Here is a 56,310-nt window from a genome sequence, read left to right as displayed (position 1 = left end):
CGAAGCTGAGAACAAGGAAATCCATCCCCATGTGGTAATTGGGCGAGTTGATCGGCGTGTACATCACACCAGCCAACCCCGCGACGACGGCGGCGATGGCAAACATCATCGTGAAGCGCTTGTCGATGTCGATGCCCAGAAGGCCGACCGTCTCCCGGTCCGCCATGCCTGCCCGCACCACCATGCCGAAGGTCGTGAATTGAAGGAAGGCGAAGACAGCCGTGATGACGAATGCGGCAAAGGTGAAATAGATCAGCCGCCAATAGGGATAGATGATCTGGTTGGGGTCAAACCCGATCAGCGCGCCGAAATCGAACGAACCTGTGAAGGCGGGCGGGGCAGGTGTGGGGATAGGGTTTGCGCCGTAAAAGGCCTTGATGACCTCTTGCAGGACGATGGCAAGGCCGAACGTTACAAGGATCTGGTCCGCATGGGGCCGTTTGTAGAAATGCTTGATCAGGCCGCGCTCCATCGCGTAGCCGACAAACATCATCACCGGGATCGCGAACAAGATGGCCAAGGGCACGGACCATTCGATGATCGTCTGCCCCATTTCCGGACCGAACCATCCGTTGACATAGGGCACATCGACCTTAAGCGGGTTGCCAAGGAAATCAGTCCTTGTGTCGTCGACAACCTCGTAGCTGAGGCTGAGGATGCGTTGCAGGGTGACGGCGCAGAAAGCACCGATCATGAACAGCGCACCGTGGGCAAAGTTGACCACACCCAGTGTGCCGAAAATCAGAGTAAGACCGAGCGCGATCAGGGCATAGGCAGAGCCCTTGTCCAGTCCGTTCAGAATTTGAAGAATAATGGCTTCCATGTCCCCACCTCGCAGGTTGCGACGAGAATTGCGCGTCAGGCGCGCCGGTCCGATACGTGAAGGCGGGGCAGGCCGGAGCCCGCCCCGCAAACGTTTGGCTTAAGCGCCCGGGTTACAGGTGCCCAGCGTTGCAGCCGCGCCACCCATCTGTGGATGATCCGGTGCGTACTCGACCTGCGCCCGCGGTGTGATTTCCACGATTTCCAGAAGGTCGAACTCGGATGTCGGGTTCTCTTTCCCTTTCACGACCAGCACGTCCTTGAAGCACTGGTGATCGTCGGCGCGGTAAAGCGTTGGGCCATTGCCCAGACCGTCGAACTCGTAGCCTTCGAGCGCTTCGACGACCGCACATGGGTTGAAGCTTCCAGCACGGTTGACCGCATCCGCATAAAGCAGCGTTTGCACATAGCAGGTGTGTGCAGCCTGCGAGGGTGGGAAGCCGTATTTGGTACCGAAGGACTTCACGAACGCTTTGGAGCCTTCGTCGGTCAGCGACCAGTGCCAGTTCGTGGAACCGAAGATGCCTTTGACGTTCGCGCCGGCACCTTTTGCCATCAGGCGGGAATACAGCGGAACGACGATCTGGAAGTCCTTGCCGTTGACCTGCTTGTCGCGCAGACCGAACTGAACGGCATTGGTCAGCGAGTTGACCATGTTGCCGCCGTAGTGGTTCAGAATGAGCGTATCCGCGCCCGACTGCAGAACCGGCGCAATGTAGGACGAGAAGTCGGTCTGTGTCAGCGGTGTTTTGACCGCGTTTACTGTTTCCCAACCCATGGCTTCGGTCGAGCTGCGCACGGCTTCTTCTGTGGTGTAGCCCCAGTTGTAGTCAGCCGTCAGGTGGTACGCCTTGCGGTCTGTGCCGTAGTTGGCGGCCAAAACCGGCGCGAGTGCAGCGCCTGACATGTAGGAGTTGAAGAAGTGACGGAAGCCATTGGCTTTCCGGTCCTTACCCGTCGTGTCATTGGAGTGGGTCAGACCCGCCATGAAGATAACGCCTGCCTCTTGGCAGAGCGCCTGCACAGCCACAGCCACGCCCGACGACGAGCCGCCGGTTATCATGATTGCGCCGTCTTTTTCGATCATCGAGCGAGCAGATGCACGCGCGGCGTCGGATTTCGTTTGCGTGTCGCCCGTGACGTATTCGACCTTCTTGCCGTTGATGCCCGTGCCGTCGAGGGTTTTCGACGTGAAGGTATTCAACATGCCTCCGTCGCCACCACCATTCAGGTGTTCGACCGCAAGCTCATAGGCGCGCAGTTCATCGGCGCCCTCGTCCGCATAGGGACCGCTCTGCGGGACGTTGAAGCCCAGGGTGACCGTGCCGCCCTCTGGCGCGTTGGTGAAACCGGTGTGGCCGTCAGCCCAGACGGAACCATCAAAAATTGTGGGAACAGCCAAGGCGCCGCCGGCCAGAACAGACGTCTTGAGTACACCCCGACGGGTGAAATTCGATTTGGACATTATATCCTCCCTAAGATTTTTTGGGCGACGCCTCCTCCCGACGCACCCGGTCCTTTTCGGACTGGTAAGATATCACCGCGTGTTAGAAAATCGTTCAACAAGTGCTTGAGAAAGAGGCAAAGTTCTGTAAATTCTTAGACTATGCGGGTGCAGAATGAGTAAATTACTTTACTGTTTCCCATGTTGAGGCGTTACAAAACAGGAAGTTGCCGATGCCGCGCTCTGCACTGGCCGGGACCCGGATCCGCGAAAGCCGCATGGCTTTGGGATTGAAACAGGCGGATTTGGCGGCCCAGACGGGCATTTCCGCCAGCTACCTTAATTTGATCGAACACAACAAGCGTAGAATCGGCGGCAAATTGCTGGTCTCGATCGCGGGCGTTCTGGGCCGCGATCCGAACATGTTGGCACAGGGCGGCGAAAGTGCCCTGATCGAAGGTCTTCAGAACGCTGCTGGTCCCTCCGACGGGGCCGAAATCGACCAGATCGAAGAGTTCGTCGGTCGCTTTCCCGGATGGGCCGAAAAGATCACCGCGCAAGCCCAGCGGATCGCAGCGTTGGAGGCGACAGTGGGCGGCCTCAACGACCGGCTGACGCACGATCCCGTTCTGTCCGAGAAGATGCATGACGTGCTGGGGTCGGTCTCCGCGATCCGGTCGACCGCGTCTATTCTGGTCACGACGCCGGATATCGGGGCGGACTGGCGCGCACGGTTCCACGCAAATATCGATGCCGAAAGCCGCAGGCTTGCGGAAACCTCTGCCGGGATGGCAAGCCATTTCGACAGACTGGCACGGCGAGACAGCGGGTTTGCGACACCATTGGAACAGGTCTCGGCGTTCTTTGAGCGGCGACGGTATCACATCGCGGAAATCGAAGCGGACGGTCCGGTGGTCATCCCCGATATTCTTGCCAACAGTCCTGAGTTTGAATCCGATGCGGCCCGCAGCGTCGCTGGCACCGCGTTGAAGATCTACGCCCGAGATGTCGAACGCTTGCCGTTGGTGACGTTTGGTGCAGCCGCGCGCGCTACTCGGTTCGACCCGGCAGCTTTGGCGCGCGAGTTCAAGGTCGATCTGATGGTCGTCTTCCGACGCTTGGCCAGTTTGCCGATTGCTGCGGACATGCCCGAGGTGGGGCTGGTGATCTGTGACAGCGCCGGTGCCATGCTGTTCCGCAAACCGCCGCCGGGGTTTGGTTTGCCTCGTTTTGGTGCGGCCTGTCCGCTCTGGCCCCTTTTCTCCGCCCTGTCTACGCCGGGCCAGCCCATCCGCCGTGACGTCGAAAGCACCGAGAACCGCAAGTTCCGGACCTACGCCGTGACCAGCCCTGTAGGGATGCCGTCATTCGAAGGCCCACCGCTCTATCACGCGGCGATGCTGCTGATCAGCGACGAGGACGGGGTGCAGAACCCACGTCCTGTTGGGTCAAGCTGCCGGGTCTGTCCGCGTCCCGACTGTGTCGCGCGGCGCGAACCTTCGATTTTGCAGGTGGACTGAAGCATCCGGCAAGCACATGCAAAAATCCTACAAATTTTGACACGTCCCTGTTTCTTTGGCTTAGTGGACGCAGCAAGGGGAAACACGGCTTGGGAGGGCTGATGGGCAGAACCGTTTTGCTGATCGAAGATGAACCCAATATCATCGAGGCGATCAGCTTTCTTCTGGAGCGCGATGGCTGGACGGTCCGACTTCATTCCGATGGGGTGGATGCCGTCTCTGCCGTCTATCGCATAAAGCCCGATGTCGTCGTGCTGGACGTGATGTTGCCGGGGCGCAGCGGGTTTGAGATCCTGAAAGAGCTTAGGCAGGACATGGCTCTTCAGGATTTGCCTATTCTGATGCTCACCGCGCGGGGTCAAACAAAGGACCGTGAACTGGCGGAAAGCTATGGGGTCAGCGCCTTCATGACTAAGCCTTTTTCAAACACCGAGATGCTGGACACCGTACGTGCGCTGGCCGAAAGAGCCGGGGCATGACAGGTCCATCGCGCCGTGTGGGCACGCCACTTTTTCTGGAGCGGGGCGTTTACCGACGCAGGAGGTTGATTGACGCAGCAAAGTTGCTGCCTTTTCTCGCGATGGCACTCTTTTTGATCCCCGCATGGCTGTCTTCTGGCAATGACGGTGCACCGGGTCAGACCAGCGCGCATCTGATTTACTTCTTCGCCGCGTGGCTATTGCTGATCGCTGTGGCGCTCTGGCTGTCCCACGCCCTTCATCGCAGCGAAGGCGCAGACACAAGCGAAGAGGATACACCGCCAGTCGGACCCGCTGAGTAATGGTGACGTTCAACTTCCTCGTCCTGACCGCACTTGCCTACGTGGCGCTGCTCTTTGTTGTCGCGTTCTGGGCCGATGCGCGGGCAAGTCGGGGTGGGGCGCGGTGGCTGCGCAGCCCGCTCACCTACACGTTGTCCCTCAGCGTCTACTGCACGGCGTGGACCTTCTACGGTGCGGTCGGGAACGCAGCGCGCTCGGGCCTCGAATACCTGACCATCTATCTAGGCCCCACTCTGGTTTTTCTGGGCTGGTGGTGGATTCTGCGCAAACTGGTGCGGATCGGCCGGGCCAGACGCATCACCTCTATCGCGGACCTGATCTCCAGCCGTTATGGCAAGTCGAGCGCCTTGGCTGTGCTGGTCACGCTTCTGGCTCTGGCTGGGACGACACCTTATATCGCGCTTCAGTTGCAATCGGTGACCCTGTCCTTCGCCGTTTTTGCGAATGCGTCGGCGGATGCCGGGGTGGCGCGATGGGATCAGTCGGACTTGCAGACCACAGCGTTCTGGGTCGCCTCCGGGCTAGCACTTTTCACCATTCTCTTTGGCACGCGCAACCTCGATACGAACGAGCGGCACCACGGCGTTGTCACAGCCATCGCGCTGGAGGCCGTCGTCAAGCTGGTCGCATTGCTCGCGGTCGGTGTTTTCGTTGTGTGGGGTGTCAGCGGCGGCATCGGTGACACGCTGCAGATCATCGCCGCAAGCCCGGTGGCGGAGTGGCAACCCCAACCCAGTCGCTGGATCGGGATGACCTTCCTGTCGGCAGCGGCCATCATCTGCCTGCCGCGCATGTTTCAGGTCATGGTGGTGGAATATTCCGACGAACGCCATCTAAGTGCGGCAAGCTGGGCGTTTCCGCTCTATCTGCTGGCGATGAGCCTCTTTGTGCTGCCCATCGCAGTCGTCGGGCTTGCCGTTCTGCCCGACGGCGCGAACCCTGATCTCTTCGTTCTGACCTTGCCGCTGGAGCTAGATCAGGAGGGGTTGGCGGTGCTCGCATTCCTCGGTGGATTTTCCTCGGCCACATCCATGGTAATTGTCGCGGCCATTGCGCTCAGCACCATGATTTCGAACCACATTGTCGTACCTCTTTGGCTGTCCAGCCGCCCCAAGGGCGCCACGGTCTCGGGCGATCTGCGGCAGGTGGTGATCACCTCCCGGCGCTTGGCCATCATCGGCATCCTCGGGCTGGGCTACATCTATTTCAGGGTCACAGGCGGCTCGAACGCGCTCTCCGCCATCGGGCTGGTCAGTTTCGCAGGCGTGGCACAAGTGCTGCCAGCGCTTCTCGGCGCGCTGTTCTGGCGCGGTGCCACGCGGGCCGGGGCGATGGCCGGGCTGTGCGCGGGATTCGCGCTCTGGTCCATCACATTGGCGCTGCCTGCGGTGGGGCTCTTCGGGCCGGACACGTTGCAGGACGGTCTCTTCGGAACGTCGCTGTTACGGCCGCAAGCGCTCTTCGGTGTGTCGTCTCTTGATCCCTTGGTGCACTCGATCCTGTGGTCGATCTCTGTGAACACCGTATTGTTTCTCCTCGTCTCTCTCATGACGTTCCCCAGCCCGATGGAGCGGTTGCAAGGGGTCAGCTTTGTCAACGCCTTCGACGGCACAGACGCCCAGCGGGGATGGGTCAGTGGCACCGTTGAGAGCGAGGACCTTCTGGTCATGACCCAACGCTTGCTTGGCGCGCGTCAGGCACAGGCCCTGTTCCAGCACGAGGCGGCGCGTCAAGGCAAACCCGACGGGCTCCCCGATCCGACACCCGCCTTCGTCGAGTTGCTGGAGCGCGAGCTTGCGGGGTCCGTGGGGGCGGCCACGGCCCATGCCATGATCGGCCAGATCAACGGGGACGCGGTTATCTCAGTAGACGACCTTCTGGCTGTAGCGGACGAATCTGCTCAGATGCTGGAACACTCAAGTCAGCTTGAAGCGAAATCGGAAGAACTGCAGCAAACGGCTCGGCAATTGCGGCTTGCCAACGAAAAACTGACCGCGCTTTCGGTTCAGAAAGACGCGTTTCTCAGTCAGGTGAGCCACGAGTTGCGCACACCCATGACCTCGATCCGAAGCTTCTCGGAATTTATGATGGAAGATGGCATGACCCCGGCCGAGCGGACTCGCTACAGCACCATCATCCACGACGAGAGCTTGCGCCTGACGCGTCTTCTGGATGATCTTTTGGACCTCAGCGTTCTGGAAAGCGGGCAGGGGCAATTGAATGAGGCGTGGACGAACTTGCGCGACCTGATAGACCGCGCCGTGGCATCGGCCGGCGCTGACGGTAAACTGATCCTGAAACGCGACAGATCTGCCGAAGACCTTAGTCTTTTCACTGACCCCGACCGGCTGGTACAAGTTTTCATCAACGTGATCACCAATGCGGGCAAATATTGTACGGCGGCATCGCCCGAGCTTGCCATCACAGCGCGGGTAAGCGGAACGATGATCGAGATTGATTTTGTCGACAATGGCGCGGGCATCCCAGCCGCCCAACAGGCGCTGATATTTGAGAAATTCGCACGCCTCAGCGATCAGGCCGCCGCGGGCTCGGCAGGTTTGGGTCTGGCGATCTGCCGTGAGGTTATGGCCCGTTTGGGGGGCGAGATCACCTATCTTGCAGATCAACAAGGCGCAGGGTTCCGCATTCAGGTCCCTCAGCGACTTGGAAGCGTGGAAAAACTGCGCGCCTGACCTCTATCTGCCCGTTTGTAAATACATTCTTCAGAATTAACCGATTAAGACTTTGGGGCGCCTGAGCAGTTTGATCTGTGCAGACCAAATTGGACAACAGGCCTCAAGATCGCGAGACACGCAGTTGGCAGATACAGATCAGACGGCACCGGACACAGCCGCCCGCGATCCCGCGGGCCATGTCGCTGTCATGCGCAAGAAGCTGCGAACCCGTGCGCCAGTCCGTGCCCGCCGTCATGATCTTCTGGAAGAAAGCGCAGATGCGGGCTTTCGCAACACTGCCAAGACCCTGTTCGACATGGATCTCAAGCTCGCGGACGTTCACGCTGACGCCCTTGTTCGGGACGCGGCCCTTGAAAGCCTCGAAGAGGTCACGCTGATTTTCCGCCTCGCCGGGCCTGCGGGTGAGGAAGGTCTCTTTGTTCTGGACGGGATGTTGATCGATGCGTTGATCGAACAGCAAACGCTCGGGCGGGTCGCAAAATCGCCCCGGCTGGACAGACCAGTAACACGGATTGATGCTAAGCTGGCGCAGAGTTTCGTGCTGGCCGTTCTCGCGCAGTTTGAAAAGATTTATGCAAAGGACAGTCACACACAGTCCTACGCGGGCTACACAATCAAGGTGGTGGAGTTCGACCGCGCCGCACTGTCCCTGGCATTGACCAGCCCGTCCTATGACATTTTGGATGTGACGCTTGATATGGGACCTGGCATAAAAACCGGCAAAGCGAGGATCTGGTATCCAGCGGGCGCCGTAGACGCCGTTGCACCCGCAACGATCCCGCAGACAAACCCGTTCATCGCTTCGCTTTTGTCCAACGTCACTGCGCCACTGAATGCCGAAATTCGCGGCCTGCGATTGCCGCTTACGGATCTGATCTCACTCGAGCCGGGCTCCCTCATTCCCGTTGATCTGGCGATGCTGGCTGACGTGCATCTTTGCGCGCCCGGCGGGAAGTCGATTGGAACCGGGCGGCTTGGGCAGCTTTACGGCGATCGCGCTGTGCGTGTTACTCATCTGGCAGGGCAGCCCGAACGCGACGCCAGTGACGGGTCGCCCGCGTCTGCAGAAAGCCCGATGCTGGGCGAGCCTTTCAATACAAACGCCACGGCTTTGCCCGCTGGCGCGCCTGAACAAGATGCGTCCATCCCGCTCAAGGCGCTGGAAGATGCGCCGTCGCTTGAAGAGACGATTGAACCGCTTGAGACCGTTCCAATGGCGATGCAGCAACCTTGACAGCGGACCAAAGAAAAAGGGCGCCCCTGTGGGACGCCCCTTCGAGAACTGTCAGTAAAGATCAGCAGCTGTAGTAGAGCTTGTATTCCATCGGGTGCGGTGTGTGCTCGTAGGCATACACTTCTTCCCATTTTAGCTCCATGTAGCCTTCGATCTGGTCCTTGCTGAATACGTCGCCTGCCAGAAGGAACTCGTGATCGGCTTCCAGTTCCTCCAAGGCCTCACGCAGCGACGCGCAGACGGTCGGAATATCGGCCAGCTCTTCCGGCGGCAGATCGTAGAGGTCCTTGTCCGAAGACGGGCCCGGGTCGATCTTGTTCTTGATACCGTCGAGGCCAGCCATCAGCAGGGCCGCGAAGCAGAGGTACGGGTTCGCCGCAGGGTCGGGGAAGCGAGCTTCCACGCGCTTTGCCTTGGGGCTTTCGGCCCATGGGATCCGGACGCAACCCGACCGGTTGCGTGCGGAATACGCACGCAGAACAGGGGCTTCAAAGCCGGGGATCAGGCGCTTGTAACTGTTGGTCGACGGGTTAGTGAACGCGTTCAGCGCTTTTGCATGCTTCAGAACACCACCGATGAAGTAGAGCGCTTCCTGGCTCAGATCGGCGTATTTGTCGCCTGCAAACAGCGGCTTGCCGTCTTTCCAGATGGACATGTTCACGTGCATACCCGTACCGTTGTCGCCTGCGATTGGCTTTGGCATGAATGTGGCTGACTTGCCGTAGGCGTGGGCCACATTGTGGATCACATACTTGTATTTCTGCAGCTCGTCCGCCTGCTTGGTCAGGCTGTCAAAGATCAAGCCCAGTTCGTGCTGACAGGACGCCACCTCGTGGTGATGCTTGTCGACCTTCATGCCGATCCGCTTCATCGTAGACAGCATTTCCGACCGCAAATCCTGCGCCGCGTCCGTTGGGTTCACGGGGAAATAGCCGCCCTTGATGCCGGGGCGATGACCCATATTGCCCATCTCGTACTCAGCGTCGCTGTTCCAGGAGGCGTCGTTTGCGTCGACCTCGTAGGACACTTTGTTCATCTCGACCGAGAAACGGACGTCGTCGAACAGGAAGAACTCGGCTTCCGGACCAAAGTAGGCCGTGTCGCCGATACCCGACGATTTCAGGTAAGCTTCGGCACGTTCCGCTGTGCCGCGGGGGTCGCGGTCGTAGCTTTCGCCCGTGTCAGGTTCGACAACGGTGCAGTGAACGCAGATCGTCTTTTCCGCGTAGAACGGATCGACATAGGCGCTGTCGGTGTCGGGCATCAGTTTCATGTCCGACTGGTCGATCGATTTCCAACCGGCGATGGAGGAGCCATCGAACATGAAGCCTTCGTCGAGAAAATCCTCGTCAACCTGATCGGCCATGACCGTGACGTGCTGCAGCTTGCCGCGCGGGTCTGTGAACCGGATATCGACGTACTCGATATCTTCGTCTTTGATGGTCTTAAGCATCTCGGTCTTGCTCATGGGACCTTGTCCTCTCTGATAGTTACTCTGAAGTTCGGGTAAAGGGTGGCGCTTTAGAGCGCCTCGTCGCCGGCTTCGCCGGTCCGGATACGCACCGCTTGTTCCACGGTGGAGACGAAGATCTTGCCGTCGCCGATCTTGTCGGTTTTCGCAGCAGCGATGATGGCTTCGATGGCGCCATCCAACTGGTCATCCGTCAGGACAACCTCGATTTTAACCTTGGGCAAAAAGTCGACCACATATTCGGCACCCCGATACAGCTCGGTGTGACCTTTCTGACGTCCGAAGCCTTTGACTTCGGTTACACTGAGACCTTGAATGCCCAGTTCCTGAAGAGCTTCCTTCACCTCGTCCAGTTTGAAAGGCTTGATGATCGCCTCGATCTTTTTCACAGGCCGACTCCCTCTTTTTGTATTCCTCGCGTGAGACCACTTTCGCTTTGAACGTACAATTGGCAAGCTCCGGGCAAGGACGTTGCGTCGGTTGCTGTAATATGCGTACGGCGCGAATTTCAGCAATATGCACGAAATTTATGCAAAATGAAAAGAGGTCGAGAATGACCGAGCGACTGACCGCCGCGCAGATGCGCACCACGGAGCGTGCCGCCATAGACAGTGATCTGGTGACAGGCCTCGAGCTGATGGAACGTGCCGGGCGCGGCGTGGTCGATGCGATTTTCGAAGAATGGCCCGACCTTGCAAAGACCGCCCATCGCGCGGTGGTCCTATGCGGCCCCGGCAACAATGGCGGTGATGGCTTTGTTATTGCGCGGCTGCTGAAGGACTGGGGGTGGGACGTCGATGTCTTCCTTTATGGCGATCCCGCGAAATTGCCGCCGGATGCGAAAACCAACCATGACCGCTGGTGCAAACTTGGGCAAGTAGCGGCGCTGTCAAATTACACCGATGGCGATACGGTCCATGACATCTATATAGATGCGCTCTTCGGGACGGGACTTGGGCGACCGGTGGACGGCCATCCCGCTCGGGTTCTGGCATCACTGGGGTACCACGAGGACCGATTGGTCTGCGTAGATATCCAGTCAGGTCTGTGTGCGGACAGCGGACGTATGCTTGGTGAGCAGCAAGCTGCGAGCGCCGCGTTGACGGTCACGTTTCATCGGACAAAGCTTGGCCATGTCCTGGCTCAGGGCCCCGTGGCAAGTGGGCGGATCAAGGTCGTTGATATCGGATTGCCGGCTGATCTGAAGGCGGACCCGTCCATCGCGTCTGGCGTGTATCCTGATCGCTTAGCGCTTCGAAAAGGGCAGGCGTCCGAACACAAATACAACCACGGCCATGCGCTTATTCTTTCGGGTGGTCCCGGCAAGACGGGCGCAGCGCGGTTGGCGGCAAGGGGGGCGTTGCGGGTTGGGGCCGGGCTGGTGACAGTCGCGTGCCCAAGCGCCGCTTTGCAGGACTGTGCAGCGCAGTTGACGGCGATCATGCTGGAGCCCGTCGACGCCGTCGTTGATCTTGCTGCAGTATTAGAAGACGAGCGGCTGAATGCGCTCTGCATTGGTCCGGGGCTGGGCACCGGGCAACCCACCCGCGAACTGGTTGCTGAAACATTGACCACGCAGCGCGCTACGGTTCTGGATGCGGACGCTCTGACCGCCTTCACGGAAGATCCTGCGCAGCTTTTTGACCAGTTGCATGAAGGCTGTGTGCTGACGCCACATGGAGGCGAATTCAGCCGCCTGTTCTCTGATATCGCAGAAAAACTAAAGCAGCCTGCCACGCGCGGGCCTGCCTATTCGAAGGTGGATGCAACGCGCGCCGCCGCCATGCGTACCGGATGTGTCGTGCTGTTCAAAGGGCCGGACACTGTTATCGCAACGCCGGATGGGCGATGCAGCATCAATTCGGCATATAATGAGCGCGCTGTCCCATGGCTGGCGACGGCGGGGGCCGGGGATGTGTTGTCCGGGTTTATCACAGGACTGATGGCACGAGGGCTGGATGCGATGGCTGCCGCGGAAGGTGCCGCGTGGCTCCATGTGGAATGTGCACGTCAGTTCGGGCCAGGATTGATTGCGGAAGACCTGCCGGAACAGCTTCCGATGGTCTTCCGCACTCTTGACGTTTGATCAGGTGCGGCGCTGCTCTTATGCCGCTTTCGATGTCGCCATGCGCTGCGTCTTTGAATCCGCGCACACGACTTCCATGCCATCCGCGTAGATCACCTCTGCAGTTTCGAACTGAAGAGTGTAGGCCCGAACTTCAGAGAGTTCGGTATCTTGCGAGATGCGCAGTTCGTCCACCAGCCTGCTTATTGGTGTCACGACCTGATCTTGACCGAAGAACAGTTCTGCCCGCCAGCCGCGCAAGAGCACGCGTTGTTCGGGCATCATCAGACAATCCGACGTGGGGATCTCGTCGCCCAGTGTTTCGCGGGCGACCCGGATGGCCCGGACAGACCTGACGGTGCTGGTGATGGACAAAAGGGTTCGCGTGCCTTTGCGCGTGATCATGCGCGTGCCGTCTGTCAGCTCTTCAACCCGCCGGGGTCCCGCGAGGGTGAGAACGGACGTTCCCGGCAGAAGGCCCGCCAAGGGCTCGTGTGTAGCGAGCGCCGCATGAGCGGAAGATGTGAAGGATTTAGAGCTGACAGACATCGCGGTTCTCCTGCATCCCCAACGTCGGGGCTGCGTCTTCGATGGCTAAATATGCAATGTTAACTATGGCGAAAAAGCGACCGCTCTGGGGTCAGCCCAAGACCATGCAAAGCCGAATACATGACGGGGTAAGGATAGCCTTACCTTTTTTGTAACGGTTGCGAAAATTTCCGATGGCGCGGGCGGGCGTGCTTTGCTATCCCGCACCCGTTCGGTGCGTGAGTCTGTCTCGTGGCGAACCGGTTTGCGGGTGTGGCGGAATTGGTAGACGCACCAGATTTAGGTTCTGGCGCCGCAAGGCGTGGGGGTTCAAGTCCCTTCACCCGCACCACACCCTTCCCTGTGTCAGCTCTTGGCCCCGGACTTCTTTATTTCATGGGCCTTTCTGCTTGCGTCCGAAAGGGGCCGCACCTAGAAGGGCGTCTGATTTAGAACGGACCCGTCGCACCTCTTGCGGCACTTTCAGATATGAGGACACACATGCAGGTCACTGAGACCCTGAACGAAGGCCTGAAGCGCGGCTACAGCATAACCGTAACGGCCGCGGAGCTTGACGAAAAGGTCAACGACAAGTTGCTTGAGGCCCAGCCCGATGTCGAGATGAAGGGGTTCCGGAAGGGGAAGGTGCCGCTGGCGCTGTTGAAAAAACAGTTCGGCGAGCGTGTGCTGGGCGAAGCGATGCAGGAAAGCATTGATGGCGCCATGAGCAAGCATCTGGAAGACAGCGGCGACCGTCCTGCGATGCAGCCTGAAATGAAAATGACCAACGAAGACTGGAAGCCGGGCGACGATGTCGAGGTTGCCATTTCCTACGAAGCGCTGCCCGAGATCCCGGATGTGGATCTTGGCAAGATCAAGTTGGAAAAGATGGTCGTGAAGGCAGATGACAGCGAGGTCGAAGACGCGCTGAAGAATCTGGCCGAAAGCGCGCAGAACTTTGAAGATCGTAAAAAAGGCTCCAAGGCGAAAGATGGCGACCAGGTGGTAATCGACTTCCTTGGCAAGGTTGACGGTGAGCCCTTTGAGGGGGGCGCTGCCGAGGACTATCCGCTGGTATTGGGCTCTAACTCCTTCATCCCCGGGTTCGAGGATCAGCTTGTTGGTGTGAAGGCCGGTGAAGAGGTCGAAGTGAACGTCGAGTTCCCTGCCGACTATCAGGCCGAGCATCTGGCAGGCAAGGCAGCCGTCTTCGAATGTACGGTCAAGGCCGTGAAAGCGCCTGCAGCAGCCGAGATCAACGACGAGCTGGCCAAGCAATACGGGGCCGAAGATCTTGCCGGTCTGAAAGGTCAGATAGCAGAGCGTCTTGAGGCGGAGTTCGCCAATGCGTCCCGCGCGGTCATGAAGCGCAAGCTGCTCGATGAGTTGGACGGCATGGTGAAGTTCGATCTGCCCCCGTCGCTGGTCGACGCCGAGGCGGGCCAGATCGCACATCAGCTGTGGCACGAGGACAATCCGGATGTTGAAGGTCACGACCACCCGGAAATCGAGCCAACCGATGAGCACAAAAGTCTGGCCGAACGCCGCGTACGCCTTGGTCTGCTTCTGGCGGAACTTGGCCGGAAAAATGAGATCGAGGTGACCGACGCCGAGATGACGCAAGCCATGATGAACCAGGCCCGTCAGTATCCCGGTCAGGAGCGTCAGTTCTTCGAATTTGTCCAGAAGAATGCGCAGATGCAGCAGCAAATGCGCGCGCCGATCTTCGAAGACAAAGTTGTGGACTACGTCTTCGAATTGGCGAAAGTCAGCGACAAAGAGGCGACAAAGGATGAGTTGGAGAAGGCCGTCGAGGCTTTGGAAGCCGACGAGCCGTCCAACGGCTAAGCCGATCCACCGCCATTGAATAGGGAAGAGGTCGCCTGCGGGCGGCCTTTTTTCCGTTTTTCATGGGTGAAACGTGATTTTGACGAAGGGCATTTTCGTTTTTACGGAAGCTCACGCAAAACTCACGGAGCGACCGTTAACAATTAAGGTACAGTTAACCTGTTTTTAAACGATTGTATTTTAACGGAGTTCCGCCATGTTTTCCGGCCATTTACGTGTTGCGCGGCACGTCTTACCCGCGCTCCTGATCAGTCATATGCCTCAGTCAGCGGCAGCCCATGTCAAATGGTTCGAGCCCTATGATCTGTTTGCGACCCCCGCTGCGCTCCATCAGGTTCTGTCACCGTCTTTCTTCGGAATTCTTGCCCTAGGGCTGTTGGTTCTGACGGCCGTCACGGTGCTTGAGGCGTCGGCCGTGGGCCAGCGGATCGGCGGTCGGGTGATCTCGGCCATTACCGTGGATCATCTGAAACTTGACGATGTCATGAGGATCGGCACGGCGATGTTCTTCGTCTCGCTTTGGGCCACTGGTGGCGTGTTGCTGACCCCCGAACTGCATACCGATCTGGTGTGGGTGTCCTGGCTGCAACTGGCGATTGCCGTGGGTCTTTTCTTTCGTGTGACGCGCACTCTCTCGGCGGTGGGCATCGTTGCCCTGTGGGTGATTGCCGTGGCGCAGTTCGGTATTTTTCATCTGCTCGACTATCCCATATTCCTGGCGGTTGCGCTGTATTTCGGTCTGTGCGCATGGCCGGCAAGCCGCTTTCACCGCTACCGCTTCGATGTTTTGCGGTGGGGCGTCGCAATCACCATGATGTGGGCCAGCATAGAGAAGTTCGCTTACCCCGAATGGTCGTTTCCAATCCTTGAGCAGCTTTCATTCCTGACGTTCGGAATGCATCAGTTGATGTTCATGAAGCTGGCCGGCCTTGTCGAGTTCGCCTTGGGCTTCGGTTTGATCTGCACACCTGTCGTCCGGAAACTGGCAGCACTTGCCCTTGGTGGCATGATCGCTGCGGCCATCATCCCCTTTGGTCGAGTGGATGCGATAGGTCACCTGATGATCTTGTTGATCCTTGCGATCACTGTATTCGGAAGCCCCTCTGGTGCAGTGATTTTGCCCCGCTGGGCGCTGGTGCCGCTCAAGCCTATTTGTCTTGCACTGTTTCTGGGGGGCTACTATGGCCTTCAGGCTCTGATCTATAGCGATGCATCCATAAACCAGCTGGCGGCCTTCCACACTGGGCTGCGGGCGCCCGTCCTGTCGACCAGCGCAATCGCGCCGCCAAAAGCCCTTACAGTTCAGCTGCCGCCCGACCAGCCAGAACCGCAGATTGACGTGCATCTGACCAAGGCTGATGGCAAAACATGGGACCTGCACATCGATGCGCGTCACTTCACGTTCAGCGCTGTCTGCACGACTGACGCAGAAAGCGGATCAATCGGCCATGCCCATATTTATATAGAGGGCAAAAAGGTTGCCGCGGCCTATGCGCCCGTCGTGTCGTTGGGTGATCTGCCCGCCGGGCAACACGTCCTGCGCATCGTCCTGCAGGCACAGGATCATCGGACCATTGTAGGCGTGAACGGTCCAATCACAAAAGAGATCCGTATCGACACACGGGATCTGATGGCGATCCACAGCGGGTAGGCTGTGTTCGATCCAAAAAAAGAAGGCCGCAGGCAAGAGTGCTGCGGCCTTCTGGCGTTTGGAACTGCGTGGGACGATCAGCTCTCGTTGTCGAGCTTTTCGTCCAGTTCGGATTTTTCCTGAACCGCAGGATCACCAGTGCGCTGTTCGGATTCGGTTTCCAGCTCATCAAGCTGTGCCGCACCGATATCGTCGAACAGTTCCGCGATCTCGAATTCGGCTTCAGCTTCTTCCTCGGCGGCCAATTCCTGAATGGATTTGCCGGAAGCCTGAAGTTCCGCTTCCTCGTTGGACCGTGCGACGTTCAGCGTAAAGGTCGCGTCGACCTCGGGGTGAAGCGACACCATGACCTCATGCAGACCCAGCTCCTTGATCGGGCGGTCGAGAACAACCTGACCCCGTTCAATTGTGAAGCCTTCTTCGGTTGCAGCGTCGGCGGCGTCACGGGTGGTGACGGAGCCATAGAGCGCCCCCGCGTCAGAAGCCTGACGGATCACGATGAACTGCTGGCCATTCAGTTTCTCGGCCAGCGCGTCCGCTTCTTTCTTGGTTTCCAGGTTGCGTGCTTCAAGCTGCGCTTTCTGGTCCTCGAACTGCGCCATGTTGGCGTCAGTCGCGTTCATCGCCTTGCCCTGTGGCAAGAGGAAGTTGCGGGCGTAACCCGGTTTGACGTCAACGACTTCGCCCATCTGGCCAAGTTTCGCGACGCGCTCAAGCAGGATGACTTGCATCGGTCTCTCCTTACTTCACAGCATAGGGCAGGAGGGCCAGGAACCGAGCACGTTTGATCGCGCGGGCCAGAGCCCTTTGGTTCTTGGCACCGACTGCCGTGATACGGGATGGAACGATCTTGCCACGCTCAGAGATGTAGCGCTGCAGAAGACGGGTGTCTTTGTAATCGATTTTCGGCGCGTTGTCGCCCGCAAACGGGTCAGACTTGCGACGGCGGAAAAATGGTTTAGCAGCCATGGATCAGGTCCTTTCCAAAGATCAGTTGCGCGGGCGACGTTCGCGGTCGTCACGCTTTTGCATTTGAGCCGAGGGGCCTTCTTCGTGGGTGTCGACCTTGATGGTCAAAACACGCATCACGTCGTCATGAAGACGCATCAGGCGTTCCATTTCCTGCACGGCAGGTGCGGGTGCGTCAGAGCGCATGAACGCGTAGTGACCCTTGCGGTTCTTGTTGATCTTGTAGGCCATCGTCTTGAGGCCCCAGTATTCCGTGTCCACAACCTGGCCACCATTGTCGCTGAGGACGGTGCCAAAATGTTCAACCAGACCTTCGGCTTGCGTGTTCGAAAGGTCCTGACGCGAAATAAACACATGCTCGTACAGCGGCATGGGCATTCCTTTTCATATGTTCAGGCGTGCTTCAAAGAACGGGCAACACGTCCTCCGACCCGTTCACGAGGGGCACCGCGATTAAAGCTGTCACGGAGGATGCGCGCGTATAGCTTGGGCCGTATCCCGATGCAAGCCCGCTTGTCCGGTTCGTCTCATCGGCAGGGCCTATCGCAGCGTGCTCCCTGTCTGCGCACACAAATTGTTGAGGGATCGCGGATTGCCATTATCTGGAAGAAGACGATGTTACGCTACGTACCGTCACAGTCTGAAAGGATACAGATCATGAAGACCTTCGCTTTGGCCGCTGGCCTGGCACTCGCCGCCTCGACCGCGTTTGCCGCCGAGAAATACACGCTCGATGCCAGCCACTCGCAGGTGATTTTCAATTACAATCACCTGGGGTTCTCGACGACCTACGGCATGTTCTCGGGCTTTGAGGGCGAGATCATGTTCGACGAGGCCGAACCCGCGAATTCTTCCGTTACCGTATCCATGCCGCTTCAAAGCATGTTCACCGGCTGGGAAGCCCGCGAAGAGCACTTTATGGCAGATGACTTCTTCGGCGCCCAGGAAGGCGACATGGTGACCTTCACCTCGACCGGTATCGAAGTGACGGGCGACAACACGGCCCTGATCACGGGCGACCTGACCATGAACGACATCACGCAATCGGTCGTTCTGGATGCCGTCCTGAATAAGGCGGCCGAGCATCCGATGCGCAACAAGGCATGGCTTGGCTTTGATGCCACCACGACCCTGAAGCGCAGCGACTTCGGCGTCGGCGCCTTCGCGCCTGCCGTCAGCGACGAGATTGAGGTCGCCATCTCTATCGAGGCTGAAAAAGCCGAGTAGAAGGTCTAACCTTCAGGACCGGGCCGCCCGAAGACAAATCGGGTGGCCCTCTGCTTGGTTGGGGCGGTTAGCGAACAACTGCAAAGCGGACTTTGCTGCCGTTAAGTCGAAATAGCGCATAGCCTAGTTACTACACCTCTCGCTACTACTCGACTACCTTCATGGCAGTTGAATTTGACCCCGACTGACAGCCGTTCCCGGTGGTCCTCCATCATCTCTTTGACAACTATGTGCATCCGAGCTTTGTAAGTACCACAAAGCGGAATCCCTCTCTGGATAGGTGTGCCATATTCGTCCAAAAAATTAGGGTAGATCATATAAATAGTCGCAGCCAAGTTGCGCTCCGGTTCGAGCGAATTGTCTTCGGCATAGCCAAAATCCCACCGAATAAAGTTGTGCGGAGCGCTTCTTCGACCGCTCTGTTCTGCTGTGAGAATCGTGATTTCTGCCTCGAAGTCGGCCTCAGTTGAATAGAAATCAATCATGGAAGCTTGGATCGCATTTTCCACCGTGGCCGACAATACTTCAGGGTCGTGGGTTTGGGCTCTAAGCGGACATTAAAGCAAAAGGCTATTCCTGTCGGACCGCCGTCAGGTTCACCGTGACATCCACCGGGAACGCAACGGAGCTTTCGTCGGGGTAGCTTTCGCCGATGTTGTAGTTCGTGCGGTTGAGTTGCGTTTGGCCGGACATCGTCGCGGTGTCGCCGTCGATGGTCAGTGTGAAGGGCAGGGTCACGGGCTGGGTGCTGCCTTTCAGCGTCAGGGTTCCCTCGGCCACATAAGCCTCCCCATCTGCCATGATATCGGCCGTAAAGGTCGCAGTTTGGAAGCTGTTTGCGTCGAAGAAATCAGGCTCCAGCGCTTGGGAGGTGACCGATCCCAGAGTAAGCGACGGGATCGAAATCGTGACTTCCACATCGCCGTGGCGCCCATCTGCGTCAGCCTCTTCGGAGAAATTGATCGCGGCGGTCCAGTCCTCAAATCCGCCTTCAACAGCGCTGCCAAGCTGGGTCACCGAAATCCCAAGTGTGCCGTCGGTGACCTGCCAGCCGGTCTCGACCGCCGCAAGTGTTGGCACGGCCGGGGCATCCGCGTCCTTGGATGCAAACAGTCCAAGACTGGACCCGATCACCAGTGCGACAGCGTAAGCGCCCAGCGCGCCGACCACGGGCAGCATGGAGGATTTCGGCATTGCAAGTTCCGCCGACGGTTCCGTTCGGCCGGGGAGCATCCGACGCAACGTTGCGTCCTTGTCGATGACATGGTGCTTCATCGCCCCCGCGAAATGTAGGAGGAACGCCACCAACAGAACGCGCTCGAAAATGATATGCAGGCTGGCAAAGGTATGGGCCAGGCCATCATCCTTCGGTACGAAAGGCAGGGATTGACCGAACGGCCACCAGATCGGGGCGAACCCCGTGGTTGCGGCGTGATGAATCCAACCGGACAGCGGAACCACGATCAGCGAGGCGTAGAGCAGCCAATGCACTGTCTCCGCCAGAAAATGCTGAACCTTCTGATCGCCGTGCAAGGGGGCCGGCTTGGGCTGGCTGATTGCCCAGAGAATGCGGGTCAAGGCCACGAAAAAGACGGTCACACCCAGTGTCTTATGGATGGAGAACACCTGCGCCTTGAACGCCAATTGCTCACCTGTCTCATAGGGCAGACCGTTGGCGTAGATGCCCAGAGGGATCAGCGTCAGGATCAGTAAGGCTGTGAGCCAGTGGAAGGTTTTCGTCACACCGCCATAGGTGCTGCGCGAGTTTGTGAGCATGGTCTGATCCCGGTCTGTGGCGCTTGATTTCAAAGATGTAACGTATTTCTCGGCGCTCGAAAGCCCTGTATTGCGCACAGGTCCTGTTCAAGGTCTGCGGAGCGGTGCTCCACTTGTGAGGCGCCGGGCAAGGCGCTAGAGCTTAACAAAACGCAAAATATCGGAGGGGCACATGCGCGCATTTATTTTCCCGGGGCAGGGCGCACAGACGATTGGTATGGGCAAAGACTTGGCTGAGGCCTACCCGGCGGCACGCGATGTGTTTGACCGCGTTGACGATGCATTGGGCGAGAAGCTGTCAGATCTTATTTGGGAGGGGGACGCAGATACGCTGACCCTGACCCAGAATGCCCAACCCGCGCTGATGGCGACCTCTCTGGCGGCAATGGCAGCCTTGGAGGCAGAGGGCGTGACGATTGATGCTGCGTCTTTCGTAGCGGGTCATTCTCTGGGAGAATACTCGGCATTGGCAGCCGCTGGCGCCCTGTCTATCGAGGATACCGCACGGCTGCTGCGGACGCGGGGGCAGGCCATGCAGGAGGCCGTGCCCGTGGGGGTCGGTGCGATGGCCGCTGTTCTGGGACTGGGGTTCGATGCGGTTCAGGACATTGCGCACAAGGCCGCCCAGGGGGACGTCTGTCAGGCTGCAAATGACAACGATCCGGGGCAGGTGGTTGTGTCTGGCCATAAGGCCGCGGTCGAGCGTGCCGCCGATCTGGCAAAAGAAGCTGGGGCCAAGCGGGCGGTGATGCTGCCTGTCAGCGCGCCATTTCACTGTGCGCTTATGGAGCCGGCCGCGCGTGTCATGGCGGATGCGCTGTCTCACGTGGATTTTGAGGAACCCAAGGTGCCTGTCGTCTCGAACGTGCGGGCGTCGGCCTGCAGTGATCCCGCGACGCTGCTCAGTTTGCTGGTCGAGCAGGTGACAGGCGCGGTACGCTGGCGCGAGAGCGTGGCCTACATGGCCGGGCAGGGTGTGACAGAGATGTGGGAAATCGGTGCTGGAAAGGCGCTGTCCGGCATGGTGCGCCGGATTGATCGCAGCGTCGAGACGCGGGCCGTTGGCACGGCCGATGACGTAAAGGCGGCGGCAGGCAGCCTGTAAACCAACCTTTGATTGAGCGGAATGAGGACACGGGATTTTATGACGGACCTGACAGGAAAAACGGCGCTGATTACAGGGGCGTCTGGCGGTATTGGCGGCGCGATCGCGACGGCCTTGCATGGCGCGGGCGCAGTTGTCGGCTTGTCCGGCACGCGGGTTGAACCGCTAGAGGCGCTTGCAGGTGAACTGGGAGATCGGGCTCATGTGTTGCCCTGCAACCTCAGTGATATGGAGGCCGTCGAGGCTTTGCCGAAACAGGCAGCCGAGGCGATGGGGTCGGTTGATATCCTCGTGAACAACGCAGGGATCACGCGCGACAATTTGTTTATGCGCATGTCGGATGAGGATTGGCAGAGCGTCATCAATGTGAACCTGACGGCGAGCTTCAAGCTGTGCAAAGCTGTGATGCGCGGCATGATGAAGGCGCGCTGGGGGCGGATCGTCAATATCACCAGCGTTGTCGGCGCAACAGGCAATCCCGGTCAGGCCAACTATGCGGCCTCCAAGGCGGGGATGGTTGGCATGTCGAAATCGCTGGCCTACGAGGTCGCAAGCCGGGGCATTACCGTCAATTGTGTAGCGCCGGGGTTCATCTCGACTGCGATGACAGACAAGCTGACGGATGACCAGAAGTCTGCGATCCTCGGGCAAATTCCTGCCGGTGCCATGGGCGCGCCGGATGATATCGCGGCGGCTGTCCGGTATCTTGCAAGTATGGATGCGGGTTATGTTACCGGTACCACTTTGCACGTAAATGGCGGTATGGCGATGCTTTGAGCGGACAAATATCCGGGGTTGCATAAGCGTTTGCGTTCCCCATCTGGTATGCTATAGGCGGCGCAGATTTGCTGGGGGCACGGGCTTTTGGCAGTCGCATGAGCGGCATATAACAGGCCAAATGGCCACCATCACAAGCGGGACAGTCCCGATCAAAATACAAGGAACCTCATCATGAGCGACATCGCAGATCGCGTGAAAAAGATCGTTGTCGAGCACCTGGGCGTGGAAGAAGACAAGGTCGTTGAAAACGCCTCCTTCATCGACGATCTTGGCGCTGACAGCTTGGACACAGTTGAGCTGGTAATGGCGTTCGAAGAAGAATTTGGCATCGAAATCCCCGACGACGCGGCGGAAACGATCCAGACATTTGGTGATGCAGTCAAATTCATCAAGGAAGCGGCGTAAGCCTTTTTCCTTAAGTCAGTTTTGGAGAGCGGCATCTCAGGTTCGGGGTGCCGTTTTTCGTTGGGGCCTTCGTTTTCAGTGAGGTGGTCCGTTTCAAAACGTCCCGTGCCGCTAGGCTGGCTGCGTTGTTCCGGCAGCCGCTTTGCGCGGGGACAGCGATCCTACATATTCCGCCAGTTTGTCAGCACCCAGCGGTTGGCGGAACTTTAGATGCGTCGCTTTCTTGGAATGTTCTTCCACGCGCACGACGACGCTTTCACCGCCAAGATTGATCGTTCCCAATGCGTCTTGTGACAGGGAAGCGAGCGGTTCGATATCCACACCGGATTTTCCGATGCCTGTGAGCGTCACGGTAACATCCGCGTTCTCGATGTTCAGGATCGTTTTGAAGGATACGCGAGTCAGACCGCGTCCGCCGCTCACAAAACCGAACCGCTGTGCCAGCCAAAGGGCGCCGGCGACAATCAGACCGAACACGCATATTGCAAAAATGATCAAGGCAAAGAGAACCGGTTTGCCCTCCGGTACTGTTCCGCCCGGCTGCGTTTCGCTGCCGCCCGCCAAGACCTTGGCCAGATGCTGGAGCCGCTGGGTGACGCGGTGGCTGACGGAACACGCCTTTGCCACCAGTTCAGACACTCGGCCAAGTCGTTCGTGAAAACCTGAGCGCTGGGTGTAGCCTTGGGCGGCCCGCGATCCACTGCGTGTTCCGATAGAGACCAGAACAGTCACATCCGACACAAAATAGCTGGCGTCGCTAAAGCGGTACCCTTGTCCCAGATGATCAAGCGCTTGCCGCAACCGCTTGCGATCCACCGCTCTGGTAAGCTTATCCAGATGCTTGATATCCGCATCCGAAATGATGTGACCCGGACTGAACACAGCCTCTGACGTTCGTACCAGTTCCGAGAAGTGAGGCAGGAAATGACAGGCGGCCCCGGCAGACGTCGTCCACCCACTCAGAAAGAGCAGTATGAACAAGCCAGCAAAGCGCGTGCGGAACGACGACATGGGTCACCATATGAAAGACAATCATCCCATGATGGTGCGGCAGGTCTTAATTTTCAGTGTGATCTCTTCGCCAAGCCGTTTTCAGGCCCTGCGTATTTGCATCAAATTTTCAGAGTTCATCGCCGCAATCCGGCCCAGTACGTCCAATCCCTGAACGTTCAGCCAATGCAGCAAATCAATAAAGACCCAGTTCTCCGCCAGCTTGTCCCCGTCGCGGCGGTACACATCAACCACTCGCATGGGCGCAGGTTTCCCCGTCGCAGGTAGACCCATATAGCCGCCAATGGGCGTGACGCTCAGATTTGGCCAGCCGAAGAAACCGCAATAGTTGCCTTCCGCAACTCGGGCGACGTGACCGTGAAAAATCCGGTTTGCCAGATGTTTGCGGAACGGCTGCTGATGCTGTTCGATATACCGGTCGATTGTGTAGGTCGCCCCGATGCCGGTCGGGCCGTACCATGCCATATCCTCGTGCCAGTTGGCGGCCAACTCGTCTCGCGGGGTGAAATTTGTCAGCTCGATCTCACCGTTCAGCAGCCGGTTTGCGCGGGAGATGTCAGCGGCCATCCGGTTGACTAGCGCAAGTGTCTGGGCGCCCTCTGCGGGATCATGATGTCCCAAAAGCAGACCGTCATTTGTTCGCGGGCCGGGATTAACCATATCAGCGGCGGTTTGCTGCGGCAGCGGGTAGAGGCCCGCTTGTCCTGCGACCCGCAGGATATCGCAGAAAAAAGCCGTCTCTGCGATTTTGCCGTTTTCGATCCGGTGAAATTCCGCGTAGGGGAGCATGGCGATCTTGCGCGTGGCGGGGATACCCAGCCACGAGTGATCGAAAAGCGCCATGAGGTGCCCCATCGAGCAGGTCCATACAGAGCTCTGGTCGTCACAATCATTAAGGCCTGCGAAAAAGACATCTTCCCGACGTTGGACGTTTGAAAAAGAGGTCAGGAAGGGGGACCAGAACGCCCGAATGGCACCCGCCGCATCGGGCTGTTCGTGAAACGGGTGAACCCCGCGCCACCTGTAGTCTGCCGCGCAATGCTGCGCGCAGATATCAATCCGTGCGTCTGCTGTTTCTAAATCAAACCGGGTCGTGAAATCACGCACCACGCGTTTTGCGTTACTCAGATCGTCCATGTGTCCCAACGTGTCTTTTCGACATCATCCCAAGCTCAGACTGTGTCAGAATTGTCGAGCCGTCCAGCGCAATTGCGTCATAGGACATCGTAAGTTCTAAGATTTGATTGCTTGGTGCGCGATGACGTCAGTTCGTGGAGAAGATAGGCGGGAATTTGCACCCGTACTGGGCGCTTCGAGGTTCCGGTGACACCGCGAGAGGCTTGCCCCTCGGGGGGCGGCACGTGTAAGACCTGCTGGAACCTTTGGAACGTGAAAGAAAAGGGGTGGGGTATGCGGCGAGTGGTGGTGACAGGTCTGGGCATGGTGACGCCTTTGGCCAGCGGTGTCGAAGACACGTGGCAACGCCTTTTGGCGGGACAGTCCGGTGCGGGCACGATTACCCGATTTGATGCGTCCCACCTTGGCACGGATTACGCCTGTGAAATCCCGCGTGGGGACGGATCGGATGGCACGTTCAACCCTGACGACTGGATGGAGCCGAAAGAGCAGCGCAAGGTCGACGACTTTATTCTTTACGGGATGGCTGCGGCCGACATGGCCGTGAAAGATGCCAAATGGACCCCAGAAGATGCGGAAAGCCTTGAGCGGACCGGCGTCATGATCGGATCTGGCATCGGGGGGCTTTCCTCGATTGCAGATACTGCCGTTTTGATCAAGGAACGCGGTCCTCGCCGGGTTTCGCCATTTTTTATCCCGGCCTCTCTGATCAACCTCGTCTCCGGGCAGGTGGGTATTCGATACGGCTTCAAGGGACCAAACCACGCGGTCGTCACGGCGTGTTCCACCGGGGCGCATGCCATAGGTGACGCATCGCGGCTTATCATGCTGGACGATGCGGATGTGATGATTGCAGGCGGCGCGGAAAGCCCGATTTGCGAAATCGGGATTGCAGGCTTCAACGCGTGCAAGGCGCTGTCGACCAAGCGCAGCGATGAGCCCGAGAAGGCAAGCCGCCCGTGGGATGCAGACAGCGATGGTTTTGTCATGGGTGAGGGCGCTGGCGTCGTGGTTCTCGAAGAATACGAGCATGCCAAGGCCCGCGGTGCAAAGATTTATGCGGAAGTGATCGGCTACGGGCTGTCCGGCGACGCCCATCACATCACGGCACCACCGCCCGATCATGAAGGCGCAGAGCGCGCCATGCGTGCCGCAGTCAAGCGTGCCGGCATTGATGTGTCCGAGATCGATTACGTGAACGCCCACGGCACCTCCACCATGGCTGATACGATTGAGCTTGGCGCAGTAGAGCGCTTGCTGGGAGACGCGGCAAGCTCGACGGCCATGTCTTCGACCAAGTCAGCGACCGGGCACCTTTTGGGGGCTGCTGGCGCGATTGAAGCGATCTTCTGCATTCTGGCGATCCGGGATCAGGTCGCGCCGCCCACAATCAATCTGGAGACGCCCGCCGCGGAGACCGAGATCAACCTATGTGCGAAGCAGAAGGTTGAGCGCGAGATCAATGTGGTTTTGTCGAACTCTTTCGGCTTTGGTGGCACAAATGCCTGCCTGATCATGCGCAAGGTTGACGGCTGATGTGGAAATCCATCGCCTCAAACGCGCTGAGCGTTTTTATTGTGCTGCTCGTCGGCCTTGGGATCGCGGTTGGATGGGGGCAATCTCAATATACATCGGAAGGCCCGCTGGAGACGGCAACATTCTTTGAGGTGCCAAGGGGTGCGTCATTGCGAGTTGTCAGTCAGCGGCTTGAGGCAACGGGTGCGATCACATCACCCATGCTCTTTCGGATTGGTGCAGAGTATGCAGACACGGCAAGTGATCTGAAGTTTGGCAGTTACGAGCTGCCGGCAGGCGCTTCGATGGCGGAGATCATGGATATTCTGACAGCAGGTGGTCCCAGCACGTTCCGCTATGTCGTCAACTACATCATCCGGAATTCCGGCGCCGAGACTCGTTTTCGGGAGCGTACGCCCGGAACGGGTGAGGAGACGATCCTTGCCGCGTTTGCCGCAGGTGAGGACGTGCCAGAGGCCTATAGCGAGGCGATTGCGGCCGAAGTGCCGATTGTCTACCGGGTCTCCGTCGCGGAAGGTCTGTCGAGCTGGCAAATTGTCGAAGGTCTGAAGAATGCCGAGTTCCTGACCGGGGAGTTGATTGGGGTGCCTGCAGAGGGTTCCCTTGCGCCGGACACCTATGAGGTCGCGCGCGGTACCAACCGGGGCGAGATTTTGCAGCGTATGGAAGCAGCGCAGAAATCCATTCTGGCGGAAGCCTGGGCTGCACGCGATCCCGAAGTGCCGCTTGAGACACCGGAAGAGGCGCTTATCCTGGCTTCTATTGTGGAAAAGGAGACGGGCATGCCGGAGGAGCGGGGGCAGGTGGCCTCTGTCTTTACCAATAGACTGCGTCAAGGCATGAAGCTGCAGACGGATCCCACAGTGATCTACGGGATCACAAAAGGGGAGAGTAACGGGCTAGGTCGTGGCTTGCGGCGATCCGAATTGCGGACGCGCACACCCTACAACACCTACGTGATCCCTGCGCTTCCACCGACGCCGATTGCGAATCCGGGGCGTGCCTCTATCGAAGCGGCGCTTAATCCGGACGAAACGCCATACATCTTCTTTGTGGCGGACGGCACTGGCGGGCATGCGTTCGCAGAGACAATCGGTGAGCATAATGAGAATGTCGCGCGTTGGCGTGAGATCGAGGCCCAGCGAAACGAGAGCCAATAGCCTTGTTTCCTTGACGCTTCCGGCCGTCCTTTACTGTTTGTTGAGATTTCGCACTGTTACGTTAAGTGCTTGTTAATAAAGACCGTTCGCTGCCTTGGGTGGCGAATAAGCTTGACTTTGCGAACGGTCTAAGGCATAGGTTTTGTCAAGCTGGAAGAACTGGGCGAGCGGCACGGATCATGATGATCCGGGGCCGTTTTTTTATGTCTGAACGGAAGTCAGACACACTGCCACCACTGTGACTGTCGGGGAAAACGAGATGGATGGACAAACGCACCACGGAAGTGATGCGGGGGACGTCGTCGATTTCCGGAAGAACGTAGACGAAAATCTCGGCGCGCTTCTTGATATGATGACGGACCTCAAAAGGGACTTAATGCGGGAACGTGATCGCCTTCGGGACGGCGAGACCACGGCGGGCGACATTGCAAAGATTATAAAGGGCGATGTTGGTGCCCTGTTGCGGCTAACGATTGAATACGAGGGCAAATTACATGATTTCACGTCAGAACGGGCAGGCAAAGCCGCTGAGTACGCCCTCGATTTTGGAAGAGCACGATCTGTCATCGGGGGCCGCCTGGCTCAGCTCCGCGCCGCAAACGGTGCAGGACCAGTTTCTGGACAGTCTTGACGAACATGAATTGGCGGCGCTGCCGTGGATGTTTGATTTCTGGGCATTGGACCATCAACTGGCCCCCGAGGGCGACTGGCGCACATGGGTGATCATGGGCGGTCGCGGCGCAGGCAAGACGCGGGCCGGATCCGAGTGGGTTCGCTCGATGGTTGAAGGCGATATGCCCATGGATCCAGGGCGGGCCAAACGGGTCGCGCTGGTGGGCGAAACCTTCGATCAGGTCCGCGACGTGATGATCTTTGGCGATAGCGGAATTCTTGCGTGTTCGCCGCCGGATCGCCGCCCCAAATGGGAAGCGTCCCGTCGCAGGTTGGTCTGGGCTAACGGCGCGGTTGCCGAAGCGCATTCCGCGTCCTCTCCGGAAGCGCTGCGTGGGCCGCAATTCGATGCGGCTTGGGTCGATGAGTTGGCGAAATGGAAAAAGGCCGAGGAGGCATGGGACATGCTTCAGTTCGGTTTGCGTCTGGGGGAGCGCCCGCAGCAGGTCGTGACGACTACCCCGCGCAATGTTCAGGTGCTCAAGCAATTATTGCAGGCGTCCTCGACCGTGCGGACTTCAGCACCGACCGAGGCAAACCGGGCCTACCTGGCATCGAACTTTCTTGAGGAGGTTCGGAACCGCTACGGCGGCACCCGACTGGGCCGTCAGGAACTGGATGGCGTTCTCTTGGACGATGCAGAAGGTGCGCTTTGGAAAACCAGCATGCTGGAACGGACGCGCGTGAGCGAATTGCCCGAGTTTGACCGGATCGTGGTTGCGGTTGATCCTGCGGTGTCGTCTGGCAAGGCCTCTGATGCCTGCGGGATTATGGTGGTCGGCGCGCAGACGAAGGGCGCCCGGAAAGACTGGCGCGCGGTGGTGATCGAAGATGCGACCATCCAGGGGGCGTCGCCACAGGGCTGGGCGGAAGCCGTGGTCGCCGCCTATGAGCGTCACGGAGCCGACCGCGTGGTCGCTGAGGTTAATCAAGGCGGAGATCTGGTCGAGACTTTGTTGCGGCAGGTATCTCCGATGACACCCTACAAGTCGGTGCGGGCGACGCGTGGTAAGATCGCGCGGGCGGAACCGATTGCGGCGCTCTATGAGCAGGGCCGGGTCGCGCATTACAGTGATCTGGGCGCGTTGGAAGATCAGATGTGCAACATGACCACCCAAGGGTACGTGGGCCGAGGGTCGCCGGACCGGGTCGATGCATTGGTCTGGGCGCTGACGGAATTGATGGGCGGCCCCGCAGAACGTCCGAGTGTCCGGACACTCTGACCCGACATAACAGTAAACAGAGAATTCAGGCTCACGGACGCGATCCGAGGGCCTTTTTTGATGGGATTTGAGGAGCGGAAGATGGTGTTCGATTTTCTAAAACGGGGCGATACGCAGGACGTGCCGGAGGTCAAAGCCTCCGCGACGGGGCGGGTGATCGCCTATCACGGCACGGGTCGCGTTGCCTGGTCACCGCGGGATACGGTGTCGCTGACGAAGGCAGGGTTTTCCGGCAACCCGGTGGGCTTCCGGTCTGTCAAGATGATCGCCGAGGCTGCTGCCGCGCTGCCATTGGTGTTGCAGGACGCGGGGCAGCGCTATGAGACCCACCCGCTGCTGTCCTTGGTGTCCCGGCCCAATGCCGCCCAAGGGCGCGCCGAGTTGTTGGAAGCGCTTTATGGCCAGCTTCTGTTGTCGGGCAATGGATATTTAGAAGCGGTTGGTGCTGATTTGGGTGTTCCGGTGGAACTGCACGTTCTGCGGTCGGACCGAATGAACCTTGTTCCCGGCGGCGATGGTTGGCCTGTTGCGTATGACTACCGTGTTGGCGGGAAAAAACATCGTTTTGATATGACCGGCGACGTTGCCCCGATCTGCCATATCAGGTCGTTTCATCCTCAGGATGACCACTACGGGTTCTCACCGCTTCAGGCTGCTGCTTCTGCCATTGACGTCCACAACAGCGCGTCCCGCTGGTCCAAATCCTTGCTCGACAACGCAGCGCGTCCGTCTGGCGCGATTGTCTACAAGGGTTCTGACGGTCAGGGCGCCATGACAAACGATCAGTATGAACGCCTGCAAAACGAGATGGAGGCACACCATCAGGGTGCGCGAAATGCCGGACGCCCGATGCTTCTGGAAGGTGGTCTGGACTGGAAGCCCATGGGGTTCAGCCCCAGCGACATGGAGTTCCAAAAAACCAAAGAGGCTGCTGCCCGCGAGATCGCGCAGGCGTTCGGTGTTCCGCCGATGCTTCTGGGTATTCCGGGTGACGCGACCTACGCGAATTATCAGGAGGCCAACCGTGCCTTCTATCGCCTGACGGTTCTGCCCTTGGCTGGCAAGGTCTTGGGGGCAGTCTCGCATTGGCTGGGCGAGATCGCGGGTGAAGATGTGGCGCTGGCGCCCGATCTGGACCAGATCGCGGCGCTTTCGGCAGAACGTGAGGCGCAGTGGTCACGGGTCGCTGCTGCTGAATTTCTGAGTACGGCGGAAAAGCGTGTTTTGCTGGGCCTGCCCCCTGAGGCTGCGAGCTGATGTCGACCCGCAAGGCCGGCGGGTCGCGATATCTTTATGAGCCGTTCGAATACGCACCGGCTCATACGGTTGAGGCCAACGAACGGGTCCAGCAAGAGCGCTGGAAAGGTCTCGAATATCGGCTGGGCCTGATTGAGCAGGGCATCGAGCGACTGGAAAAACGGGTTTGGCTCACAATTTTTGGCGTTTCTGCCGCGATCCTAAGCGAGACGGTCACCGGATTTCTGGTGCCATGATACAAAAGGAAAAGACAATCATGACAGCATATTACGGGCCAGAGTTAGAGCGGAAGTATTGCCAGATTTCGGACCATATCGAACTGGGCTCTGATGCAACCATCTCGGGCTATGCGTCGCTGTTTGGCGCCGAGGACCAGGGCGGGGACATCGTACAGCGCGGTGCCTATGCTAAATCACTGGACACCCTGAAGATGCAGGGTATTTCGGTGAAGCTGTTGTGGCAGCACGATCCCGCAACGCCGATCGGTGTCTGGGACGATGTCTATGAAGATGAACGTGGCCTGTTTGTAAAGGGCCGCCTTCTCACTGAAACGCAGAAAGGACGTGAGGCAGCGGCGCTGATTGAGGCGGGCGCTATTGATGGTCTTTCTATCGGATACCGGACGGTCAAGGCCGACCGGGACGCCAACGGCCGCAGGCAATTGGCAGAATTGGAGCTTTGGGAGGTGTCTTTGGTCACGTTCCCGATGCTCCAGCAGGCGCGGGTCGGCGCAAAGGCGGAAGCGCTGGCGGCAGATCCGGGTCAGGATCTGGCCGGTGTGCTTCGCACGCTGCGGCGGTCCTTGAAGGCGGGTCCTGCGGTCGGCTGATCCGTTTCTCTCACACAACAATGTCAGGATGACACATGAAGACTCCCGAGACAAAGTCCCGGGCTGAGGACGGTGTGCCTCAGACCCAAGACGCAGCTTTGGACCTCACGACCGAGATGGCCGGGTTCTTGAGCGATTTCAATGAATTCCAAGCTGATATCAAATCCAAGTTTCAACAACAGGAAGAACGTATGACCCATCTGGATCGCAAGAATTTCGCGCGTGCTGCACGCCCCGCCCTGTCCAACGCGATGGACGCGGATGCACCGCATCAAAAGGCATTTCAGGCTTACCTGCGGTCCGGTGATGATGACGGTCTGCGCGGTCTGGAACTGGATGCCAAGGGCATGACAACCGCTGTTGCAGCGGATGGCGGCTACCTGGTCGATCCACAGACGTCTGATACCATCTCGACCGTTTTGAAATCCTCCGCGTCTCTGCGGGCCATTTCGAATGTCGTAAATGTCGAAGCGACGGCCTATGAAGTTCTCGTTGACCGGTCCGATCTGGGCTCCGGTTGGGCCACCGAAACTGCGGATGCCGTCGAAACCGGAACGCCTCAGTTCGAGCGCATCTCTGTGCCCTTGCACGAACTGTCCGCATTGCCGAAAGCGTCCCAGCGTCTGCTTGACGACAGTGCCTTCGACATCGAGAGCTGGTTGGCTGGCCGCATTGCCGACAAGTTTGCGACTGCGGAAGCCGCAGCGTTCGTTTCAGGCGACGGTGTTGACAAGCCTAAAGGTTTCCTGACGCATCCGACCGTGTCAGATGACACATGGTCCTGGGGTTCGCTTGGCTACATTGCGACAGGCGCAGACGGTGAGTTTGCATCCGGTGCCGCTGCCGATGCAATTGTCGATCTGGTCTATTCGCTGGGTGCTCGTTACCGCGCAAATGCCGCCTTCGTCATGAATTCCAAGACTGCCGGTGCAGTTCGCAAGATGAAAGACGCGGACGGCCGCTTCCTGTGGTCCGATGGTCTGGCGGCCGGTGAGCCTGCACGCCTGATGGGCTATCCGGTCCTGATCGCGGAAGACATGCCTGATATCGGCAGCGACAGCACTGCGATTGCGTTTGGTGATTTCACAAAAGGCTACACCATCGCGGAACGTCCTGACCTGCGTATCCTGCGTGATCCGTTCAGCGCCAAGCCACACGTTCTGTTCTATGCGACCAAGCGTGTTGGCGGCGATGTTAGCGATTTCGCTGCGATCAAGCTTCTGAAGTTCTCGACCTCCTAAATTGTTGGACCGCCGCGCTTTTTCTAAGGCGCGGCGGTTGCCTGTCGGGGGCTGGCCCGACGTGTTCTCTTTTCGGGGAGGTGGAACATGATGCTGGTTGAGTTGACCTCAACGCCTACGGAAGATCTGCCAATCGAGGCCTTCAAGGCCCATCTGCGGTTGGGTACTGGATTTTCCGATGACGGGCTGCAAAACGAAGTGCTGGAAAGCTTTTTAAGAGCCGCGATCGGCGCGATCGAAGCGCGCATTGGCAAGATGATGCTGTCGCGTCGCGTCTCGTGGACGATCACGCGCTGGGCCCACTCGGGATCGCAACCCTTGCCGGTTGCACCGGTAACAGCAATTCAGTCCATCTCGCTGATGGATCGTGCAGGAACCGAAACGACAGTCGACGCTGGGTCTTATGATCTCGAGCGTGACACCCATAGACCCAGAGTTTTCGCCTACAGTTCTACGCTGCCGGTTATCTCGAATGGTGGATCAGCGACGATCATTTTTGACGCCGGTTACGGCGCTGACTGGTCCGCGGTGCCATCGGAACTGCGTCAAGCGGTTCTGATGCTGGCAGCGCACTACTACGAAAACCGGAGGGATACATCCGGCGCCGGTGGCCTCATGCCGTTCGGTGTGATGTCGCTGCTTGATCCTCATCGCAACATCAGAATTTTTGAGGCCCGGTCATGAGCAAGGCGATTTCCCTGACCCGGAGGCTGGTTTTGGAGGACGCGATGCGTGTCTCTGACGGTGCGGGTGGCTTTACCGAGACTTGGAATGCGGTGGGCGAGTTGTGGGCCGAAATTACGCCGGGAAGCGGTCGTGAACGCTTTGGCCAAGAGGTCACCGTTTCTCAGGTGCCGTACCGGATCGTGGTTCGCGGCGCCCCGGTTGGCGCGCCATCACGGCCAAGAGCGGAACAGCGGCTGCGGGACGAGACGCGCATTTTTCGGATCATTGGCGTAACCGAGTATGATCGGGATGCGCGGTATCTAACCTGCTTTGCAATCGAAGAGGTGGCGGGATGAGCTATGCCATTTCCGAGGCGCTGCAGACTGCTGTCTACAATGCGCTTTCGACAGATGCCGAGCTTGGAATGCTTGTGGGGGCTTCGATCTTTGATGCTGAACCCGCTGGTGCCGTTCCCCCGCTCTACGTCGCTATCGGTCCTGAAACGGTTAAAACGCGCTCGGACGCCTCGGGTGCGGGTGCTCTTCATGAATTCACGTTGAGCGTCGTGAGCGATACCGCTGGATTTGCGGTGGCGAAACGGGTCGCCGGACGTATCACAGATATTCTGATTGATGCTGACATGAACCTGGCCCGGGGTCGTCTTGTGACCTGCCGCTTTTACAAGGCGCGGGCCGCACGCGTTCAAAACGGAGGGGGCCGCCGCGTCGATCTCACGTTTCGTGCCATCGTTGATGACGCCTGAAAACATTTGACCAACAGATTTTGAGCGGACCCCCGGCATCGCCGGAGGCTGTTTTTTGAGATATGGAGATACGAGATGACGGTTCAACGGGGTAAAGACCTTCTGCTGAAAATCGACCTGACCGGGGATGGGACTTACGAAGTTCTGGCTGGCCTGCGTGCCACCAAGATCAGCTTCAATGCCGAACAGGTTGACGTGACCTCTCTGGAGTCCCAGGGCGGCTGGCGTGAATTGCTCGCAGGGGCCGGCGTGAAGTCCGCATCGCTGTCGGGATCCGGCGTGTTCCGGGATGACGCAACAGACGAGCGCGCGCGTCAGATCTTCTTTGACGGAGAAATGCCAAATTTCGAGATCGTAATTCCTGACTTTGGTATCGTTCGAGGAGCTTTTCAGATCACATCGATTGAATATTCAGGATCCGTCGAAGGCGAGGCGACGTATGACATGTCGATGGCATCGGGCGGTGTTTTGAACTTTGAGCCGCTTTCAGTCTGATGGCAAATCCTTGGAGCGGCGAAGTGCGGCTGCAGCTGGATGGACAGCCGCACGATCTCAAGCTCACGCTCGGTGCACTCGCGGAGCTTGAGGGGGAGTTGGATAACGAAACGGTTCTTGATCTCATTGAGCGTTTCGAGACCGGTAAATTTTCAACCCGCGATGTGTTGGCGCTGATTGTCGCCGGGCTGCGCGGGGGCGGTTGGGCTGGAACAGCGAAAGATCTGCTTTCCGTTGAAATCACAGGCGGTTTGATGGAAGCCACGAAGGTCGCCGCACAGTTGTTGGCCCGCGCATTCGTGATGGGTGAGACTTGAGCATTTCGGCGCCCGGGTTCGACTGGCCTGCGTTGTTGAAGGTTGCTGTTCAGGATGCGGGCCTGAAACCGTGGGAGTTCTGGCGCCTGACGCCAGCTGAACTTGTGCTTTTTCTGGGTCTCGACGCCGTCGAGAAACCGCTCAACCGCGCTCGCTTGGCTGAGCTTGAACGACTTTATTCCACAAAAGAGAGGTCAATGTGATGGCGATTTTGGATGATCTTGACGGCTTGGAGGCTCAAATCGATGGCCTCGAAACTTCTCTCGGGGGTGCCGAGGTCGTTGTTAACACCTTTGAGGCGGAACTCGCCTCGATGCGGTCTACAATGCTCTATACTTCGAAAGAGGTCGCATCGCTCTCGTTGTCGATTGGAGGCGGGCTTCGTAAAGCGTTTGACGGTTTGGTCTTCGACGGCATCAAATTATCCGACGCTCTGCGTACGGTCGGCGAAAGCATGGCAAACGCTGCTTACAACAGTGCGGTGAAACCGGTCCAGCGCGGTCTGGGTGATGCGATTGCCAACGGTGTGAATGGCATCGTTTCAGGTATTCTGCCTTTCGAAAATGGCGGCGCTTTCAGTCAAGGCCGGGTTACCGCATTTGCAAAAGGTGGCGTCGTTTCTGGCCCTACAAATTTCCCAATGCGAGGGGGCGTGGGTTTGATGGGCGAGGCTGGACCGGAGGCCATTATGCCGTTGACCCGCGGCGCCGATGGAAAGTTGGGGGTCCAGGCTGCCGGTGGCGGCGGGCGTCCTGTGCAAATCGTCATGAACGTATCAACGCCAGACGTTGCCGGTTTTCAAAAATCGCAAAGCCAAATCGCCGCGCAGATGAGCCGCGCGCTGTCTCGTGGTCAACGTAACCGCTGATTTTACGCGATCCCGGAGGAAGACTTATGGATTTTCATGAAGTGCGGTTCCCGACCGCTCTCTCTTTTGGCTCGCTTGGCGGGCCTGAGCGGCGGACCGAGGTGGTTACGCTGGCAAACGGGTTCGAAGAGCGGAACACGCCCTGGCAACATTCTCGCCGTCGCTACGATGCCGGGGTCGGGATGCGATCACTTGATGATGTTGAGGCAATGATCGCTTTTTTTGAGGCGCGTCAGGGACAGCTTTACGGATTTCGCTGGAAGGACTGGTCGGATTACAGGTCCTGCCGTGCCTCTGGTGCTGTGACCTGCGACGATCAATTGTTGGCAGAAGGGGACGGGACAACGACTAAGTTTCAGTTGGTTAAAAACTACGTCTCTGGTCCTCACAGCTATCAGCGTCCGGTCGCAAAGCCCGTTGAGAATAGCATCAAGGTTGGTCGAGACGGCACAGAACTTTCCGAAGGTGACGACTGGATCTGTGACCCGGTCACTGGTCTTGTCACGTTAAACGAGGCCCCGGCCCCCGGGGAGCGTGTGACTGCGGGTTACGAGTTCGACGTTCCTGTTAGATTTACCGTTGATACGATTCAGACCAGCGTCGCGAGTTTTCAGGCGGGTGATGTCCCGAATATTCCGGTTCTCGAGGTGCGCGTATGAGCCTCCAAGATCATTTGAAAACGGGAACGACGACGATTTGCCGGTGTTGGTCGATTACCCGAAAAGATGGGCGGGTCTTTGGATTTACAGATCACGACGGGTTGCTGTCCTTTGACGAGATTATGTTCAAAGCGGATACGGGCCTCACCGCGAGCGCGTTGCAACAGGTCACGGGACTTGCCGTGGACAACAGCGAAGCGGTGGGTGCGCTTTCGGACGCGGCGATCACCGAGCGCGATATTGCTGCTGGTCGGTTCGACGGCGCCGAGGTGAAGTCATGGTTGGTGAACTGGCGAAATCCTGAGGAGCGGGAATTGCGCTTCGCGGGGACAATTGGGGAACTGAAAAGGTCGGACGGCGCATTTCACGCAGAACTTCGTGGTTTGTCGGAAAAGCTGAATACGCCCGTTGGCAAGGTCTTCCAGAAGCCATGTCAGGCTATACTTGGCGATACTGCTTGCGGGGTTGATGTCTCACTGCCGAAGTACCGGATTGATCTTGCAGCAGGCGAGATCAAAGACGCGCGGATTTTTACACTGATCGGGTTGGACGCTTATGCGCCGCGCTGGTTCGAACGTGGCAGGTTTGAGGTCTTGGATGGCGCAGCCAAAGGGCTGGTCGGCGCAATCAAAAATGACCGCGACGGTGATGACGGGCAACGGATTATCGAGCTCTGGGAAGAGATCAAGGAACCCATCCAATCAGGGGATCTAATCAGGCTTCAAGTTGGCTGTGACAAACGTCTGGCCACTTGTCGTACGAAGTTTGCCAACGTCATCAATTTCCGCGGATTTCCTCATATACCCGGTGAAGATTGGCTGATGGCATATCCACAAGACGACGGTCGCAACCGTGGCGGGAGCCTTTTTAAATGAGCGCGCTGGTTGACGATGCGCTCGCAGAGGCCCGCCTTTGGCTTGGTACACCATACCGTCATCAGGCCTCCTGCTGCCAGGCCGGTGCGGATTGCCTGGGATTGCTTAGGGGTGTTTGGCGGGCGCTTTATGGCCGGGAACCACAAGATATACCTACTTACACGCCAGATTGGTCCGAACCGCAGGGTGAAGAAACACTTTGGGACGGTGCCGAGCGTCACATGATCTCCAAACCGATGGGTGATATCGCAGCGGGTGACGTATTGCTCTTTCGGATGAGAGAGGGGTCCGTTGCCAAGCACGTTGGTATACTGAGCTCGGTCTCGCCGGGTACATTCATCCATTCCTATTCAAAATACGGGGTTGTCGAGTCGCCCTTCTCTGAGCCTTGGGCGCACAGGCTCGTCGCCTGCTTCGCCTTTCCAGAGATATCTGATGTCACGGGGAGCCAAAACTGATGGCCACGATTTTACTTTCTGCAGCTGGCGGCGCCGCTGGCGGTGCGCTTGGTGGCGGCCTGCTTGGTATTTCATCCGCCGTCATCGGGCGCGCAGTTGGTGCAACGATCGGACGTGTTATTGATGCACGATTGATGGGAGCCGGATCGGAAACGGTTGAGGTCGGACGGACTGACCGACTGCGGCTGATGGGGGCGAGTGAGGGCGGTGGTGTCCCCCGCGTCTACGGTCGTATGCGGACCGCTGGCAACGTGATCTGGTCGTCGCAGTATACCGAGGAAGTCATCGTTACGGAGTCAAGCGGCGGAAAGGGGGCTCCGAAAGGACCTTCGACCAAAGAATACAAGTACAAGATCAATTTGGCTGTTGCTGTTGCAGACGGGGAGATCACGCGGGTTGGCCGGATCTGGGCGGACGGCTCACTTGTGTCGCAGCGCGGCCTGAATATGCGGGTTTACAAGGGAAAGCAGGATCAGTTGCCTGATCCTGTGATCAGCGCAATTGAAGGCTCTAGCAATGTTCCCGCCTATCGGGGACTTTCTTATGTCGTGTTCGAGGATCTCGAACTTGGCCCTTTTGGAAACCGTGTGCCGCAGTTCGCTTTCGAAGTTGTACGACCGGCGGTCGCCGACAATGTCTCGCAAGCACCAGCGATGTCGGACGCGGTAAGGGGCGTTGCATTGATGCCCGGGACCGGAGAATACGCGCTGGCCACAAAGCCAGTTTATAAGACCAATAAATACGGCAACGACGTAGTTATGAACGTCAACTCCGCTTCAGGAAAAACTGATTTTGCTTCATCTCTCGAGGCTCTGAATGGTGAGTTGCCTAACTGCAAAGCGACTTCTCTGGTTGTCAGCTGGTTCGGTGATGATCTGCGTGCTGGCAGTTGTCGCGTACTTCCGAAGGTCGAAAACGGACCTAGAGATTCAAAGACACTTGGGAGCGCCTACATAGGCTCGGCATCCATGACTTGGGAGGTGGCCGGCATCCGCCGCAATCAGGCTGAGGTCGTCAAACGGGTCGACGGTCGTCCGGTATATGGTGGAACACCAACCGATGCTTCCGTCGTACAAGCCATTCAGGCGCTGAAGGTCGCTGGTCAGGATGTGATGTTTTACCCCTTCATTCTGATGGAGATCCTCGAAGGTAACACGCTGACCAACCCCTGGAACGGCGCCCCAACTCAACCGCCACTGCCTTGGCGAGGGCGTATCACGAGCGCATCAGAGGACAAGACCGAAGCTGCGGCGGAAGAAGTGGCCGCTTTCATGGGGACCGCCGAACCGCGTCACTTTAAGATCGTTGGATCTACTGTTCGCTATAGCGGTCCAAATGAGTGGAGCTACCGAAGATTCATCCTGCACTATGCGCATCTGTGCAAGGCAGCGGGTGGAGTAAAGGCGTTCTGCGTTGGGTCGGAAATGCGCGCGTTTACTCAGATACGGGATGCGACGGGGGAATTTCCTGCTGTGAACGCGCTGCGGCTTCTAGCCCGCGAAGTGAAGGATATTCTAGGGTCTGGAACGAAAATCGGTTACGCTGCGGACTGGTCTGAGTACTTCGGCTACCGGCCGGATGACGGATCTGGCGATGTCCGTTTTCATCTTGATAGCCTTTGGGCTGATGATGCGATCGACTATGTCGGCATCGATAACTACATGCCGATCTCTGACTGGCGCGATGACCCCGATCATCTCGATGCGGATGCGGGCACGCTCTACGACCTGGATTACCTCAGCGGAAACATCGCAGGTGGTGAGGGCTATGACTGGTTCTATCCCGACGAGGCATCGCGCAAGGAACAGATCCGCGTTCCGATTGAAGACGGCGCACACGGAGAGCCTTGGGTCTATCGCTACAAGGATTTGAAAAGTTGGTGGTCGCAACCGCACCACGATCGCATTGATGGCGTGCGCCAGGCTACGCCATCCCCATGGATTCCGCAGTCCAAACCGATCTGGTTTACGGAACTCGGTTGTGCGGCGATCGATAAGGGTACCAATCAACCGAACAAGTTTCTGGACCCCAAATCGAGTGAAAGCGCATTGCCGTATTTTTCAACGGGTGCGCGTGACGATTATATTCAAGGGCAGTACATCCGGGCATACACCTACCACTTTAATCAGCTTGAAAATAATCCGGTCTCAGATGTCTATGGCGCAGAGATGGTCGACATGTCGAAGGCATTTGTCTGGGCATGGGATGCACGGCCTTGGCCTGAATTTCCGGCCAAGCTGAACGTCTGGAGCGATGGAGAAAACCATCTCAAGGGGCATTGGTTGACCGGGCGAACGGCTGTCCAGCCCTTGGCATTTGTGGTGGCCGAAATCTGTGAGGCCGCCGGTCTCGTAGACTATGATGTTCGTGATCTGCATGGCGTGGTGCGTGGTTTCGCATTGGGCGATGTTGAAACAGGTCGAGCATCAATCCAGTCGCTCATGTTGTCGCATGGTTTTGATGCAGTCGAGCGTGGCGGAAAAATCATCTTCCGCAATCGTCAGCTGGCCAAGGACTTCGACGTCTCTTCGGACCAACTTGTTTTGGATGACAGCGGTGATCCCGTATTCGAGCAGACGAGAGCGCCTGCGGCAGAGGTCGCAGGTGAAGTTCGCCTGGGGTATACCGAAGCCGAAGGTGAGTTTGCAGCGCGAGTTGCAAAGTCCGAATTTCCCGACTCCGCAACGGCGGACGCTACCCAAAACGATATTGCTATCGCTCTCACGGATGCGGAGGCGAAAGCAATAACTGAGCGCTGGTTGTCCGAGGCCCGCGTCGCGCGGGACGGGGTGCGGTTCGCTCTTCCGCCTTCTCGAGGAGAGGTTCACGCAGGCGATCTTGCATACATCCAAGAGAAAAACGGAACTAAAGCACTCTATCGTGTAGACAGGGTCGAGGATCGGGGCGGGAGGTATGTCGAAGCCGTACGGGTCGAGCCGCATGTATATATTCCGGGTCTTGGCGTCGAAGAGCCGCCGGTCCTTAAGCCGTTTGCATCTGTCATACCTGTCACCACGCAATTCATGGACCTGCCGCTTCTTAAAGGCGATGAAGTCCCACATGCTCCTTACATCGCGGTCACAAGTGATCCATGGAACGGTGCGGCAGCTGTTTACAGCAGTGCGCAAGATACGGACTACCAACTTAATACGAGTGTTCAGAACCCGTCCGTCTTGGGTATCACACAAACTGATCTTGGCGCGGCAAAATCTTACCTTTGGGATCGGCGGAGCGTTACAGTCCAGATCTCGCGCGGGGCTCTTCGCTCCGAGACTAAGGGCGCTGTTCTGAATGGTGCGAACGTTGCATTGCTTGGGGATGGGTCGACGTCTAACTGGGAAGTCTTGCAGTTCTCTGACGTGGAGCTGGTGGCGCCTCAGACCTATGTGCTCCGTAATCTCCTACGCGGTCAGGCTGGTACAGAACATCTTGCCGAAGAAAGCTGGCCGACAGGAAGCAGATTTATTCTGCTCGACGGCGCACCACAGCAAATCGTTATGGACAGGTCCGCGCGAGGATTGGAGCGACACTTTCGTGTCGGACCGGGGACGAAACCCTACGACGATCCGTCGTTTCGGTACTTCGTGGAAGAGTTCTCTGGTATCGGTTTGCGACCCTATGCACCGGTACATCTGAAAGCGCGTCGCGTATCAGACGATTTGGACGTTAGCTGGATAAGACGGACCAGATATGATGGGGACAGTTGGCTTTCTGTGGAGGTGCCTCTTGCCGAGGATACAGAGGCTTATCTGCTGCGCGTGATCAAGAGCGGCACCGTCTTGCGCGAAGAGATTTTGAATAGCCCAGCATGGACCTATTCCGCAGCTGAACGTTTTGCGGATCAGGCAGGATCAAATTTTTCAATTGAGGTGGCTCAGCTTTCGCAAAGCTTTGGCCCCGGCGTTTTCGCAAGGATAGAGATTAATGACTAACACAACGCATTTGAAGCTACCGCTCATCGCCGCGGCGCAGGCCCAAAAACACGTAACCATGAACGAAGCGCTCGCACGTATTGATGCGGCGCTTCATCTGAGTGCGATCAGTCGATCGATTACCAATCCACCAAGCGCGGCGCAGGATGGCGATACATACCTTGTGGCTGATGGCGCGGCCGAAGATTGGTTGGGGCAAACCAGCCTGCTGGCCGTTTTTCTGAATGGTGGCTGGGAGTTCCTATCCCCGCAGATCGGATGGAGCGTCTTTATTCAGGACGAAGCCGTAAAGGTCACCTTCGATGGCACATCATGGCGATCAAACATTCTTTCACTGTCGCGCGGCGGGGCGGCGACGCGGACGGAAGTGATAGAGATTGATCACGTATTTTCTGCTGCTCCCGCGGTTTCTGAGACGACACCGCTCATTCCGGCGGGATGTTCAGTCCTTGCTGTCACCGGACGAGTGTTGTCGGGCTTCGATGGCGATGCGACGGATTGGTCCCTTGGTGTGGACGGCGCTGAGACACGGTATGGTTCAGGATATGGTGTTGATACCGGGGCATTTTTAAAGGGGGTAACCGGTCAGCCGGTCGCTTACTACGAGGATACGCCATTGCGGATTACGGCGGCAACCGGCGCGCTGGGATCTGGTGTCGTCCGGCTCTGCGCTCACACAATCCAGTTTGATCTTCCAGATCCACTGTAGCCGCCTTTGGGACTCTCGGATGAAGTTTTGGGCGCCGTTCACGTCTTCGCGATTGTCCGGGGCAAGTATTTTAATGCTTTCAGTTTCTGATTTGGCGATTATGTATCGTCTAAAGACGTTACACTGTCGGCAGAAAGGATACTTTCATGGCGCAAACGAAAACTCATTTGGCAGAGTTTGATCCAGTCTGGCAACGCATCATAAGTGAGGCTAAGACAGCCATTGAAGAAGAACCTCTTCTTGGCGGTTTGATCCACAGCTCCGTTCTACACCACAAGAATTTAGAGCGGGCCTTGGCCTATCGTATGTCGCAGAAGCTCGCATCAGGTGAAATGTCAGAGCAGATTATCCGTGAGATCGCGGATGATGCCTATGCGAAAGAACCGGAGCTTGGAGCGGCCGCTCGTGCGGATATTGTTGCTGTCTTTGAGCGCGATGCCGCGTGCCATCGCTTCATCCAACCGCTTCTCTATTTCAAGGGTTTCCAAGCGATCCAAGCTTATCGCGTTGGCCATTGGCTTTGGGAGCAGGGCCGCAAGGACCTCTCTTACTTCATTCAAATGCGGGTGAGCGAGGCGTTTGGGGTGGACATCCATCCGGCGGCTGTTGTCGGTCGCGGAATCATGATCGATCATGCGCATTCTATCGTGATCGGTGAGACTGCTGTCGTTGGTGACAACGTTTCCATGCTGCATTCGGTAACGCTTGGCGGGACCGGCAAAGAAGATGACGATCGTCATCCGAAAATCGACAATGGTGTGCTGATCGGTGCCGGAGCAAAAGTGCTGGGAAATATTCGCATCGGTCACTGTTCCCGCATCGCAGCAGGGTCGGTCGTGCTTGAGCCGGTGCCGCCAATGAAAACGGTCGCGGGCGTTCCCGCTAGAATCGTTGGAGAGGCTGGTTGTTCCCAGCCGTCAATAATGATGGATCAGCTTTTGCGCGGAGAGCTTTAGCTAAGTAAGAACTCAAGGCCGCTTGGGCCTTGAGACTTTTTAAGCGAGCATGCCCATCGGATTTTCCAAGTTATCCTTGATGGCCTGCAAAAGATTTGCCCCGAGCGCCCCATCAATTACGCGATGATCCACGCTGAGTGTTGTGGACATGACAGTTGCAACCGCCAATTCTCCATCTTCACCCACTACAGGTTTCTTCGTTCCTGCGCCGACCGCAAGGATGGCGGCATGGGGCGGATTAATAATCGCATCAAAATTATCAATCCCGAACATTCCGAGGTTCGAGATTGCGAAGCTGCCTCCCTGGTATTCATGGGGTGCCAGTTTACGTTCGCGCGCACGTGCGGCCAGATCTTTCATTTCGGTTGAGAGAGCGGACAATGACTTCATTTCAGCGTCTTTTAAAACCGGGGTAAACAGACCGCCTTCGATCGCCACAGCGACAGCAACGTCAGATGGTTTTAACTTCAACATCCGATCGCCGGCCCAGACCGCGTTCGCGTCGGGAACTTGCTGTAAGGCCAGGGCACAGGCTTTGATGATGAAGTCATTGACGCTCAGCTTGATCTCGCGAGGTTCCAGCGTCTTGTTCAACTGGCTGCGGAACTTCAAGAGCGCATCGAGATGAATGTCTCGGCGCAAGTAAAAGTGCGGAACGGTCTGTTTTGCCTCCGATAGGCGAGCAGCAATGGTTTTCCGCATGCCGTCCAGCGCAACTTCTTCCGTCTCACGATTCTCGTATGTTTTCAGAACCGCCTCTGTCGAAGGACCCGTCGATGCGGATGCGGGTTTTGCGGTTTCGCCAGATGGGGTAGGGCTTTCCGTTTTTTCCTGAGGCTTTGCATTCTCCACATCTGACTTGATGATACGGCCCTTGGGTCCACTGCCCTTTATTGCAGACAGATCGAGTCCTTTGTCCTTTGCAATACGTCTGGCGAGAGGCGACGCGAAGATGCGGTCACCTTTGTCTCCTTGTGTTGCTTCGTTCGATGGACTGTCCTCACCACGTCCGTATCCGGTCGCAGGTTCTGTCTTTTCTGACGCGTCCGCCGGCGCTGCATTTGATGATGCGGGTTCCGATGCCGTCGAGGCTTCCCCGATATCATCCGCGCTTTCTCCGTCTTCCAGGAGAACCGCGATAGGCGTATTGACCTTTACACCCTCGCTGCCCTCGGACACGAGGATTTTGCCGACCGTCCCTTCGTCCACGGCTTCGAATTCCATGGTTGCTTTGTCTGTTTCAATTTCGGCGAGCAGATCACCGGAATTGACGGTATCACCTTCCTTGACCAACCATTTCGCGAGGGTTCCTTCCTCCATTGTGGGAGACAGGGCGGGCATCAGAACTTCTGTGGGCATATCCCGATCTCCTTACCGGTAAGTCACTTGCTTGACAGCGTCCATGACCTCTTTGGTCGTGGTCAGCGCCAGCTTTTCAAGGTTCGCCGCGTAGGGCATTGGAACATCCTTGCCCGTGCAGTTGATTACCGGAGCATCCAGATAGTCGAACGCTTCCTGCATAATGACTGAGCTCAGGTAACTGCCCATCGAGCAGACCGGGAAACCCTCTTCCACGGTAACGCAGCGGTTCGTTTTTTTGACACTCTCGATCAGTGTTTCAGTATCGAGCGGACGAAGGGTCCGTAGGTCAATTACCTCTGCTTCGATCCCCTCTCCAGCCAACTTGTCGGCGGCTTCAAGGGCGTAGGTCATACCTATTCCGAAACTCACGATGGTCACGTCAGAACCTTCGCGCCAGATCTTTGCCTTCCCAAACGGAACGGTGAAATCGTCCATAACGGGAACATCGAAAGACTGCCCATAGAGAATTTCGTTTTCAAGAAAGATGACAGGGTTCGGATCTCGGATTGCAGATTTCAATAGTCCCTTCGCGTCGGCGGCCGAATAGGGCTGCGCAACTTTCAGGCCCGGTACGCTTGAATACCAGGCCGCGTAGTCTTGACTATGTTGAGCGCCCACACGGGCGGCGGCACCATTCGGACCGCGAAAGACGATCGGGCACCCCATTTGCCCGCCGGACATATACAGTGTCTTGGCGGCAGAGTTAATAATTTGATCAATGGCTTGCATGGCGAAGTTAAACGTCATGAATTCCACGATAGGGCGCAAGCCGCCAAACGCAGCGCCGACGCCAATGCCTGCGAAACCGTGTTCAGTGATCGGCGTATCGATAACACGCTTTGCGCCGAATTCGTCCAGCAGACCTTGGCTGATTTTGTAGGCGCCCTGATATTCGGCGACCTCTTCCCCCATCAGAAAAACGTCTTCGCTGCGCCGCATTTCTTCGGCCATCGCGTCGCGCAATGCTTCCCGGACGGTGGTCGATTTCATCTCGGTTCCTTCAGGAACCTCAGGCTCAATTGCCCTCTGGGATTTTGGTGCGGCGGGGGTCGGATGCTCTTTCCCGTCAGCCGGTGCAGTCTCAGAGCTTTGTTCTTTGTCCGCCGGGGCAGCTGCTGATGCGCTGTCGATGTCACCGACGCTTTCGCCGTCTTCGACCAGAACGGCAATCGGAGTGTTCACCTTGACCCCTTCCGAACCTTCATCGACCAGTATTTTCCCGATCTTGCCTTCATCGACGGCTTCAAACTCCATCGTGGCTTTGTCGGTTTCAATCTCGGCGATGATGTCACCAGAAGAGACGTCATCCCCCTCCTTCACCAACCATTTTGCGAGCGTGCCTTCTTCCATCGTAGGCGAGAGGGCGGGCATGAGAATTTCTGTTGCCATGTCTTAAGCCTCCTGCGGGACGACGTCTGCGTAGATATCGGTGTAAAGTTCGTCGAGTGACGGCTCCGGACTTTCCTTTGAGAATTCTGCGGCGTCGTTCACGATGCCCTTGATCTCTTTGTCGATCTCTTTCAGGTCGTCTTCCGTGGCGTGCTTGCCCGTTAGGAGCATTTCGCGCACGTGCTCAATCGCGTCACGCTCTTCCCGCATTTTCTGGACTTCTTCCCGGGTTCGGTACTTCGCCGGATCGGACATGGAGTGCCCGCGATACCGATATGTCTTGATTTCAAGGATGTAGGGACCTTTCCCCGCCCGGCAGTACGCGACGGCTTTTTCGCCTGCGGCTTTCACTGCCAGCACATCCATGCCGTCGACTTCTTCCCCTTCAATCCCGTAGGCCGCACCGCGCTCCCACAAGGATGGCGATTTCGTTGACCGCTGTACGCTGGTCCCCATGGCATACTGGTTGTTTTCGATGACGAACACTACGGGCAGGTCCCAGAGTTCTGCCATGTTGTAGGTTTCGTAAACCTGACCTTGGTTCGCGGCCCCGTCGCCGAAATAAGTGAAGGTCACGCGGCCGTTTTCTTTGTATTTATCAGCGAATGCCAGTCCGGCACCCAGAGGTACTTGAGCGGCCACAATTCCATGCCCACCATAGAAGTGTTTCTCTTTCGAGAACATGTGCATGGAGCCGCCTTTGCCTTTAGAGTATCCACCTTCGCGGCCGGTCAGCTCTGCCATGACACCCTTGGGGTCCATTCCACATGCCAGCATGTGCCCGTGATCACGGTACGACGTTATGCGTTTGTCGCCTTCTTCAGCGGCGGCTTCCAGACCCACAACAACGGCCTCTTGCCCAATGTAGAGGTGACAGAAGCCGCCAATCAGACCCATGCCGTAAAGCTGTCCGGCCTTTTCCTCGAACCGGCGGATCAACAGCATGTCACGGTAATATTGGAGCAATTCCTCTTTCGAGACGTTCGGCTTCTTCGTGGTTTTTCTGGCTGCCATTTGGCGACACTCCCCCCGTTTGAAGAAATAGTTTAACGTTAAACTATTCTCTAGCAGAGCATTTCGCGGATTTCACGTAAATTTTGAATGCCCCTTGGGGGCGACAACGCAGAAGATGAGAATTGGTTTCTCAGTGAATGAGAATTTCGTCCGCGCGGATCAGGCCCAAGACAGACCGCGCCTGCGTTTCAAGCAAGTCGAGGTCAAGATAGTCATCCGACAACCGACGTGTCTTGTTGCGCATGACCTTCAACTCAATGGCCAAAGCGTCTCGCTCAGCGCGAAGGGTGTCGATTTCAGCTTCCACCTGAACACGCCGGAAAATTCCGAAATCGCCTTGCACCGCCGCAAACGTGAAATATGCGCCCAACACAAAAAGAAGGGAGCATATCAAAAGCGTCGTCAGTCCGGGTGCATTCGCCGTGCGTGTCATCTGCAGGTGCCTCACTGCCGCCTCATCCCGGGCGGCTTGAAAAAGACACTGTCACAAGTGATTCGCGATGTGAATCGTTTTTTAGTTAAAACGGCAGGTTTTCTGAACAAAGCTGCCGTTTTTCGCCGATTGTGTTAAGACTTTCGGGGCATCGTCCGATTATCCCGCAACCGAGGCTTTGTAGATGCTGTCAATGGTGCTTCCGATGGTCTTTTCGAAGGCCTCGTCGCCTTGTTGCGCAGACAGGCCTTCTGTCAGCGCGCGAGAGAAACTGGCGATCACGCCAGCGTTCTTGGCCAGCCGCGCATTCGCCTCGTCTCTGGAATAGCCACCCGACAGCGCAACCACGCGCATGACGCGGGGGTGATCGACAAGCGGTTTATAGTGGTTTGGTGTCTCGGGCAACGTGAGCTTCAGCATGACCTCTTGATCATCGGGCAGGGCGTCGAGTTCCACCTTGATTGCCTCCAGCAGCAGGTCTTCAGCCTCGGCCTTGTCGGAGATCGAGATCGTCACTTCCGGCTCAATGATTGGCACCAGCCCGTGGGATAAGATCGTTTTCCCGATTTCGAATTGCTGCGCAACGTTCGCTGCAATGCCACTGCGGGAAGCCGCATCGATGACAGAGCGCATTTTCGTGCCGAACATGCCCGCCTTTACGGCGCGCTCCAGCGTCGCATCCAACCCGTCGATAGGTTTCATCAAGCGGACGCCGCGGGATTCCTCTTCGAGGCCTTTATCGACTTTCAAAAACGGCACGACATGCTTTTCAGTCCAAAGGTACTCACCTGCGGGTTTCCCGCCGATCTCCCGGTCCATGGTTTTTTCAAACAGGATCGCGCCGATTACCTTGTCGCCTGTAAAAGCCTCGGCCTTCGCAATGCGCGACCGCATGTCGTGGATCAGGTCATACATCTGGGCGTCGCCGTCATAGGCATCTTCCTCGATCCCATAGAGCCGCAGCGCCTTCGGCGTTGATCCCCCGCTCTGATCCAGTGCGGCGATGAAGCCCGCACCCTTACGCATCTGGTCTGCTTGGTTTTGTTTGGACATATCTGGCTCTACTGCAATGAATTGAACAGGATGAAGCGCCCCCGCATCGAATGTCTAGGCGAGCCGTTTGGGCGATGCAACTTTGGTTGCGCTAACAGTCGGTTATTGGGCGGACTGCACGTAGTAAGGCCTGCTAATTCCGCGCGTAGAACTGCTTGACCAGCTTTGTCACACCAAATCTTGGCATGATCCGTGGCAGGAAGGCGAAGAATTTGTTCATGCCGCCGGGCACCTCGATCCGACGTCGGGCGCGCATCGCGGCCCACCCAGCTTCGGCCACATCCTTGGCGGGCGCCATCATGTTCATATTGACCAGGCGGACATTCTTCATATCCGCCCCGTCAAAGAAATCCGTCCGCGTCGCGCCGGGGCAAAGCGCTGTAACAGAAACGTCGGTATCTTCCAGTTCTTCGGCCACGGCTTCACTGAGGTAAAGCACGTATGCCTTTGTTGCATGATAGATTGCCATCTTCGGACCGGGGATGAAGGCGGCGGTTGATGCGACATTCAGGATCTTGCCGTCGTCCCGTTCGACCATGTCTTGGACTGCGCGTTTCATCAAAAGGGTCAACGACACCATGTTGACATTGATCATCGCCAGTTCGCGATCCCAGTCATTTTCGGCGAAGGGACCGTTGCTGCCGAGACCCGCGTTGTTGACCAGACGGTCGATCACCCGGCCGTCCGTTGCCTTTGTCCACAGCGCATCGGCTTCCTCCGGTTTGCTAAGGTCCGCAGGGATCACCACGGCCTCGATCTCGTAAGTGCCTTTCAACTCGTCCGCCAGCGCGTTCAGCTTGTCCTCGGATCTCGCCGACAGAATAACGTTGCGACCGTCCTTGGCCGCGCATTTCGCAAGTTCTTTACCGATGCCCTCGGACGCGCCGGTGATCAGGGTGAAGGTCTGGGTCATGGGCAATCTCCTTATATGGCATCAAACAGATATGGTGTGGCGTCGGTTCCGTCAGCTGTCCAAGGCTGCAACACCGGGCAGTGTTTTGCCTTCCATCCACTCAAGGAAGGCCCCACCGGCGGTCGAGATGTAGGTGAAGTCCTCCGCAGCATCTGCGCCATTCAGGGCCGCAACCGTATCGCCCCCACCCGCAACGCTGATCAGTTTACCAGATTTCGTCAGCATTGCAGCATGGGCCGCAGCGGCGTTCGTTGCTGTGTCAAACGGCTTGATTTCGAACGCGCCAAGGGGCCCATTCCAGATCAATGTCTCGCTCGCCTCAAAAACACCAGCAATCGCTTTGATCGTCTCCGGTCCAGCGTCGAGGATCATCATGTCGTCCGGACACGCGTCCGCAGACACGATTTTGTTCTCGGCGTGTGCCTTGAACTCTGTCGCCACGACCACATCGCTTGGCAGATGGATCACACAAGAAATACCTTCGGCTTTATCCATGATCCGCCGAGCAGTGTCGGCCATATCATGCTCGGCAAGTGACGTGCCGACGGCTTTGCCCTGAGCGGCCAGGAAGGTATTAGCCATGCCGCCGCCGATCACCAGATGATCGACTTTCTCAATAAGATTTTCCAGAAGATCCAATTTTGTAGACACTTTGGCGCCGCCGACGACGGCGACCACAGGCCGTTTTGGTGAGGACAACGCCCCCTCGAGCGCACTCAGTTCTGCCTGCATCAAACGTCCCGCACAAGCGGGCAGCTTGCGGGCCAAAGCCTCAGTCGACGAATGGGCCCGGTGCGCGGCAGAGAACGCGTCATTGACGTAGATATCCCCAAGACGGGCGAGGCGGTCCGCGAAGCCTTCATCATTCTTTTCTTCGCCCGGATTGAACCGCAGGTTTTCCAGAAGCGCGATATCGCCTTCCTTGAGGTCCCCGACAGCTGCGCCGTAATTGCCGTCGATGAAGGTCACACTTTGATCAAACGCTGTCTCAAGGGCCGGGACCAACGGACCCAAGGACATCTCGGGCACCACCTGACCTTTGGGTCGTCCGTAATGAGCCAGAAGAACCGGAATACCGCCTGCCGCCAGGATATCTTTCACGGTCGGCACGATCCGATCAATGCGCGTTGTGTCGGTCACAACACCATCTTCCATCGGGACGTTGATATCGACCCGTGTCAGAACCCGCTTGCCCGCAAGGTCCATGTCATCCAGCGTTTTCCAAGCCATCGCGATCTCCGTCTTTTCAGGCGTACCGTGTCATGGCTGCTTAAGGATCAGATCAGCTTGCCCATGGCAACAGCGGTGTCCGCCATCCGGTTGGAAAAGCCCCATTCATTGTCATACCAGGACAGAATGCGAACCATATTGCCGCCCAGAACCTTGGTCTGATCTGAGGCGAAGATCGACGAATGGGCGTCGTGATTGAAATCGGTCGAAACCAGTTTCTTGTCTGTGTAGCCCAGCACACCTTTCAACGCGCCGTCCGCTGCCGATTTCATCATCTCGTTGATTTCCTCAACGCTCGTATCTCGACCTGCTTCGATGGTCAGATCAACGCAAGAGACGTTTGGTGTGGGCACGCGGATGGCGACACCATCCAGCTTGCCATCAAGTTCGGGCATCACAAGCCCCACGGCCTTGGCTGCACCGGTTGAGGTCGGGATCATGCTGAGCGCTGCTGCGCGGGCGCGATAGAGATCCTTGTGCATCGTATCCAGAGTTGGCTGGTCGCCGGTATAGCTGTGAATTGTGGTCATGAAACCTTTCGTGATCCCGAGCTGATCGTTCAGAACTTTGGCCACAGGTGTCAGGCAGTTCGTCGTGCAGGATGCGTTCGACACCACGATATCGTCTTTGGTAAGTGTCTTGTCGTTCACGCCGAAAACAATGGTTTTGTCCGCGTCTTTGCCGGGGGCGGAGATCAAGACGCGAGAAGATCCGTTTTCCAGGTGGGCCTGACAGGCGTCCTTGGATGTGAAAATCCCGGTGCATTCCAGAACAACGTCCACGTCCGACCACGGTAAATCGGCCGGATTGCGGATCGCGGTGACTGCGATGGGGCCGCGCCCAACATCGATGCTGTCGCCGCTGACAGTGACCTCTTGCGGGAAGCGTCCATGCACGCTGTCATATTGCAAGAGATGTGCGTTCGTCTCGACGGGTCCAAGATCGTTGATTGCGATGACTTCAATATCGGTGCGCTCAGTCTCAATGATCGCTCTCAGAATATTTCGGCCAATCCGGCCAAATCCATTGATTGCAACTTTGGTAGACATCGTGGCGCTCCTTTAGGTTTTGACGCAGCGGAAGACTGTTACCGCTAACAAATCGATTTGCGACTAAAGGTCAACAGAGGCGATGCAGTTGTGTTCCGCTCGGCGGCAACCCTGTACGGCCCGACCGGAGCACGCCGGTGACGTAAAGAGGGAAGCTTCCGCAGGCCGTCTCTGATTATCGCCAGAAGGCGAGGTACTCGATCAGATCAACGAGTTTTGCCCCCAGAAAGAGGTGCAAGTTCCAATTGAAGATCAGCAGATCGGCCGCAATTACAGCGACGATAATTGCCCCGAGAACAAGGGCAAGACGATTGGTCATGGGGGCAGGGCGCCTCGGTCTTTTAGAGGCGTCCCATTGCAGCGGCCACATCGGCCATGCGGCAGGAAAAGCCCCATTCATTGTCATACCAGGCCAACACCCGCACGGTGCGCCCGCCAACGACCTTAGTCTGGTCAGGCGCAAAAATCGAGGAGTGGTTTGTATGGTTGAAATCGATCGAGACTTTGGGCTCAGGGTCGTAGGCCAGCACAGCCCCCATATGACCCTGAGCGGCTTCTTGGACGACAGCATTCACGTCATCCACCGTTACGTCTTTCGCGGCTTCAAAAGTCAGATCGACCGCAGATACATTCGGCGTCGGTACCCGGATCGCCGTGCCATCCAGCTTACCGCTGAGCTCGGGCAACACTTCGCCCAAGGCCTTTGCGGCGCCGGTCGAAGTCGGGATCATCGCCATCGCGGCAGCCCGCGCGCGATAGAGATCTTTGTGGCGGCGGTCGAGTGTCGGCTGGTCGCCCGTGTAACTGTGGATCGTCGTCATGATCCCGCGCTCAATCCCGATCGCGTCATTCAGGACCTTCGCCAGCGGGGCCAGGCAGTTCGTTGTGCAAGACCCGTTGGACACGACGGTATTCGCAGCCTCCAACTCGCGGTGGTTCACACCATAGACAATTGTCTTATCGACATTCTTTGCAGGCGCAGACACCAGAACTCGCTCGGCTCCGCGGCTGAGGTGAACGCTCGATTGTTCCTTGGAGTTGAACTTGCCGGTACATTCCAACACAACATCCACGCCTTGCCAGTCCAGTTCTTCCGGATCGTAGGTCGAGAATACTTTCATCGGGCCTCGGCCCAGATCCATGGTGTCGCCACTGACATTGACGTTGCCGCTAAACCGGCCATGAACACTGTCATAGCGCAGAAGATGCGCGTTCGTTTCAATCGGCCCCGTCGCATTGATCGCCACCACTTGAACGTCGTTGCGCCCGCTCTCGGCAATGTGGGCCAAGGTGCAACGTCCGATACGTCCAAATCCGTTTATCGCAACAGTGGTGGTCATCATCGCTCTCCTGCTATGTCACCTGCCTTATACAGATGTATACAACGTCGGAGAAGCCGGATTTGACTTATTTTGCAATGTGTTAGCGTTAACAGTCGAGATCGCCCGCCGCAATATTCACCGTTAGCGGTAACTGTTTCCGCTCACATCTCGAAGGCCACGGAAACCCGGCGCGACTGAGTCGCACCCGATCTAAGCGGCAGGCGGGGTAATCCGGTCGGCAAGGGCTTCCGCACGGGCAGCGATTTCCGCCAGGCTGTCAGTCACGGATTGCGGAATGACGGCAACCTGTACCTTTTCGGCTGGTGTTGCTTTCAGGGTCGCAACCTCTTTGCCGAGTTCCTCGATCCGCTCTTCGGCCGTGCGCAACTCGTCCTCGAGGCCGGCTGTTTTGTCCGCCAGCATCAAACCGGCCATCAGCAACATGCGCGGCTCGGGCATCCGCCCGATTTGTTGCGCCAGAACTGACGCTTCGTTGTCCAAAAGCTTTGCGGCGGTTTGCAGAAAGTGTTCTTCACCGGCCTGACACGCGACCTGAAATGTCCGTCCACCAATTTCGATGTCAACTTCGGGCATCTTCAAGCCTCCTTCACGAGCGGGGCCAGTTCGGCCAGAATATCATCAAGTTCGTCCAGATCGGCTTTACGGCTGGCTTTTAGGTCCGCCAGTTGCGCGCTCAGACTTGCGTCCACAACAACATCGGCGGGCTGATGGGCCGCATTGGCCTCGCGCAAGGCCGAATTGTTCTCGCTGAGGGCTTCGATCACGGCTTCCAGTCGCTTGTTCTCGGTGTCTGCGGCCTCAAGCCGTTTGGTCAGACGTTCGACGCGGATATCAAGCCGTTCGATCTGCGCAGTGGTTTTCTCACGCCCTGCCACGAGACGTTCGTTTGTGGCGCGCTCAATCTCAAGTTCTTCCGTGAGATCAGAGAGGCTGACCGAGGCCGGATCCGGTGCCGGCTTGTTCAAACCCGCTTCGACGCCCGCGGCAATTTTATCCAGCGCCTGCGTTATGCGCTGCTCAAGTTGAGAAAGATCGGCCATGCTGCTCCCCACAGAGTGTTTTTATCGGTCGAATCGCTCGCCGTTACCGAAAGATAGGCCGTAAGGTGCAGGGGCGCAAAAGGACATACACATCTGACGCCGCCCGCGCGACTCATCGCTTTGTTTTTAAGAGCCACATTTGCTTGAACTTCGCTTCTGGCCTGATATCACCGCTGTCCAACGGACATTTAGCCAAATTTCGGGGGATAATTACGTGGATATAGCCAGCTTGCGCGGGGCGCATCCTGACCATTGGAAGAAAGCATGTGCAATCCGCACGCTGACCTTGGATGCGGTTGCCGCTGCCAATTCCGGCCACTCGGGCATGCCGATGGGAATGGCGGACGTGGCGACCGTACTCTACGAGAAGCACCTGAAATTTGACGCCAGCGCGCCGAACTGGCCGGATCGGGACCGGTTTATCCTGTCTGCGGGCCATGGTTCCATGCTGCTCTATGCGCTGTTGCACCTGACGGGCTACGCAGACATGACGCTGGAAGAGATCAAGAACTTCCGCCAGCTGGGCGCCAAAACCGCAGGTCATCCGGAATATGGTCACGCCTCCGGCATCGAGACGACGACGGGTCCGCTAGGTCAGGGGATCGCCAACTCGGTGGGTTTTGCAATCGCCGAGGAACTGCAACGCGCGAAGTTCGGCAAGAAGCTGGTCGATCACTATACCTATGTGATCGCCGGTGATGGTTGCTTGATGGAAGGCGTCAGCCAAGAGGCAATCGGGCTGGCTGGTAAGCACGAACTGGGACGGCTGGTTGTTTTCTGGGACAACAATAACATCACGATCGACGGCACGGTGGATCTGGCTGACAAAACCGATCAGGTGCAGCGCTTCAAGGCGTCGGGTTGGCATGTGCAGGAAATCGACGGGCACGATCCCGAGGCAATTGATCTAGCCATCGAGAAGGCAAAGAAAACCCGCCGCCCGTCCATGATAGCCTGTAAAACGCACATCGCCCTTGGCTCGTCTGCGCAGGACACATCAAAGGGTCACGGCGCGCTGACCAGCGAAGAGCTTATCCGGGATACGAAGGCGGCCTACGGCTGGTCCTACGGCCCGTTCGAAATTCCTGCAGACGTGAAATCGGCATGGGAAGAGATCGGCGCACGCGGTGCCACGGAGCGCACCGAGTGGGAAGAGCGGTTCGCAGCCGCTTCCGCCGGGCGCCAGCGCGAATTTGAGCGCATCATGGCAGGCGAGGTGCCGAAGAAACTGTCCGCCACGGTTAAGGCACTGAAAAAGCAGATGACCGAGACGAGCCCGAAGGTTGCCACACGCAAGGCCTCCGAGATGGCGCTTGAGGTGATCAACCCAATCATGGGCGAGACGTTCGGGGGGTCCGCTGACCTCACCGGGTCCAACAATACGCTGACGTCGGATTTGGGTGTGTTCTCGCCCGACAACCGCAAGGGCCGTTACATGTATTACGGCATCCGCGAACATGGCATGGCCGCCGCGATGAATGGTCTGGCGCTGCATGGGGGCGTAAAAGCTTATGGCGGCACGTTCATGTGTTTCACCGATTATGCCCGTGGTGCGATGCGCCTGTCGGCACTGATGGGTGTTCCGGTGACGTATGTGATGACCCACGACTCCATCGGTTTGGGGGAAGACGGTCCCACTCACCAGCCGGTCGAGCATCTCGCCATGTTACGGGCGACGCCCAACATGAATGTCATCCGTCCGGCAGACGCTGTCGAAACGGCAGAGGCGTGGGAGGTTGCATTGGGGGCGAAAGACGCGCCGTCCGTTCTGGCACTGTCCCGTCAAGGTCTGCCCACGGTTCGGACCGAGCACACCATGCGCAACGAGGTTGCGCGCGGTGCCTATGTTCTGTCCGAAGCCGTCGCGAAGCGGCAGGCGGTTCTGATGGCGACGGGCTCTGAGGTGCACATCGCGATGGACGCGAAAGCATTGCTTGAAGAAGACGGCATCGGCACGCGCGTCGTGTCCATGCCATGCTGGGAATTGTTTGCCCAGCAGGACGAAAGTTATCGGCGCAAAGTGCTGCCACCGGGACCTGTAAGGGTCGCCGTCGAAGCAGGTGTCCGGTTCGGCTGGGATCAATGGTTGTTAGGTGAACGGGGCAAGCCGGGGAAAGCAGATTTTGTTGGAATGGACAGTTTCGGCGCGTCGGCTCCGGCAAATGTGCTTTACGATCACTTCGGCATCACGGCAGAGGCAGTGGCTCATAAGGTTCGTAAGTTGCTCTCCTGAGTACACTGTTTTTTAACGGAAAAGCTCCGGCTTGGTGGCCGGAGCTTTGCATTTTGTCTGCCGCATAAAGCGACCGTTTCATACCTAAATTGCCGAGCGATGCGTTAGGCGTTAGCTTCGCGAATTTTGTCGGCGGCTTCCTTGTTGTAACTCACACCTTTGTCG

Annotated in this window: 57 protein-coding genes and 1 tRNA gene (2 of these 58 cut by a window edge); 34 read left to right on the top strand and 24 right to left on the bottom strand. The window is 57.7% G+C overall.

The window, feature by feature from the left end; genetic code table 11:
* Together KIN_RS18945 and KIN_RS18940 are read right to left on the bottom strand one after the other, a co-directional pair.
* Positions 1–823, bottom strand: the 5' portion of a protein-coding gene (locus tag KIN_RS18945) for a branched-chain amino acid ABC transporter permease (protein WP_159810043.1). 209 nt of this gene lie to the left of the window's left edge; 823 of the gene's 1,032 nt are visible here — the first part of the coding sequence; it begins with the start codon at positions 821–823; the stop codon falls past the left edge of the window.
* Between the two features lie 99 nt (positions 824–922).
* On the bottom strand, positions 923–2,287 hold the full coding sequence (locus KIN_RS18940) for a substrate-binding protein (RefSeq protein WP_159810041.1): 1,365 nt from the start codon (positions 2,285–2,287) through the stop codon (positions 923–925).
* 212 nt (positions 2,288–2,499) lie between these two features.
* On the opposite strand from KIN_RS18940, the gene KIN_RS18935 reads away from it, so the two are divergent.
* The 5 genes from KIN_RS18935 (at position 2,500) to KIN_RS18915 (ending at position 8,497) form a co-directional block, all read left to right on the top strand.
* Positions 2,500–3,786, top strand: a complete 1,287-nt coding sequence (locus KIN_RS18935) for an XRE family transcriptional regulator (protein ID WP_159810039.1) — start codon at positions 2,500–2,502, stop codon at positions 3,784–3,786.
* A 101-nt stretch (positions 3,787–3,887) separates the two neighbouring features.
* Positions 3,888–4,265: a response regulator transcription factor gene (locus tag KIN_RS18930; RefSeq protein ID WP_159810037.1), complete on the top strand. Its 378-nt coding sequence runs from the start codon at positions 3,888–3,890 to the stop codon at positions 4,263–4,265.
* Entirely contained in the window at positions 4,262–4,567 is a 306-nt protein-coding gene (locus KIN_RS18925; protein ID WP_159810035.1) for a hypothetical protein, read from the top strand. The genes KIN_RS18930 and KIN_RS18925 overlap by 4 nt, the downstream gene beginning before the upstream one ends.
* A complete protein-coding gene (locus tag KIN_RS18920) occupies positions 4,567–7,260 on the top strand; it encodes an ATP-binding protein (RefSeq protein ID WP_159810033.1) in 2,694 nt (897 codons plus the stop codon). Before KIN_RS18925 ends, KIN_RS18920 begins: the two co-directional genes overlap by 1 nt.
* 124 nt (positions 7,261–7,384) lie before the next feature.
* On the top strand, positions 7,385–8,497 hold the full coding sequence (locus tag KIN_RS18915; protein WP_159810031.1) for a flagellar motor switch protein FliM: 1,113 nt from the start codon (positions 7,385–7,387) through the stop codon (positions 8,495–8,497).
* A gap of 61 nt (positions 8,498–8,558) precedes the next feature.
* On the opposite strand, the gene glnA is transcribed toward KIN_RS18915, so the two are convergent.
* The gene (glnA, locus tag KIN_RS18910) at positions 8,559–9,965 is read right to left on the bottom strand and encodes a type I glutamate--ammonia ligase (RefSeq protein ID WP_159810029.1); all 1,407 of its coding nucleotides are present in this window, start codon (positions 9,963–9,965) and stop codon (positions 8,559–8,561) included.
* Between the two features lie 53 nt (positions 9,966–10,018).
* Positions 10,019–10,357, bottom strand: coding sequence for a P-II family nitrogen regulator (locus tag KIN_RS18905; RefSeq protein WP_159810027.1), 339 nt, complete (start codon positions 10,355–10,357; stop codon positions 10,019–10,021).
* Between the two features lie 164 nt (positions 10,358–10,521).
* Between KIN_RS18905 and KIN_RS18900 the strand changes: the two genes are divergently transcribed.
* Complete coding sequence (locus KIN_RS18900) at positions 10,522–12,054, top strand: NAD(P)H-hydrate dehydratase (protein WP_159810025.1); 1,533 nt, start codon at positions 10,522–10,524, stop codon at positions 12,052–12,054.
* Between the two features lie 18 nt (positions 12,055–12,072).
* Here KIN_RS18900 and KIN_RS18895 read toward each other — a convergent pair whose 3' ends face one another.
* On the bottom strand, positions 12,073–12,582 hold the full coding sequence (locus tag KIN_RS18895; RefSeq protein WP_159810023.1) for a Hint domain-containing protein: 510 nt from the start codon (positions 12,580–12,582) through the stop codon (positions 12,073–12,075).
* Between the two features lie 246 nt (positions 12,583–12,828).
* On the opposite strand from KIN_RS18895, the gene KIN_RS18890 reads away from it, so the two are divergent.
* The 3 genes from KIN_RS18890 (at position 12,829) to KIN_RS18880 (ending at position 16,060) form a co-directional block, all read left to right on the top strand.
* A tRNA-Leu gene (locus KIN_RS18890) sits at positions 12,829–12,913 on the top strand.
* Positions 12,914–13,062: 149 nt separating this feature from the next.
* Positions 13,063–14,409 carry a trigger factor gene (gene tig / locus KIN_RS18885; protein WP_159810021.1) on the top strand — a complete coding sequence of 449 codons (1,347 nt, stop codon included), beginning with the start codon at positions 13,063–13,065 and terminating at the stop codon, positions 14,407–14,409.
* 196 nt (positions 14,410–14,605) lie between these two features.
* A complete protein-coding gene (locus KIN_RS18880; protein WP_159810019.1) occupies positions 14,606–16,060 on the top strand; it encodes a DUF305 domain-containing protein in 1,455 nt (484 codons plus the stop codon).
* Between the two features lie 77 nt (positions 16,061–16,137).
* Here KIN_RS18880 and rplI read toward each other — a convergent pair whose 3' ends face one another.
* Genes rplI through rpsF form a run of 3 tightly spaced genes read right to left on the bottom strand, consistent with a single transcriptional unit; the run spans position 16,138 to position 17,401 of the window.
* Positions 16,138–16,791, bottom strand: a complete 654-nt coding sequence (rplI, locus tag KIN_RS18875) for a 50S ribosomal protein L9 (RefSeq protein WP_159810017.1) — start codon at positions 16,789–16,791, stop codon at positions 16,138–16,140.
* A gap of 10 nt (positions 16,792–16,801) precedes the next feature.
* Positions 16,802–17,029, bottom strand: coding sequence for a 30S ribosomal protein S18 (rpsR, locus tag KIN_RS18870; protein WP_159810015.1), 228 nt, complete (start codon positions 17,027–17,029; stop codon positions 16,802–16,804).
* A 21-nt stretch (positions 17,030–17,050) separates the two neighbouring features.
* Entirely contained in the window at positions 17,051–17,401 is a 351-nt protein-coding gene (gene rpsF, locus KIN_RS18865; protein ID WP_159810013.1) for a 30S ribosomal protein S6, read from the bottom strand.
* Positions 17,402–17,686: 285 nt separating this feature from the next.
* On the opposite strand from rpsF, the gene KIN_RS18860 reads away from it, so the two are divergent.
* A complete protein-coding gene (locus KIN_RS18860) occupies positions 17,687–18,256 on the top strand; it encodes a YceI family protein (protein WP_159810011.1) in 570 nt (189 codons plus the stop codon).
* A 570-nt stretch (positions 18,257–18,826) separates the two neighbouring features.
* On the opposite strand, the gene KIN_RS18855 is transcribed toward KIN_RS18860, so the two are convergent.
* Positions 18,827–20,032 carry a cytochrome b/b6 domain-containing protein gene (locus KIN_RS18855; protein ID WP_159810009.1) on the bottom strand — a complete coding sequence of 402 codons (1,206 nt, stop codon included), beginning with the start codon at positions 20,030–20,032 and terminating at the stop codon, positions 18,827–18,829.
* Between the two features lie 172 nt (positions 20,033–20,204).
* Between KIN_RS18855 and fabD the strand changes: the two genes are divergently transcribed.
* The 3 genes from fabD (at position 20,205) to KIN_RS18840 (ending at position 22,322) form a co-directional block, all read left to right on the top strand.
* Positions 20,205–21,137, top strand: a complete 933-nt coding sequence (gene fabD / locus KIN_RS18850) for an ACP S-malonyltransferase (protein WP_159810007.1) — start codon at positions 20,205–20,207, stop codon at positions 21,135–21,137.
* A 39-nt stretch (positions 21,138–21,176) separates the two neighbouring features.
* Complete coding sequence (fabG, locus tag KIN_RS18845) at positions 21,177–21,914, top strand: 3-oxoacyl-[acyl-carrier-protein] reductase (protein WP_159810005.1); 738 nt, start codon at positions 21,177–21,179, stop codon at positions 21,912–21,914.
* 174 nt (positions 21,915–22,088) lie between these two features.
* Complete coding sequence (locus KIN_RS18840) at positions 22,089–22,322, top strand: acyl carrier protein (RefSeq protein WP_159810003.1); 234 nt, start codon at positions 22,089–22,091, stop codon at positions 22,320–22,322.
* A gap of 111 nt (positions 22,323–22,433) precedes the next feature.
* Here KIN_RS18840 and KIN_RS18835 read toward each other — a convergent pair whose 3' ends face one another.
* Both KIN_RS18835 and KIN_RS18830 read right to left on the bottom strand, forming a co-directional pair.
* Entirely contained in the window at positions 22,434–23,333 is a 900-nt protein-coding gene (locus KIN_RS18835) for a hypothetical protein (RefSeq protein ID WP_159810001.1), read from the bottom strand.
* 81 nt (positions 23,334–23,414) lie between these two features.
* Positions 23,415–24,470 (bottom strand): nuclear transport factor 2 family protein, encoded by a 1,056-nt coding sequence (locus KIN_RS18830; protein WP_159809999.1) that lies wholly within the window; start codon positions 24,468–24,470, stop codon positions 23,415–23,417.
* A 273-nt stretch (positions 24,471–24,743) separates the two neighbouring features.
* Between KIN_RS18830 and fabF the strand changes: the two genes are divergently transcribed.
* The 20 genes from fabF to cysE all read left to right on the top strand — a co-directional run bounded on the left by fabF (position 24,744) and on the right by cysE (position 43,086).
* A complete protein-coding gene (fabF, locus tag KIN_RS18825; RefSeq protein ID WP_159809997.1) occupies positions 24,744–26,006 on the top strand; it encodes a beta-ketoacyl-ACP synthase II in 1,263 nt (420 codons plus the stop codon).
* Positions 26,006–27,166: an endolytic transglycosylase MltG gene (gene mltG / locus KIN_RS18820; RefSeq protein WP_159809995.1), complete on the top strand. Its 1,161-nt coding sequence runs from the start codon at positions 26,006–26,008 to the stop codon at positions 27,164–27,166. Before fabF ends, mltG begins: the two co-directional genes overlap by 1 nt.
* A 494-nt stretch (positions 27,167–27,660) precedes the next feature.
* Entirely contained in the window at positions 27,661–29,061 is a 1,401-nt protein-coding gene (locus tag KIN_RS18815; RefSeq protein WP_174239146.1) for a DNA-packaging protein, read from the top strand.
* Positions 29,062–29,142: 81 nt separating this feature from the next.
* Positions 29,143–30,318 carry a phage portal protein gene (locus KIN_RS18810; protein WP_159809993.1) on the top strand — a complete coding sequence of 392 codons (1,176 nt, stop codon included), beginning with the start codon at positions 29,143–29,145 and terminating at the stop codon, positions 30,316–30,318.
* A complete protein-coding gene (locus KIN_RS18805) occupies positions 30,318–30,554 on the top strand; it encodes a GTA head formation protein, RCAP_rcc01685 family (protein WP_159809991.1) in 237 nt (78 codons plus the stop codon). The genes KIN_RS18810 and KIN_RS18805 overlap by 1 nt, the downstream gene beginning before the upstream one ends.
* Before the next feature lie 20 nt (positions 30,555–30,574).
* On the top strand, positions 30,575–31,147 hold the full coding sequence (locus KIN_RS18800; protein ID WP_159809989.1) for an HK97 family phage prohead protease: 573 nt from the start codon (positions 30,575–30,577) through the stop codon (positions 31,145–31,147).
* A gap of 35 nt (positions 31,148–31,182) precedes the next feature.
* Positions 31,183–32,388 carry a phage major capsid protein gene (locus KIN_RS18795; RefSeq protein WP_159809987.1) on the top strand — a complete coding sequence of 402 codons (1,206 nt, stop codon included), beginning with the start codon at positions 31,183–31,185 and terminating at the stop codon, positions 32,386–32,388.
* A gap of 87 nt (positions 32,389–32,475) precedes the next feature.
* Entirely contained in the window at positions 32,476–33,072 is a 597-nt protein-coding gene (locus KIN_RS18790) for a head-tail connector protein (RefSeq protein WP_159809985.1), read from the top strand.
* Positions 33,069–33,410 carry a head-tail adaptor protein gene (locus KIN_RS18785; protein ID WP_159809983.1) on the top strand — a complete coding sequence of 114 codons (342 nt, stop codon included), beginning with the start codon at positions 33,069–33,071 and terminating at the stop codon, positions 33,408–33,410. The genes KIN_RS18790 and KIN_RS18785 overlap by 4 nt, the downstream gene beginning before the upstream one ends.
* Positions 33,407–33,817: a DUF3168 domain-containing protein gene (locus KIN_RS18780; RefSeq protein ID WP_159809981.1), complete on the top strand. Its 411-nt coding sequence runs from the start codon at positions 33,407–33,409 to the stop codon at positions 33,815–33,817. Before KIN_RS18785 ends, KIN_RS18780 begins: the two co-directional genes overlap by 4 nt.
* 75 nt (positions 33,818–33,892) lie before the next feature.
* Positions 33,893–34,312: a phage major tail protein, TP901-1 family gene (locus tag KIN_RS18775; RefSeq protein ID WP_159809979.1), complete on the top strand. Its 420-nt coding sequence runs from the start codon at positions 33,893–33,895 to the stop codon at positions 34,310–34,312.
* The gene (locus tag KIN_RS18770; RefSeq protein ID WP_159809977.1) at positions 34,312–34,629 is read left to right on the top strand and encodes a gene transfer agent family protein; all 318 of its coding nucleotides are present in this window, start codon (positions 34,312–34,314) and stop codon (positions 34,627–34,629) included. Before KIN_RS18775 ends, KIN_RS18770 begins: the two co-directional genes overlap by 1 nt.
* Positions 34,626–34,832 (top strand): phage tail assembly chaperone, encoded by a 207-nt coding sequence (locus KIN_RS18765; RefSeq protein WP_243144979.1) that lies wholly within the window; start codon positions 34,626–34,628, stop codon positions 34,830–34,832. The genes KIN_RS18770 and KIN_RS18765 overlap by 4 nt, the downstream gene beginning before the upstream one ends.
* Positions 34,832–35,497, top strand: coding sequence for an RcGTA-type gene transfer agent tail tape measure protein (locus KIN_RS18760; RefSeq protein ID WP_159809975.1), 666 nt, complete (start codon positions 34,832–34,834; stop codon positions 35,495–35,497). The genes KIN_RS18765 and KIN_RS18760 overlap by 1 nt, the downstream gene beginning before the upstream one ends.
* A 26-nt stretch (positions 35,498–35,523) precedes the next feature.
* Complete coding sequence (locus tag KIN_RS18755; protein ID WP_159809974.1) at positions 35,524–36,156, top strand: DUF2460 domain-containing protein; 633 nt, start codon at positions 35,524–35,526, stop codon at positions 36,154–36,156.
* Positions 36,153–37,031, top strand: coding sequence for a phage/gene transfer agent baseplate hub protein (locus KIN_RS18750; RefSeq protein WP_159809972.1), 879 nt, complete (start codon positions 36,153–36,155; stop codon positions 37,029–37,031). Before KIN_RS18755 ends, KIN_RS18750 begins: the two co-directional genes overlap by 4 nt.
* On the top strand, positions 37,028–37,489 hold the full coding sequence (locus tag KIN_RS18745) for an NlpC/P60 family protein (protein ID WP_159809970.1): 462 nt from the start codon (positions 37,028–37,030) through the stop codon (positions 37,487–37,489). Before KIN_RS18750 ends, KIN_RS18745 begins: the two co-directional genes overlap by 4 nt.
* Positions 37,489–41,421, top strand: a complete 3,933-nt coding sequence (locus KIN_RS18740; RefSeq protein ID WP_159809968.1) for a baseplate multidomain protein megatron — start codon at positions 37,489–37,491, stop codon at positions 41,419–41,421. The genes KIN_RS18745 and KIN_RS18740 overlap by 1 nt, the downstream gene beginning before the upstream one ends.
* Entirely contained in the window at positions 41,414–42,130 is a 717-nt protein-coding gene (locus KIN_RS18735) for a DUF2793 domain-containing protein (protein WP_159809966.1), read from the top strand. Before KIN_RS18740 ends, KIN_RS18735 begins: the two co-directional genes overlap by 8 nt.
* A 146-nt stretch (positions 42,131–42,276) precedes the next feature.
* Positions 42,277–43,086 (top strand): serine O-acetyltransferase, encoded by an 810-nt coding sequence (cysE, locus tag KIN_RS18730; protein ID WP_159809964.1) that lies wholly within the window; start codon positions 42,277–42,279, stop codon positions 43,084–43,086.
* A 39-nt stretch (positions 43,087–43,125) separates the two neighbouring features.
* Here cysE and KIN_RS18725 read toward each other — a convergent pair whose 3' ends face one another.
* The 12 genes from KIN_RS18725 to KIN_RS18675 all read right to left on the bottom strand — a co-directional run bounded on the left by KIN_RS18725 (position 43,126) and on the right by KIN_RS18675 (position 53,912).
* Positions 43,126–44,445 (bottom strand): pyruvate dehydrogenase complex dihydrolipoamide acetyltransferase, encoded by a 1,320-nt coding sequence (locus tag KIN_RS18725; protein ID WP_159809962.1) that lies wholly within the window; start codon positions 44,443–44,445, stop codon positions 43,126–43,128.
* Positions 44,446–44,457: 12 nt separating this feature from the next.
* Entirely contained in the window at positions 44,458–45,837 is a 1,380-nt protein-coding gene (locus tag KIN_RS18720; protein WP_159809960.1) for a pyruvate dehydrogenase complex E1 component subunit beta, read from the bottom strand.
* 3 nt (positions 45,838–45,840) lie between these two features.
* Positions 45,841–46,851 (bottom strand): pyruvate dehydrogenase (acetyl-transferring) E1 component subunit alpha, encoded by a 1,011-nt coding sequence (pdhA, locus tag KIN_RS18715; protein ID WP_159809958.1) that lies wholly within the window; start codon positions 46,849–46,851, stop codon positions 45,841–45,843.
* 130 nt (positions 46,852–46,981) lie between these two features.
* Positions 46,982–47,284 (bottom strand): FtsB family cell division protein, encoded by a 303-nt coding sequence (locus KIN_RS18710; protein WP_159809956.1) that lies wholly within the window; start codon positions 47,282–47,284, stop codon positions 46,982–46,984.
* Between the two features lie 159 nt (positions 47,285–47,443).
* Positions 47,444–48,337 carry a fructose bisphosphate aldolase gene (locus tag KIN_RS18705; protein WP_159809954.1) on the bottom strand — a complete coding sequence of 298 codons (894 nt, stop codon included), beginning with the start codon at positions 48,335–48,337 and terminating at the stop codon, positions 47,444–47,446.
* A gap of 133 nt (positions 48,338–48,470) precedes the next feature.
* On the bottom strand, positions 48,471–49,250 hold the full coding sequence (locus KIN_RS18700) for an SDR family NAD(P)-dependent oxidoreductase (RefSeq protein ID WP_159809953.1): 780 nt from the start codon (positions 49,248–49,250) through the stop codon (positions 48,471–48,473).
* 51 nt (positions 49,251–49,301) lie between these two features.
* Positions 49,302–50,480: a phosphoglycerate kinase gene (locus KIN_RS18695; protein WP_159809951.1), complete on the bottom strand. Its 1,179-nt coding sequence runs from the start codon at positions 50,478–50,480 to the stop codon at positions 49,302–49,304.
* Positions 50,481–50,527: 47 nt separating this feature from the next.
* A complete protein-coding gene (gene gap / locus KIN_RS18690) occupies positions 50,528–51,529 on the bottom strand; it encodes a type I glyceraldehyde-3-phosphate dehydrogenase (protein WP_159809949.1) in 1,002 nt (333 codons plus the stop codon).
* A gap of 175 nt (positions 51,530–51,704) precedes the next feature.
* The gene (locus KIN_RS22260) at positions 51,705–51,848 is read right to left on the bottom strand and encodes a hypothetical protein (protein ID WP_174239145.1); all 144 of its coding nucleotides are present in this window, start codon (positions 51,846–51,848) and stop codon (positions 51,705–51,707) included.
* 22 nt (positions 51,849–51,870) lie between these two features.
* Positions 51,871–52,869: a type I glyceraldehyde-3-phosphate dehydrogenase gene (gene gap, locus KIN_RS18685; RefSeq protein WP_159809947.1), complete on the bottom strand. Its 999-nt coding sequence runs from the start codon at positions 52,867–52,869 to the stop codon at positions 51,871–51,873.
* 192 nt (positions 52,870–53,061) lie between these two features.
* On the bottom strand, positions 53,062–53,445 hold the full coding sequence (locus KIN_RS18680) for a cell division protein ZapA (RefSeq protein WP_159809945.1): 384 nt from the start codon (positions 53,443–53,445) through the stop codon (positions 53,062–53,064).
* Positions 53,446–53,447: 2 nt separating this feature from the next.
* Positions 53,448–53,912 carry a hypothetical protein gene (locus KIN_RS18675; RefSeq protein WP_159809943.1) on the bottom strand — a complete coding sequence of 155 codons (465 nt, stop codon included), beginning with the start codon at positions 53,910–53,912 and terminating at the stop codon, positions 53,448–53,450.
* Positions 53,913–54,126: 214 nt separating this feature from the next.
* Here KIN_RS18675 and tkt point away from each other — a divergent pair, with 214 nt between their 5' ends.
* Positions 54,127–56,145, top strand: coding sequence for a transketolase (gene tkt / locus KIN_RS18670; protein WP_159809941.1), 2,019 nt, complete (start codon positions 54,127–54,129; stop codon positions 56,143–56,145).
* A 104-nt stretch (positions 56,146–56,249) separates the two neighbouring features.
* Here tkt and grxD read toward each other — a convergent pair whose 3' ends face one another.
* Positions 56,250–56,310: the 3' portion of a Grx4 family monothiol glutaredoxin gene (grxD, locus tag KIN_RS18665; RefSeq protein WP_159809939.1), read on the bottom strand. 302 nt of this gene lie beyond the right edge of the window; only the last 61 of its 363 coding nucleotides appear in the window; its start codon lies off the right edge, out of view; its stop codon occupies positions 56,250–56,252.

Source organism: Litoreibacter roseus (genome assembly GCF_009811795.1).
GTDB classification, from domain to species: Bacteria; Pseudomonadota; Alphaproteobacteria; order Rhodobacterales; family Rhodobacteraceae; genus Litoreibacter; species Litoreibacter roseus.
Note: the sequence above shows the minus strand (reverse complement) of the source record. Positions and strands in the feature narration are given on the sequence as shown.

Excerpts from the sequence above, each read along its gene's own strand:
- KIN_RS18920 (WP_159810033.1), top strand. The coding sequence starts at position 4,567 with ATGGTGACGTTCAACTTCCTCGTCCTGACCGCACTTGCCTACGTGGCG.
- KIN_RS18705 (WP_159809954.1), bottom strand. The coding sequence starts at position 48,337 with ATGTCCAAACAAAACCAAGCAGACCAGATGCGTAAGGGTGCGGGCTTC.
- tig (WP_159810021.1), top strand. The coding sequence starts at position 13,063 with ATGCAGGTCACTGAGACCCTGAACGAAGGCCTGAAGCGCGGCTACAGC.
- KIN_RS18700 (WP_159809953.1), bottom strand. The coding sequence starts at position 49,250 with ATGACCCAGACCTTCACCCTGATCACCGGCGCGTCCGAGGGCATCGGT.
- fabG (WP_159810005.1), top strand. The coding sequence starts at position 21,177 with ATGACGGACCTGACAGGAAAAACGGCGCTGATTACAGGGGCGTCTGGC.
- gap (WP_159809947.1), bottom strand. The coding sequence starts at position 52,869 with ATGACCACCACTGTTGCGATAAACGGATTTGGACGTATCGGACGTTGC.
- cysE (WP_159809964.1), top strand. The coding sequence starts at position 42,277 with ATGGCGCAAACGAAAACTCATTTGGCAGAGTTTGATCCAGTCTGGCAA.
- KIN_RS18800 (WP_159809989.1), top strand. The coding sequence starts at position 30,575 with ATGACAGCATATTACGGGCCAGAGTTAGAGCGGAAGTATTGCCAGATT.
- KIN_RS18735 (WP_159809966.1), top strand. The coding sequence starts at position 41,414 with ATGACTAACACAACGCATTTGAAGCTACCGCTCATCGCCGCGGCGCAG.
- mltG (WP_159809995.1), top strand. The coding sequence starts at position 26,006 with ATGTGGAAATCCATCGCCTCAAACGCGCTGAGCGTTTTTATTGTGCTG.
- rplI (WP_159810017.1), bottom strand. The coding sequence starts at position 16,791 with ATGCAAGTCATCCTGCTTGAGCGCGTCGCGAAACTTGGCCAGATGGGC.
- KIN_RS18745 (WP_159809970.1), top strand. The coding sequence starts at position 37,028 with ATGAGCGCGCTGGTTGACGATGCGCTCGCAGAGGCCCGCCTTTGGCTT.
- KIN_RS18770 (WP_159809977.1), top strand. The coding sequence starts at position 34,312 with ATGGCAAATCCTTGGAGCGGCGAAGTGCGGCTGCAGCTGGATGGACAG.
- KIN_RS18760 (WP_159809975.1), top strand. The coding sequence starts at position 34,832 with ATGGCGATTTTGGATGATCTTGACGGCTTGGAGGCTCAAATCGATGGC.
- KIN_RS18680 (WP_159809945.1), bottom strand. The coding sequence starts at position 53,445 with ATGCCCGAAGTTGACATCGAAATTGGTGGACGGACATTTCAGGTCGCG.
- KIN_RS18895 (WP_159810023.1), bottom strand. The coding sequence starts at position 12,582 with ATGTCTGTCAGCTCTAAATCCTTCACATCTTCCGCTCATGCGGCGCTC.
- KIN_RS18710 (WP_159809956.1), bottom strand. The coding sequence starts at position 47,284 with ATGACACGCACGGCGAATGCACCCGGACTGACGACGCTTTTGATATGC.
- KIN_RS22260 (WP_174239145.1), bottom strand. The coding sequence starts at position 51,848 with ATGACCAATCGTCTTGCCCTTGTTCTCGGGGCAATTATCGTCGCTGTA.
- pdhA (WP_159809958.1), bottom strand. The coding sequence starts at position 46,851 with ATGGCAGCCAGAAAAACCACGAAGAAGCCGAACGTCTCGAAAGAGGAA.
- KIN_RS18725 (WP_159809962.1), bottom strand. The coding sequence starts at position 44,445 with ATGCCCACAGAAGTTCTGATGCCCGCCCTGTCTCCCACAATGGAGGAA.
- fabF (WP_159809997.1), top strand. The coding sequence starts at position 24,744 with ATGCGGCGAGTGGTGGTGACAGGTCTGGGCATGGTGACGCCTTTGGCC.
- KIN_RS18795 (WP_159809987.1), top strand. The coding sequence starts at position 31,183 with ATGAAGACTCCCGAGACAAAGTCCCGGGCTGAGGACGGTGTGCCTCAG.
- KIN_RS18695 (WP_159809951.1), bottom strand. The coding sequence starts at position 50,480 with ATGGCTTGGAAAACGCTGGATGACATGGACCTTGCGGGCAAGCGGGTT.
- KIN_RS18925 (WP_159810035.1), top strand. The coding sequence starts at position 4,262 with ATGACAGGTCCATCGCGCCGTGTGGGCACGCCACTTTTTCTGGAGCGG.
- KIN_RS18790 (WP_159809985.1), top strand. The coding sequence starts at position 32,476 with ATGATGCTGGTTGAGTTGACCTCAACGCCTACGGAAGATCTGCCAATC.
- KIN_RS18930 (WP_159810037.1), top strand. The coding sequence starts at position 3,888 with ATGGGCAGAACCGTTTTGCTGATCGAAGATGAACCCAATATCATCGAG.
- gap (WP_159809949.1), bottom strand. The coding sequence starts at position 51,529 with ATGTCTACCAAAGTTGCAATCAATGGATTTGGCCGGATTGGCCGAAAT.
- KIN_RS18750 (WP_159809972.1), top strand. The coding sequence starts at position 36,153 with ATGAGCCTCCAAGATCATTTGAAAACGGGAACGACGACGATTTGCCGG.
- KIN_RS18755 (WP_159809974.1), top strand. The coding sequence starts at position 35,524 with ATGGATTTTCATGAAGTGCGGTTCCCGACCGCTCTCTCTTTTGGCTCG.
- KIN_RS18900 (WP_159810025.1), top strand. The coding sequence starts at position 10,522 with ATGACCGAGCGACTGACCGCCGCGCAGATGCGCACCACGGAGCGTGCC.
- KIN_RS18780 (WP_159809981.1), top strand. The coding sequence starts at position 33,407 with ATGAGCTATGCCATTTCCGAGGCGCTGCAGACTGCTGTCTACAATGCG.
- KIN_RS18940 (WP_159810041.1), bottom strand. The coding sequence starts at position 2,287 with ATGTCCAAATCGAATTTCACCCGTCGGGGTGTACTCAAGACGTCTGTT.
- KIN_RS18775 (WP_159809979.1), top strand. The coding sequence starts at position 33,893 with ATGACGGTTCAACGGGGTAAAGACCTTCTGCTGAAAATCGACCTGACC.
- KIN_RS18835 (WP_159810001.1), bottom strand. The coding sequence starts at position 23,333 with ATGTCGTCGTTCCGCACGCGCTTTGCTGGCTTGTTCATACTGCTCTTT.
- KIN_RS18815 (WP_174239146.1), top strand. The coding sequence starts at position 27,661 with ATGATTTCACGTCAGAACGGGCAGGCAAAGCCGCTGAGTACGCCCTCG.
- rpsR (WP_159810015.1), bottom strand. The coding sequence starts at position 17,029 with ATGGCTGCTAAACCATTTTTCCGCCGTCGCAAGTCTGACCCGTTTGCG.
- KIN_RS18805 (WP_159809991.1), top strand. The coding sequence starts at position 30,318 with ATGTCGACCCGCAAGGCCGGCGGGTCGCGATATCTTTATGAGCCGTTC.
- KIN_RS18785 (WP_159809983.1), top strand. The coding sequence starts at position 33,069 with ATGAGCAAGGCGATTTCCCTGACCCGGAGGCTGGTTTTGGAGGACGCG.
- KIN_RS18830 (WP_159809999.1), bottom strand. The coding sequence starts at position 24,470 with ATGGACGATCTGAGTAACGCAAAACGCGTGGTGCGTGATTTCACGACC.
- KIN_RS18840 (WP_159810003.1), top strand. The coding sequence starts at position 22,089 with ATGAGCGACATCGCAGATCGCGTGAAAAAGATCGTTGTCGAGCACCTG.
- KIN_RS18720 (WP_159809960.1), bottom strand. The coding sequence starts at position 45,837 with ATGGCAACAGAAATTCTCATGCCCGCCCTCTCGCCTACGATGGAAGAA.
- KIN_RS18740 (WP_159809968.1), top strand. The coding sequence starts at position 37,489 with ATGGCCACGATTTTACTTTCTGCAGCTGGCGGCGCCGCTGGCGGTGCG.
- rpsF (WP_159810013.1), bottom strand. The coding sequence starts at position 17,401 with ATGCCGCTGTACGAGCATGTGTTTATTTCGCGTCAGGACCTTTCGAAC.
- KIN_RS18855 (WP_159810009.1), bottom strand. The coding sequence starts at position 20,032 with ATGCTCACAAACTCGCGCAGCACCTATGGCGGTGTGACGAAAACCTTC.
- fabD (WP_159810007.1), top strand. The coding sequence starts at position 20,205 with ATGCGCGCATTTATTTTCCCGGGGCAGGGCGCACAGACGATTGGTATG.
- KIN_RS18935 (WP_159810039.1), top strand. The coding sequence starts at position 2,500 with ATGCCGCGCTCTGCACTGGCCGGGACCCGGATCCGCGAAAGCCGCATG.
- KIN_RS18860 (WP_159810011.1), top strand. The coding sequence starts at position 17,687 with ATGAAGACCTTCGCTTTGGCCGCTGGCCTGGCACTCGCCGCCTCGACC.
- KIN_RS18810 (WP_159809993.1), top strand. The coding sequence starts at position 29,143 with ATGGTGTTCGATTTTCTAAAACGGGGCGATACGCAGGACGTGCCGGAG.
- KIN_RS18675 (WP_159809943.1), bottom strand. The coding sequence starts at position 53,912 with ATGGCCGATCTTTCTCAACTTGAGCAGCGCATAACGCAGGCGCTGGAT.
- glnA (WP_159810029.1), bottom strand. The coding sequence starts at position 9,965 with ATGAGCAAGACCGAGATGCTTAAGACCATCAAAGACGAAGATATCGAG.
- KIN_RS18880 (WP_159810019.1), top strand. The coding sequence starts at position 14,606 with ATGTTTTCCGGCCATTTACGTGTTGCGCGGCACGTCTTACCCGCGCTC.